Below are 57,671 nucleotides of genomic sequence, written 5' to 3'. Positions count from 1 at the left end.
TGATCTAATTCTTTCATTATTTTTGAATGAGCAGTAATCACTAAAGCATTTGTCTGATCATATGCCCTTATAGACACATTTCCAGCATTGCTTTTCCCAACCAATTTTTTAGTATTATCACTTTGAATTCCATTGCTGACACCATTTAATACATCCAATAACTTTGATGCCTGAGCATACTTCATATAAACAACTTTAGTAGTTCCATCGTTATCTTGTTGTTGGTCAAGCCTCTTTATCATTTTAATAGCTCTTTTTCTGGTATGGCTATCACCACTGATTAAGACTGAATTAGTTCTCTCATCTGCAATAACTTTCCCGGTATTGAATAAATCTTTTTTAGTTGTGCTTACTGGATTTATAACTTGATTGACTAATTTAATAATATCGGCAGCTAGGGCATGATTCAATTGATAGAGTTCAATCTCTGCATCCCCAGGTTGGTCTAATGTGCCGATAATACTATATAAACGATTGACTACCGCTGCACGCCCTGTAATAAGTATTACATTTGATGGATCATAATTAATAATGCTTCCTGACTCAGTATTATCATTTAACTGACGGAGTAATGGAGCCAAGTTCTTCGCTAAAATATATTTAAGTTTAAAAACCCGGTTAATAAGCTCATCACCTTGGGTTTCTTCTGCATTCTTTTGTAGAGGAACAACTGAGTTTTTTGCACGTTTTGCAGGTATGACCTTTAATATATCATTAGGCATTTCAACGACTGTGTACCCATAAACATCAAGTACGTTTAGAAAGAACTGATAATATTTATCTTTATCTAATTGTTCAAAACTACGGACGCTAACCACTCCTTGAACTTTGGGATCTATAATTATAGTTTTATTAATATTCTTACTCACCGTATTAATAAACTCTTTTATATCAGCATCTCTGAATGATGCTGAGAAACTGGAACCATAGACTACTATAGGTAAAGCAGAAGCTAAAATAATAAATTTCAATAACTTCATACAAAATAAATTTAATCTTAAAAAAACCTCAACTATATTAGCATAGGATAAAAATATTTTATTATTACAGTACATGAAAAGCCCCTTTATAAAAACATAAGGGTGATTGAATCATAATATTACAAGCGTGTAATACCCTCCATTTTCATTGACTATAATCCGGTCTTTTAATATCTTAATGATAGTAATAGCGTCTATTTTATCACCCTCTAAGTATAAATTTTGTTTCCTCTTAAACTCTAGAATAGCAATAGAGTTTGCCTTATCCGTATGCTCTAATACCCCCACTAACTTTAGAGTACCAGTATAAAGTGGTGAGTTTGAAATATTTTCAAACTCTATGATTATTTCTTTATCATCCTCTTTATATTTTCTTTTAAAAAAAATAGTATTCTTTATTTCTTCTACCATTTTAGTTTTATTTATCAAGTTAATATCTTCTCCGTTATCCCATTCACCTTCATATAATAATGGAACTGTTCTTTTACTCCCCCCCATCACCATATTAAAACCAACGCTAACTTGATAAAAAAAGCACAATATGATAATAATTTCCAGTATAATTTTTTTCCTATTAACTAATATTTTATAGGGTGTTATGACTATCAGATTAAAAAATGATAACACCCTGACCTCTCATGCGCGATTTAGTGAAATATAATATAAGAACAGAATACTATTATTAATATCCAACAAACCTATCTGTTGTCTTACTTGATACCATAGCACTCAAGATCCCTGAATCTAATCTAAGTCCGTATCTATTTATGGTTTTTACGATTCCATCAGGTATACCAGCATTTTTCAGATGTACTCTGAATTTATGTATCAATTGATGATAGTTATTATCTGAAATGCTCTTATGATTTTCATACCATACAACCTTAATAATATCTTGTTTTCTATTGACATCATTAAACAAGCACATTACCAATCTCTTTTGTTTTTCATTAATATCAATAGTTAATTTTTTAGAGTGGAAATGTATTTTATTCATACAGCAATCCAGTGATATCTCTTTTTCATAGTCAATCACCCCTTTACCATTAATATCAATAAACTTACTACCAGAAACAACAGAGACTGTATCAACGTACATATATAACCCCTACAAATATATTCACTCAGTTAATAACAATTAATCACACTACAGATGTGATAAGAGAACTAGTGATTAGTATCGTGCTTACTTAATGAATAAATCCAATTAAATTATATTTTTTAATTATATTTGATATTTTAAATGACTTTCCTATACAAAAAAACATCCCAATGATAGAAAAAAACGACCAGATTGTATAATGATACAATTAAACCATGCATTAACAATGATGATGAAATAACTCAGCCATATAAAGGAAATATTTCCATTTCAAATATCTATACATTACTTTATTCATTTAGAAAAATACACGCAACCACTGAGTTAACATACAATAATAATTAAAAAACTCAAGAAATAAATATTATTTAATAATGTCAAATCAAGTTGTTTACTATTGAAACATAATAATAACATTATATGTACTTTTTACTTGTCTCTGTAAGGTCTATTTATTGATTTATATAATTCATATAGCTTAAGGTTTAACTAAAATACTCTCATCACTATATATGTCTATTTTATCGTGCAACCCTTGCTTTAAACATATAACCACAAATTTTAATTACGACCAAGAGTGTTATGTCAATAAAAAAAATTACAGGATATATAAATTAATATTAAACTGAAAAAATTTGATATTCCCCTTGAGAGCGCCCAAGGGGAATTGAGAACCTCGAGTTATTACATGAAGAACTCGACTTCACCGCCATTTAGGTTATACATACTGCCTACAATCTTCACTTTCCCTTCTTTCTCTAATTTATTAATTATTTCACTATTTTTACGAATCTCATCAATAGTGTGCTTCACATTATTCTTCGCGACAGCATCTACATATTTTTCGTTTTTACTACTCTTCTCACCGTCAAATTGAGTCGTTTTAATCGCGGGCTTAATTTTATCGAGGAGACCAGTCAGGTTGCCAAGTTCTACGTTATCAATAGCGCCTTTGACAGCACCGCAAGCAGTATGCCCCATGACCAAAATAACTTTTGCCCCCGCGGCAGCACAAGCAAACTCCATGCTACCTAACAAATCATCATTAGAAATATTACCGGCAATCCTGGCATTGAATGTTTCACCAATTCCTGTATCCAGAACAATTTCAGCTGGCGCTCGGGAATCAATGCAGCTCAATATAACTGCCGCAGGGAATTGTCCTTCTGCACTGCTGCGTTTTTGTGCGAGATAATCGTGTTGTTGCATTTTCCCGGAAACAAATCTTTTATTACCTTGCTTCAATCCCTCTATTATCTGATCGGGTGTTAATTTATCCCGTTCTTCTCGTGTCAAAGAGGCTGCATATGATATCTGAGGTAGCCCTAGCCCAATCCCGCCAATAACACCCGCAGCGGTGATGCCCAAAGCAGCTTTTAGCACAGTCCTTCGGCTATTAGGATGGCTATCTTCTGAACAACAACCGGTTATCTTACTCATACTCTCTCCTTCAAATTATTGTTGTTATTTTCGATGCTGCGCAATTAATGAGCAGTCTATTAAATGTAGTACATCCAACTTGTTTTACGCGATAGATAATAGATAGATTACGAAAAAATAAGCCGATTCTTGATTTCTAACCACCCAAACTACATGTTGTTATTAAGTTCTCGATGGTTATCCCTCATCCATTGCGCCAGAGAGTCCAGTGTTGGCTTTAATGTTTTTCCTAAAGAGGTAATCTCATATTCAACACGTGGCGGCACTTCGGCATAGATTGTGCGATGAACCAACCCACGTTGCTCAAAAGCACGCAGTTGTCGGGTCAGCTCTTTTTGGGTAATAGGGGCAATCGCCCGCTGTAGCTCACCAAATCGAATCGGGCCAGCAGTCACTATCAAACGATAGAGAATAGGTATTGCCCATTTCCCGGCAATAAGCTCAACGAATTGCACCATTGGGCACTTTTCTTCTGCGATGACGCTAGCGGATAGCGATTTATTTTTAGGTGTGAGGGGCTGATAAGCTGTCATTACATTCCTGCTCCATCTTTAGTATCAAATTGGTACCTACTATACTTTAGATACTTTTATATTAAAAATAGTCCTCCATTGCTCTCAATAGGAAGGCTCATCATGAATCGTTTGAAAGATAAGTATGCATTGATTACCGGTGGTACTAGCGGTATCGGGTTGGAAACTGCGCGCCAGTTTCTGGCCGAAGGGGCAACTGTCGCGATTACCGGCCGAAATGAAGCCGCATTGCAAGCGGTACATGCCGAACTCGGAGAGCGTGTTTGGCTATTAAAAAGTGATGCCAGCAATATCGCCGACCAATCGCAACTGGCGGCTAAACTTGCTGAAAGCTGGCCACATCTGGATGTCGTTTATATCAATGCTGGTGATGTGACTCACAATCCAATAGAGGAGTGGGATGAAACTAGCTTTGAACGAGTCATCTCAACCAATCTAAAGGGCCCTTTTTTCCTGTTGCAATCATTGCTTCCACTGCTGGCTAACCCCGCGTCTGTCATTCTTTGCGGTTCGGCAAGTGTCCATATTGGTTTGCCCCAAAGCAGTGTTTATGCCGCCAGCAAGGCGGGGTTACTTTCTCTTGCGCGGACATTATCCGGCGAGTGGAGTGACAGAGGAATTCGGGTTAATGGGCTAAGCCCTGGGCCGACACAGACTCCTGCCCTGCAAAAACTGGGGTTATCCGGTAGTGAAGAAGAAAAACTGACAGAGCAAATTCGTCAGTTAGTGCCGATTAAAAGAATGGGAACACCGGCTGAAATTGCTCACGCAGCAGTATTTCTGGCTTCGGATGAATCCAGTTTCGTGGTCGGAACGGAGTTTCGGGTCGATGGCGGCGTCAGCAGTCTTTAGCTGGAAATTAGTCACTTACTGAACATATTGTCTTCAAAATAAATTAGGTGCAGATTGAAACATATTCTTGATGGCACACTAAAGTGAGGCGAAATGATGAAGGCCGCAATCGTTCAGACCTTGGGAAAGCCCCCTGTTTTGGGGCAATTTGCTGAACCCACCCCTATAGCGGGTGAAACAGTAGTGAATGTTATCGCCGCGGGTATTAAACAACTTGATCGCGCCATAGTGAGAGGAACACATTATTCAAGTCCGAAAATTCTCCCCATTGTGCCAGGCACCGATGGCATTGGGTCTCTATCGGATGGCTCACGAGTATATTTTGCTTCATTCCGCCCCCCTTTTGGCGCGATGGCAGAAAAAGCAGTCGCCTCTTGGTATGTCCCGGTACCGCCTGAGGTTAATGATGCCACTGCGGCAGCATTGATTAATCCGGGATTAGCCGCGTGGCTGCCCCTTGTCTGGCGGGCTAAAATCCAACCAGGTGAAACAGTGCTGATTATGGGTGCTACCGGCACTTCCGGCAAACTGGCTATCGCTGCCGCGCGTCATCTTGGTGCGGGTAGAATTATTGCGGCGGGCCGACGCCAGGAGGTTTTGGCAACACTGGGGGCCGATGCCACGGTGGATCTGACCTTACAAGGAGCGGAGCTGGCGGACGCATTTGTTCAAGCCGCAGGGCCGACGGGTTACCATGTGATTGTGGATTATATCTGGGGGCCAGCGACTGAGGCGCTTTTCGCCGCACTGACCCGCCATGATTTAACATCTCACGCCAATGATTCAGATCGTGGTATCCGCTTGGTTAATGTTGGATCCATGGCCTCTCCGACGCTACAGCTTCCTTCCGCCGTTTTACGCAGTGCCAATCTGCACCTACTGGGCAGTGGTACCGGTAATTTCCCGCCAATCCCTGAGTTGAAACAAATTGTGACGGATATCTTCAGCCTCGCGGCACAGCAAAAAATCAGCATTGACACCCAAGTTCATAAGCTGGAAGAGGTGGCGGATGTCTGGGATCTGAATAAAAACAGTGATATCCGCTCTGTTTTGTCCATCAAATAAAGTCAGCATCGGGTTGGGCTGTTATAAGCACCAACCCGTGTTAGTCTTATTAAGATGTTTGAACAAAACGGTCGAGCTGCCTGCGCAATTGGTCGTTTTCTTTCTTGAGCTGGTCAATTCTCTCCAGCAGAGTCAAGGTCATGGCGACGCCTGACCAGTCCAGATCTAACTCATTTTGCAAGCGCCGGGCGCGTTTCAGACAGCTCAATGCATCCGCATCAAAAACCCAAACCCTGGCCGTGGGCTCTAACGGCACAATCACTCCCAGCCCGACGACCTCGACCAATTCATCCTGCATTATCCCCGTTGACTGGCATAATTCAGTTACGGTGTAGGTAATTTCGATATCAGCCATACTCTGTTACTCCCATCCAGTCCGAGGATTAAATGCCGCCTGCTCTGACAGTTGTTGCCAAAGCGCCCGCGTTTTCTCATCTGGTTTCGGTGGCATGACCACTTTAAGGATTGCGTACAGATCGCCAGTGCCTTTTTTACTGACCAGACCTTTGCCTTTGATGCGTAACCGCTGACCACTTTGGCTACCCGCTGGAATGGTTAAGGCAATTTTTCCCGTCAGTGTTGGCACCTCAACACTGGCACCCAATGCCGCTTCCCATGGGGCTAGCGGTACGACTATTTGTAAATTCTGACCATCAATATCAAATAACGGATGTGGTGCAATACGAATAATCAGGAATAAATCACCATTGGCTCCGCCTGCAATACCCGGCGCCCCCTGCCCTTTAAGGCGAATGCGCTCACCATCACCCACACCGGCAGGAATTTTTACTTTCAATGTCTTCGAGGTTTCAGCACCCGGGAAGCCGGATTCATCAATGGTCGGTATTTTGTAAGAGATCGACCGAGTTTGTTCAGCTAACGTTTCTTCTAAAAAGAGGGGGAACTCCATCTCAAGATCCTGCCCGCGCACCCCATGAGATGCTCGGTGAGATGAGTGTTTAGCTGAAGAGGCACGGTGACCAAAGAAGGATTCGAAAAAGTCTGAGTAGTCGTGAGCGTCGCCACCGGCACGGCTGTGCCATTGTTGACCACCAGCAGCCTGTCGTTGACCAAACTGATGCTGGCCAAACCCTGGGTCATTACGGTGCAATCTTAACTCGTCATACTCAGCTCGCCGCTCGGTATCCTTTAATACTTCGTAAGCCTCGGCAACTTCTTTAAACTTACTCTCTGCATTAGCTTCAGAACTAACATCCGGGTGGTACTTACGTGCCAGCCGGCGATAGGCTGTTTTAATCTCTTTTAGGGAAGCTGTGGGCTCGACGCCCATAACTGCATAATAGTCTTTGAATTCCATGCGGTTATATCCTTACATTCAATGTTCAATTATACCCGCCATACTTCAAGCTACATGTGTGTTGGCTGCGCTCAATAACCCGAATCACTTACTTATGTAAGCTCATCGGGATTCTCTCACCTGCCGCCTTCCTGCAACTCGAATTATTTAGAGTATAGGTATATCCCCATCAGACTTAGATAAAACCTATTTATGTCTATTCCCGATTTTTTCAATCCCGTTAGCGGGTAACCTAACCATAAACTATAGCGCTAACTGCCTGATTGTGGGGAATCGCCCCTTATTGGCGTAAACTATTCTGGCATCACATGAGTATTACAAATCATATAACTGATCCGTCGTCTTATTGGCCGCAGGCAGGGTTCTTTTCTGATTAACCTGCTTCACCGATGAGCGAACAACCAATTTGCCTTGCAAAAGAGTATTGCTAAAAGGGGCATCGGGCCGCAATAAACGCCGTTGTAATAACTGGATAGCTTCCGCCCCCAATTCATCGCGCGGAACATGCACCGCCGTGAGCGGAACATCATGAATTTCTGCCAAATTAAAGCCATCCATGCTCATAACTGAAATACTCTCTGGCACATTTATATTCAATTTATTCAGTGCATTAACAGCGCCAACCGCCATATAATCGCCCCCCGCCAAGATAGCCGTGGGCAGTTGGCTCTTATCCTCACAGCCAGCCATAAAGGCAGTGATGGCCTGCTCAGCTTCTTCTGCACCAAAGCCGTGAGTGGTCACCAGATGTTGGTTATCATCAAAATGCATATTATTGCTGGCGAATGCCTCTTTAATTCCCACCAACCGCAATTCCATAGTATTACGCCGTAAACATTGCAAGGTTAAAATACGCCGATGCCCTTGTTGTATCAGATAGTTGGCAGAAAATTCACCGATCAATTGGTGATCAGGAGAAACACTGTCCAGTGACATTTCTTGGTCGCGACAATTTATTAATACCGAGGGTTTATGCACGCCAGCCGCTAAAGTATGAATACGCGGGTCATCGATGCCAATAATAATTGCCGCTTCCGTCTGAGGATGGGTCATTTTTTCCAGAAATAGAGCGATATCGCAGTGAGTTTCAGATAGCCCGCAATAGCGAATCATCACCTCATGTTGACTGACTGCTTGCGTTATTCCCTGAATGACTTTGTAGTAAAAGATATCAGTGCGCACATCAAAGGCCCGATGTGGTGCAAATACCATAATGTTATTGAGCATTAATCGCCCACTAGATAAATTCTGTAAAATCCCCTGTGACTGCGCATAGGCCATAACCCGCTGTTTTGCTTTCGCGCTGGTATTCGCTTTGCCGGCTAAAACTCTGGATACAGTGCTAATTGAAAGGCCAGTCTGATTAGCTATTTCTTGTATTTTTAGCTTTCCATTCATTTTGTGATCTCTCTCAAATTAGCAAATGAAAAAATTTTCATGCCCCATGAATCCCTTATTCAGGGCGCTATCCAATATAAATGCTGAAATATTACTCAGCTTATGAAAATTTTTTCAAAAAAACGCGTATTAAAGCCAATTTAAGCTAGTTACCTTGTTTTAACCAAAATAATCAAGTTTTGGTAAACCAATTTTAAAAACTTATCAGTCCGGTTATTTTTGATTAAATATAAAAATATCAACAATATCAATTTGTTATTGTTTATTGGCCTAATTTAGCGTGAGTTAAATCACATTAAAACTCAGCTTAATCTTAATAACCAAAAATGGATCTTACCAAAACAATAAGTTGGTCCGGTTAATTTGCTACCGACTAACACTAGGAGGCTGGGATGAGTGTTGAGGTTAATCAATCCGCAAAAGTGGTTGGGCGACGGAAAATAAAGTCATTACGCTGGTGGATGCTGGCGCTATTTTTACTTGGGGTTACTGTTAACTATATTACCCGTAACTCGCTGGGTATCCTCGCCCCTGAATTAAAAACCAGCCTGAATATGACCACTGAACAATATTCATGGATAGTGGCATCATTCCAGTTGGCTTACACCGTATTTCAGCCGCTCTGTGGCTGGTTAATCGATGTCATCGGTTTGAAGATGGGGTTCCTGATCTGCGCCAGCGTTTGGGCGGTGGTGTGTATGATGCACGCTGGGGCGGGCACCTGGTTCCAACTGGCCGTATTGCGCTTCTTTATGGGCAGTGCTGAAGCCGCCGCCACACCAGCAAACGCCAAAGCTATTTCGGACTGGTTCCCGAAAAAAGAGCGCCCTATTGCGGCGGGCTGGGCTGGCGTCGGCTTCTCTATCGGTGCGATGTTAGCACCACCGATTATCGTGCTGGCCCATGTTGCTCTCGGCTGGCAAGGCGCCTTTCTTTTCTCCGGTGCCTTAGCCATGGTGTGGGTGCTGTTATGGTGGCGTTTTTATCATTCACCAGATACCCACCCCAATCTGAGCAAAGAAGAATTTGAACTGATTCATCAGGATAATGAGCCTGTATTACCACGGCTGCCATTCCTAAAATCCTTAGCTATCCTCAGTAAAAACAAGAAATTCTACGGCATTGCTATCCCCGCATTCCTGGCGGAACCGGCCTGGGCCGTGTTTAGTTTCTGGGTTCCGCTGTATTTAGCGACCGAGCGCGGCATGGATTTGAAGCAAATCGCCATGTTCGCCTGGCTGCCCTTCCTCGCGGCAGATATCGGCAGTGTTGCCAGTGGCTACTTAACCAAACTTTATCAAAAATGGTTCGGTTGCAGCCGCATTAACTCGGTGGTGGCCAGTTCAGTCACCGGCGCCTTCATGATGGTCTCACTGGCCTTTGTTGCCATTACCCAAAGCCCCTATCTGGCGATTGCATTAATCTCGATTGGCGGCTTTGGTCATCAGGTTATCTCCTGCATGCTCAGCGCATTAGTAGTTGAATCTTTTGATAAAAATCAGGTTGCTACTGTCAACGGGCTACGGGGTTCTTCGGCCTGGATAGCCAGCTTCCTGTTTACTTTATTAATCGGCGCCGTGTCCGACACCATCGGCTTTAACCCACTATTTATCGCCATGGGCTTCTTCGATTTGATTGGTGCCGTGTTCCTGGTCTCCCTGTTTGCTGAGCGCCGTAATAAAAATCAACCGGCCGCCTGATGCGATACCTTTAAGAGATAAACTAAGATGAAAACATTAAAAAACTGGTCATTAATCAATGAATATCCTGATCACCTGGAACTACTGGTCGATGACCGTCATATATTTTGTCTATATGTATTAGAGCCAAACCTCTGCCGCGTGCTGATTAAACGCAATGGCGAGCTGGCACTGAACCGCACCTGGAGCATCGCGCCAGAAGGAGATGTTCCGTGGTCTGGGCGTGATCGCCTGAGTCTGGCGGGTTTCTCCGTGCCGGGTTATCAGTTGCAGCGCCATGAACAACAATTGATAGTGACCACCGACTGCTTGCGAGCCACTATTCATCAACCGCTGTATTTGGAGTGGGAATATAAAAATCAGCACGGCGAATGGCAGCCTCTAGCAGCAGATAGACCAACCAGCGCTTATTTACTCAGCCCACAAGGAGAAGCGATTGCTCACTATCAACGCCGCTATCCTAATGAGCAATATTATGGACTGGGTGAGAAAGCCGGTGACCTTAACCGTGCTGGTCGCCGTTTTGAAATGCGTAATTTAGATGCCATGGGGTACAACGCCGCCAGCACTGACCCACTTTACAAGCATATTCCGTTCACCATTACTCGCCGCGATGATGTGAGTTTCGGCCTGTTTTATGACAATTTAAGCAGTTGTTGGTTGGATTTAGGTAACGAGATTGATAATTATCATCTGGCTTATCGCCGTTATCAGGCCGAAGCGGGTGACCTTGATTACTATATGTTCCTCGGCCCGAAAGTGCTGGATGTCACTAAAGCCTTTGTTCGCCTGACCGGTAAAACCCAATTTGGCCCGAAATGGAGTCTCGGCTATAGCGGCTCCACCATGCACTATACCGATGCCCCCGATGCACAGGTGCAATTACAAAAGTTCATTACTTTGTGTCAACAGCATGATATTCCCTGTGACTCATTCCAGCTCTCGTCCGGCTATACCTCCATCAATAATAAGCGCTATGTTTTTAACTGGAATAACGACAAAGTGCCGCAGCCAAAAGTAATGAGCCAGGCGTTTTTGCAAGCCGGTATCAAATTGGCTGCCAATATCAAACCTTGCCTATTGCAGGATCATCCTAAATATCAGGAAGTTGCAGAGCGCGGCTTATTTATTTGTGATGGCGAAACCGGGCTGCCGGAGCGCTCCTCATTTTGGGACGACGAAGGTTCTCACCTTGATTTTACCAACCCAAAAACCGTGGATTGGTGGCAGGAAAACGTCACTAAGCAACTGTTAGAACTGGGTATTGGCTCAACCTGGAATGATAATAATGAATACGAAGTGTGGGATGGCGAAGCGCGATGCAATGGATTCGGTGAATCTATTGCCATCAAACACATCAGACCGGTAATGCCTTTGCTGATGATGCGGGCCTCAATGGAAGCTCAACAGGCATTTGCGCCAGATATGCGCCCATATTTAATATCACGCTCCGGCTGTGCCGGGATGCAGCGCTACGCCCAAACCTGGAGTGGTGATAACCGTACCAGTTGGCAAACGCTGCGCTATAACATCCGCATGGGGCTGGGCATGAGCCTGTCTGGGTTGTATAACCTCGGTCATGATGTCGGCGGTTTTTCGGGGGATAAACCGGAAGCTGAATTATTTATTCGCTGGGTACAAAACGGCGTGATGCATCCGCGATTTACCATTCACTCATGGAATGACGATAACACTGTCAATGAGCCGTGGATGTATCCCGCAGCCACGCCAATGATTCGCGATGCAATGGCATTACGCTATCGGCTATTACCTTACTTTTATACATTACAATGGCAAGCCACTCATGATGATGAGCCGATGTTGCGCCCAACTTTCCTCGATCATGAGCATGATAGCGGCACGTTTACGGAAAATGACGACTTTATGCTGGGCCGTGATTTACTGGTTGCCAGTGTAGTGGAGCCGGGGCAACGCCGGCGCGAGGTCTATCTGCCAGATAATCATGTCGGTTGGTATTGTTTCCATACCGGCCAATGGTATAGCGGCGGGCAAACCATTGTTTTAGATGCGCCACTGGAACGCCTGCCGCTGTTGGTACGGGCCGGGGCCGCACTACCACGGTCAGGACGTATTGCTTTTGTGAATGCTGCGCAAGATACCCAACGCGAGTTGGCGCTTTATCCGACCAAAGGGGGCGGTCAATCTAGTGGGATGCTGTTTGAAGATGATGGTGAAAGTCACCGCTGGCAGCAAGGTTATGCATTATGGCTGAGCTGGCAGGTGACAACCGATAATCACCGCATTGATATTACTTTCAGCCGCACGGGAAGTTATCAACCTGCCTGGCATGAATTGACGATTAATCTGCCGGAACACGAGCAGCGCAAGTTGTATATCAACGGGGTTGCCAGTCATCAATTACAGTTAAGTCAATTAGGGTAATCAGCGGATAAATATATAGCTGGCCATCATAAACGGGTTCGATGCTTGAACCCGCTTATTTTCACAGCAATAAACGGCTATTTAGCGCAACAGCTTTAATGCACCAGTCAATGAGCGCACCCACTTCTCCGGCCCCACCAATCCCAAACCATCCAACTGTTCATCAGCCAAAGAACGTAATGGAAACGCGGCTTCATAATCCTGGTAACTGTGCATCGAGCGCGCAAATGCAGGAAAAGGCACAATCGCCCGCTCATGAGTGGCCGCCAACGCTTTCAGCAACACCTCTCTCATCTGTACAGCATTTGCTTGCAAAATAGGTACCGGCAATTTTGAGCTAACATCAATTTCTTTCCCCTCTGAATCGGATAATACTGCTCCTGCCAATTGTGGAAATTTTGCCGCGAGACCAATTCCCACCGCACTGGTGGTATTGGCAACCAAGCCAACCGGAAGCTCAGGATTAACAATAATTGCGATCCGCATTTGTTCTGCCACAGCCATGCCCTTTTACTGATGATATGTACAAAGATCTTATCTCTCCGGCGTGGGTAAGTGCTTTCTTTTATTAGCCTTATTCCGCTAATATGGGTAAATCACACCCAAATAACACAATAATCAGGTAGAAAATGCCATCATCATTAATAACACCGGCAGATATAAAAATTTTAAAGCAATTACAGCACACGGGCCGGATGACTAACCAAGAGTTGGCCGACAAAGTGGGGATGGCGACCTCCCCGTGTTGGCGGCGGGTGAAACAACTTGAAGAGAGCGGCGTTATTACCGGTTATCAAGCCAATATTGATCGCCGGAAAATAGGTTTGGGGATTTTGGCCTTTATCCGGGTGAAAATTGACAGTCACAGTGAAGAAGAAGCGAAGTTGTTTGAGATGCAAGTGGGAGCGTTAAAACCAGTGATTGCTTGCTATGCCGTCGCGGGAGATGCGGACTTTCTACTGCAAGTGGTGGCTGAGGATCTCGACAGTTTTTCCACTTTCGCGATGTCGGTCATCCGTCGACTGTCAGGAATTAAAGAGATGCAAACAACTATTGTCCTACGCGAAGTCAAACCACTGGTAAGTTTGCCGCTAGAATAAGTCACATTGGAAGGCATCAATCGATGCCTGTTATCTACTTAATTTTTATTTATCTAGCTTATTTGGCGGTCTAACTCTCTATGCGGCCAACACTCTGTTGCGCCCCGATGCTTTGGCTCGATAGAGCGCTTCATCCATACGTTTAAACAAACTATCGGTGTCTTCCCCCACCTGATGTTGCGCGACGCCGATGCTGACCGTAAGTTGTGGTAGGTTAGGTTGGCAGATCATCTCAATAGTTTCTCTAATAGATTCAGCTAATTGCAATGCACCATCCAAATTGGTTGAGGGTAGGAGAATAGTAAATTCCTCACCTCCCCAGCGGAAAACAATATCGCACTCACGGATGATCGACTCCAACGTTCTGGCGAGGAAAATCAGCACCTCATCGCCCTTATGATGCCCCAGTTGATCATTAATACTTTTGAAATGGTCGACATCCAATAAAATTAAACTGAAATGTTGGCCGTAGCGCTGACTCTGGGCGTGTGCATGTTCAACTAAGGGAAAGAACTGACGCCGATTGCCCAAATCGGTCAGTGGATCTTTTAACGCGGCATATTCTAATGCCTGTTCCAGCCGCTTTTGTTCGGTAATGTCATGAATGATACACAGCATCAATCTTATGCCATCCAACTCAACTGGGCCGGCATAGGTTTGGACATGGCGAGTATTGCCATCGGCTAATTTATGGATAAAATTGAGTGGCTTATGCCCACCGGGTAATTTGGCGACCTCATTCATTACCGGTAATACATCCCTTCCCATACTATTGATTTCCCAGGTGTGCTTCCTGCACATTTCATCACGCGGATAACCATAGAAACGGGTTGCGGCCTGATTGGCATCAACAATCAGCCCCTCTTTCGAGGGATCAATAAGCAGCATTGGGGCAGTATTGGTACTGAAGAACTGCTCGTAAAAACTCTGCTCACCGCGAGAATAGCTTTTTGCTAATAGCCTCGGGCTGGTCGGTTGGGTGACGACACTTTCTGAAATATAAAGCCCTTCAAAAATAATCACCGCCCCATAAGGTTCTAGCTGAGTTAAAGAGAGCCGACAGCTCAGAGGAAAGATATTTTTTTCTACCTGAATAGTCCAGATTTCAACAATGTGGTCATCTACAGCCAGCGCGGGGAGATAAGCACTCAAATGCTGCTGCGCATGAGCTGAAAAACGTCCATAACGCACTAGCGGCAACTGGATGTTGTTACCGGCAATTTTTCGAGCTTCCTTGTTAGCAAAAAGTATTTCCTGATTTTTGGGTAATACCACCCAGATCGGGGTACTCAAGATATTTAATGTATCTAAGTCAGTCACTACCATAGGAATACCGAAAGATATTTGGCATCAGAACAGAATACAGCTAATTACCCCGGATTCACTATATTTCAATGAATGCGATTCCCCCTTATTTTTACTGTCGAGCGCTCAGACATAAGGCGTATCCGTCATTGCCGCTTTTAGACCGAGGGTTCCTCTATCAATCATCGCGAGAAAAACCGCTTGTGCTTTTTCACGGTCTTGTGTCAGCCGAAAAGTCTGGTGGGCCTGAAGAAGAGCGACACTCCACATCGCCAGGAGTAATCCAGCCGCTAAACAGGCTTCTGGTGAAGGGTCGCCAGGGTCTCGTCCGGCATATTCAGCTAACGCCATCGCGACAACCTGTGCCAATTCATCGCGTATCGCCCTCGCCCGCGCTTTTAGGGTTTCGCTTGCTTCGATTGTCGCGATAAAACCCTGACTAGCAACAGAAAATTCGACTAACGGGCTTTGTTCCACAATCAGCCGGTGGGCCAGTAGACGTAACGCCTCAATGGCGGAGACAGCAGGATCGCACTGCCGTATCGCTTGCCGCAGAATGTCTCGCACCTCTTCGTCGCGATCAAAAAACATGTCTTCCTTGCGGGGGAAGTGATTAAACACGGTCATGCGCCCAACATCGGCAGCTGCCGCAATCTCGTCTACCGTGACATGGTCAAAACCGCGCGCTAAAAAAAGGCGGGTTGCGGCAGTGGATATACTTTGTCGTGTTGCGAGGCGCTTGCGAGTTCGGCGATCTACTGGCATTGACATATTTCTCTTGATGGCTAATTATATACTGAGTATATATTAGTATTTAGTATACAAAAAGACAAATTGCTGTTTTGGTTGTTGGTGCGGGGAAAACTGCTGGCAGCCGACACTTTGCGTGATCTGCCGTCTCTCTTTGGAACGCTTTATGAATAAACCGTTAGTTATTATCTTCGCCACAATTTGCCTCGACGCCGTGGGTATAGGTCTCATTTTCCCTATTCTCCCGCGACTGCTGGCAGAGGTAACACATAGCCAGAATATCGCGCCCTATATAGGAATAATGACCGCACTTTACGCGCTAATACAGTTCATCTTCGCCCCAGTGCTCGGTGCATTGAGTGACAATCTCGGCCGACGCCCGGTGTTGCTGATTTCACTGGCAGGCGCAGCGATAAATTATGTCATTATGGCGTTTGCGCCCCAGCTTTGGATGCTGTTACTCGGCCGCGCTATTGCAGGCCTAACTAGCGCGAACATCTCAGTTGCGATGGCCTATATTACTGATATTTCACATGAAGATACGCGAGCGCGCCGCTTTGGCCTCTTTAATGCAATGTTTGGCATTGGATTTATCATCGGGCCAGTTCTTGGCGGCCTGCTCGGCGATTACTGGCTACGGCTTCCTTTCATTGCCGCTGCCGTGCTGAATGCCTGCAATCTGTTATTGGCATTATTTATCCTACCGGAATCTCACACACCGGCCCGCCAAAAAATCAATATCACGGCACTCAACCCACTCCGACCACTGCGCTGGGCCTTATCAATGAAAGGGCTTCTACCTATCACTCTGGTCTTCTTCATTTTAAGCGCCACCGGCGAGGTTTATGGCACCTGTTGGGCCTTATGGGGATTCGATACTTTTCAGTGGAATGGTCTGTGGATCGGGCTTTCACTCGGGGCATTCGGGCTCTGCCAAGCACTGACACAAGCATTATTACCCGGCCCGGCGACCAAACTGCTTGGCGAACGTGGGGCCGTTCTTTTCGGAATTGCCTGCGCGTGTATGGCACTTTTCATCCTGGCTTTCACGACCCAAAGCTGGATGGTGTTCGCCATCATGCCCTTATTTGCGCTAGGCGGCATTGGAACACCCGCGCTTCAAGCACTGGCGACTCGACAGGTTGATTCTGCTCACCAAGGCCAATTTCAGGGGGTGCTGGCATCGGCTGTTAGCTTGGCCACCATCATTGGGCCACTCACTTTTTCAACGATCTACTTTGTCGTTCAGAGTGAGTGGCCAGGTGCTATTTGGCTCTCAGTTATCATCCTGTATGCCATCGCCGTCCCTCTGGTGATTCTCGGTACCCGGACATCCCGCTCGCTGTAATCTTAAGTCAATACTGACTAATGGCACTCGTTATCTAAAAGCGCGGTGCCATAAGAGTTGTCAATGGTGCAAATCCAACTTCCATCGTCTTCACGCCGAAATACATAGGTCGCCCGTCGCGTTGTCGTGACAACCCCCCCTTGCCCATCAGGAAAATGCAACACTGTTTCCATAATAACCAGAGCGTCTCCAGCACCTTCAATGACTTGCATTTCGCCCTGCTCAACAACCAACTGATTTTTAAAATGATCAGAGATGGCGATAAATGCTTTTCGGATATTCTCTTTGCCTCTGGCAATCATCCCAGGTTTGATCACCAGCGCGGCATCCTCCGCATAATACTTCATCAACTCATCAAAATTACGCTCAGATATGGCTTTGTCACAGGCTTCGATAACTTGACGTATTGGATGTGAACTCATTGAAAATAGCTCCATAGATTAGGGGAATAGGTATAGCACGGAAATATTTCATCGACGGGTCTTTCCCCCATCATAAAGGATATGCAATAGAGGTAAAGCTGAAGTTACAGCACTATCGAGGAGGTCACTGACACTTGTTAATAACTAAAACTTAAAATAATGCACCTCAAGGAAATAACATTATTACAAATAACTCCAAATATAAAATAATAAGCTATCATGTGAATAAGCTGTTTCAAAAATTAACTATTTTCTATTAAATTTTATTAGCCTTGTTTTTATAAAATCAAAATAAAAATTCTATTTTTTAGGATATTTCTTGAGTTTAAAAGCGACAGTTAACTAACACAACTCACAATATAAGAAAGGGCTTAATTTACCCAAACCATATTGATAAGGTTATTTTTTAATGTACATTCGATATATATCACTATCTAAGTGATTAACACCAAAGTTATACACCAGGCTTTATTCCTATATATATTGATATTAATTTGTTAAGAATGCTAATAACCATTGTTATGGCATAACTAACTTTTACATCAATAAAAACAATTAAATATTATATCAAGGAAAGTACTAGTTATGCCATCCCGACACAACTCTATCAATAACTCTTTTTTACCGATGAGTAATCTAATCAGTGGAGTTAAACTCAGTAAAATTGCTATCGGCGTCATTATCGCTTGTAGTGGTGCACTGTACTTCGCCAACACTGCCGATGCATCCAGTTGTCAAACAACAGATGGGATGCAAGGTGGAATAGCGGTTACCCACAATGGTAGCTGTTCCATTACCAACAAATATGACCCCACGACAAATGACAATGAAGCAGGTGCAGTTTATGTCAATAATGGGGACAGAATCACACTGACAGGCGACGCATCTACCATTATTCAAGGTGAGTCTGGTTATACCGGTAAACTGCTGGGTGACCTTTATCCCGATGCGAATGGCCAAGAACATTTAATGTTGGGTGATAAAACCCATGGCGTGACGACATGGGATGAGATTACCGGCTCAAATATCGTGGTTGCGACCTATGATAGTAGTAAAATCACCACATCCGACTGGGGAGCATCTAATTATTGGTTTACCGCCATTCCCCATGATGTTAATGGACAACAATATATTAATACACGTTTCGGTACCGTCGAAAATGGTACTTTGGTCATTAATCTGGGTAATTCTACGTTGCCATCTACGGCGGCTGAAAACAAAATAAGAATTGCCGCTAAGCAAAGTTTTTTAACGGTAGCTAAAGGGAATAACAGCACCGTTGAATGGACATCAAAAAACATGGTGGTATTAGAAGCCTGGAGTCCAGAACAGGCTGGAGTGGGAACCACTAATTTCGAATACAGCACGCCAAACTATCAGGGCACTTTTATCGGCTTTGATAACAAGAGTTATACCGTCAATAATGACGCCGAGTTAAAAGCCTATAATGACGTTTTGATCCAGGCATTAAAACAGGGTCAGTTAAAATCTCAACAAGCCTATGATAATGCTTTAGCCCAAGGCGTAACTTTTACCAATAAAACAGGTACCTTCAACTATATAGTCACCCCTGGAGATGAAGTCACCATGTCTATTGGTGATAACGCGGTGATTGTTGCCGATGGACAGGGAGCCAAAGGCGTTATTAAAGATGGTGGACAGTTAGATGCCCGAATCAATAATTTAGGCGCTATGCTGGCTAAAAATGGTGCCCACATTGAAGTAGAGCATGGTGCTCAACTTTCCGGCCAATATTATTTGATGAGAATCATGGAAGATAGTACTGGAACCAATGACGGTATTATTTCGAGTGGCTACCTCGTGGGTGATAATTGGGATACCACATCACTAGACCCCTACCCTCAAGGTTTAGCTTATGTTCAGGGTTTCGCCGTCACCGCTGAAGGAGCAAATGCGAGCTTTATTAATAACGGAATTATGAATCTGGCCGGATGGAGCTATGTGGAAAATGCCAGCTCGCCCCTTGATACCAATTACCTCATTAAGACTGCCTCAGGTGCGACAGCAAGTAACCACGGAATAATGAATATTGGTGTTAACAATAATTTTCTCGATGCTGATCTTGCTGGGGCGATTGTTGATGGCACGGGCTCTTCGTTTACCAATGAATCTGGCGGTCATATCTATATTGGCCGAGCGGCGCAATATGATATTGATAACCCAGAAAATGTTAGTGATACAGCCAACAAACGTTTACAACAGGGTATCCGCCTAATTGAAGGGAATGCGACCAATAATGGTCGTATTACTATTGGTAGTAAAACCGAAAATGCTATTGGCATGATTGCCACCGGTGATAACGTCGGGACCTCGCTAACCAATAATGGTCAAATCATTATTAACGGCGATGCATCGGCTCACCCATTACAAAATGTCGCCATGTGGGCTGAAAATACCGGCAATACTGATATTCATCATAATGGTCTGATCGAACTCAACGGGGTTAATGCCGTTGCTTTAAAAGTGTTATCTACCCATAAAAATGCTTCGGCAACCACCAGCTCAAATAGCAGTATTGATATTGAAGGTGGTGCCAACATTTCTAATGGTACCCGAAACTTTGGTATATGGGTTGAAGGTAGTGATGCATCCGCAGAGATACAGGGACAAGTTAATCTGAAAGGTGAAGGTGCTATCGGTGTACATGCCCGTAATGGTGCCAAGATTGATGTCAAAGGCAACGCCCAAGTTAATTTCATTGATGGTGATAACCAGATTGGTTACTTCGTTCACGGTCTGGGATCCCAAATTCTCAATAGCACATCTCAGGCGCAAACATTAACCACCAAGGGTTCAACACTCTATCGCCTGGATGGCGGAGCCAGTTTTGTAGGCTCCGATTTCATTGATTTATCTTCACAACTCACTGCCCAATCAAAAGATACCACTCTATTTTTAGTGACAGGAATGGATAAAGATACCGGCACGGCCAGTAGCTTTACTTCGGGTAAACTAAAAATGGACGTTAACGGTGAAGGTTCTACCGGTATTCGCGTAGAAGGTGGAGCAAGTGGCACTATCACTGCAACAGCCGATATTATTCGGGTAGCAGGTAATGGTGCAACAGCTGGCGTTGTTGACGGTAAATATTATGGTATTGATGGTCAGGAAGTCCCAGAAAGTTTCAGCACTAACTCTATTTTAACCAGCTATGCCCAATTAGGTTCAGCACATTCTGTTGATGGTGCTTTTGGCTATATTGCCCGTAACAGCGGAACTCTGCTTCATAAAGGCAACCTTGATTTCTCAACCAGTGGAACAGGTAAAACTGGGGTGCTGGTTGATAATGGAATACTGGATAATCAGGGCGCTATAAAAGTTAAAGGCACTGCCGTTCATATTAAAGGTGAGAATGCCAGAGTAAATAACACCAGCACGATTGAAACGACGGATGAAACCGCAGCTTATTTAATCGATAACGGTGCTTCACTGACACTGGAGGGAACGGGCCAAACAAAAGCCGGTGGTACCGCTCATGGTGTGTTATTACAAGCTGGTGCGAAAGGTTTAACTATCGGTCGCGCAATTATTGACATGCTTGGAAGCGGTAATGGTATAGAAAATACGGCTGAAATTAGTAATATCAAATTGAGTGATGCAGTGATTAATGTCGGTTCTGGTGCGGGGATACGCACTGCAACAGCTCTGGCACAAACTGATAATGTGACTATCAATGTTGAAGGAACTAACGGCACTGGCTTCTTGTTTGAGAAAAATATAGCCGGAAATAAAATAACCGATGTTGAGCTTAACCTGGCGGGAACTGACGGCCTAACGATTAACGTTAATTCAGCCAGTGGACAAGGTTTGGTAACTCATTCGTCCGCCAATGTTACCAGCGGAGCAGATATTAATGTTAATCAGACCACTGGGGGCTCAGCCTTAGTCGTTGCTGGCACGAGTAATACGGTAAACCAATACGGGAAACTTCAATCGAATTCCACCGTGAGTGGTATTTCGGTGGTTGATATCAATAATGACCACGTCAGTACCTTTACTAATTACGGCCAAATTTTAGCAGCAAGCGCAACGCAATTCGCTCTACAAACACTCTCCGGCCCGGCAGTAATATTCACCAATGCGGCTAATGCCATTATCAACGGTGAAGTTAATCTCCTTAATAATCAAAATAATAGCATTACCCTGATCAGTGGCAGCAAAGGCACCGACTTTAAAACCAGTACAGGTGATGACCGCTTTTTCTTAAAAGATATTACTGCCAGCGAGCAAGGTACGTTATTCCATACACTGGACGGGGGTGCTGGCCACGATATATTGCAACTGGATAATTCTGTTTATCGTGTTCTGAATGAAAATACTATTTTGAACATGGATGAGATTGAGCTAAAAAATAACTCAACGCTGACATTAGACAATACCTTGCTAAAACTAGGTGATGCTAAAGATGATGCCGCTGATACCGGCTATAGCATAGATGCGACCAGTGAACTTGCCATTGTTAATAATAGTGCCGTGGCTTTTAACGGCCATTTATCGGGTAATGGATTACTGAGTATCAATACCTCCGGCCAGAGTTTTGATTTCACAGCGAATAACTATACCGACGGTTTTGCCGGTACAGTTGCATTGGGACACACGACTTTCCAATTGAAAGACGGTAATACGCAAGCGCTAACCCATGCCACATTGAAACTAGGCCAAAATAATGTGACTCATGTTGGTGATAGCCTACAGAATATCGGCGGGCTGACTTTTGACGGCGGCACAATTAACTTCAACACCGGAACACCGGGTCAGCCGGAAAAAAGTCAAATCCAGACCAGTAATATATTGGACTTGGCCGGCACCGGTAAAGTCGGTATTAATATTGAAAGTGTTCTAAACCATCAGCCACCCTCAACGCCATCTATCGATGTTACCCCTTTAATGGAACAAGATGATGGCAATCTATTACTCAAATTGGCGAACTCCCTTGGCGTTGTCACCGGAAGCGGCGGTGCATTACAGCTGATTGATAATCGGACTAATACAGTAATAACAGACACAACAAGGGCGGACATCGAGCAAAATGGTGTGCACGTTGCTAATGGGACTTACGATTATCGATTAACAACAGGTGCCAATAATGACGGCTTGTATGTGAACTATGCCTTAACGCAAGTGGAGTTGTTGAGCAATGGAGCCAATGCTTTAACACTGAATTCCGGTGGGAAAACAGGTGCAGCCGCCGACCTTAGTGCAAAAATAGTCGGTAGCGGAGATTTATCAATCGATACCGGTGCAGGAAAAACTGTTTCGCTATCAAATGCACTTAATAGCTATACCGGTATTACTGATATTCGTTCTGGCACCTTATTGATGGCAGCGAATAACGTGCTGGGTAATACCCAAAAATTGCAGCTAAGCAATCAAAGTCTGTTTGAAATGGCCTCTTTTAGTCAGGTGATTGGTAAGCTTGACAGCGCTTTAGGGACATGGGTTAACTTAAGTGGCGGACACCTGACTATCAATCAGGGCGGTGTTTCTGATGGTCATTTGACTGGGGCAGGAACCTTGACTGTTGCAGATAATACGCTAACGGTAAATGGGGCCAATGATCAACTCTCAGCTAAGACTGAGATTGCCAATACTGCTCAAGTTAGCCTGAACCATATCAGCGGATTAGGAATTGGTGATATTGATAATGCCGGTATACTTAATCTCACTGGCGCTACAGGTTACTTCGTTAATAATCTGAGTAACAGTGGTGATGTTAAGCTGAACAACAGCCAAGCGGTATTACAAGGAAATAATACATCCTTCTCTGGACGCTATCAGATTGATAATACATCTGTATTGACTGCATCTCAGGCCCAACATCTTGGCAGTGCTGATGTAGAAGATGACGGAGAGTTGGTATTGAATGCCAATTCTGACTGGACGCTGTTAAATAATGTCAGTGGTGTTGGTAACCTGACTAAATTAGGTCAGGCTGTGTTGACCTTAATGGGAAATGTCACTTACACCGGCCTGACCGATATTAATCAGGGTGGCGTTACCTTAGGCAACAGTAATACGCCTGTGACTTTAGCCAGCCAGCAAGTCAATATTGCTGATAATAGCTTTATGTCAGGCTATGGCGGCGTTGCCGGTAATATCAATAATCTGGGTTCGTTATATGTCGGTGATAGAGCGATTACCCGTTCATTATCGCCAGCCACGACCTTTAGAGTAGGTGGCGACCTCATTAACAGCGGTTCAACCTATATTGGATCAGCATCAACTTCCGTCGGTAATCAACTGCATATCAGTGGGGATTATCTGGGAAATAATGGCAATCTGTATCTTAATACTGTTCTGGGTGATGATAACTCACTAACAGATAAGCTTATTGTTGACGGTAGTACCCAAGGTAATACTTTAGTGACTGTTGCTAATGTCGGTGGTCAGGGTGCTCAAACGCTCAATGGTATTGAAGTGGTACATGTTGGAGGGGACTCTACCGGTACATTTAGCCAAAATGGCCGTATTGTTGCTGGGGCTTATGAATATAGTTTAGGTCGTGGAAATGGGGCAAATGCAAGCAACTGGTATTTAACCAGCCAACTAAACGACCTTCCATCTGAGTTAGTCGATCCAGCCGATCCTTCAAAACCGTCGGTTTTACGGCCTGAGATAAGCAGCTATGCGGCGAATATTGCAGGGGCCAATACTTTATTTATGACCCGACTGCATGACCGTTTAGGTGAAACTCAATATATCGATGCTTTAACCGGCGAAGAGAAAGTCACCAGTATGTGGATGCGCCAGGTCGGCGGGCATAACCGCTCCCGTGACACCTCTGGGCAATTGAAAACCCAGAGTAATCGTTACGTGTTGCAGTTAGGCGGTGATATTGCGCAATGGAGTGATGATAATCTCAATCGCTGGCATTTAGGCGTGATGGCCGGTTATGCCAATCAGCAAAGTAATACAAATTCACAGGTTACAGGCATTGGATCCAAAGGTAAGGTTGACGGCTATAGCGCCGGCTTATATGGCACTTGGTATGATAATGATGCTGATAAAAACGGCACTTATGTTGATACCTGGGTTCTGTATAACTGGTTTAACAACACTGTCAGCGGTGAAAACCTTGCCAGTGAAAGCTATAAGTCCAACGGTTTTACGGCATCTGCGGAGGTAGGATATACCTTCAAAATGAGCGAATCACCGGAAGATAACAGAATATTTTATCTGCAGCCGAAAGCTCAGATTGTCTGGATGGGCGTCAAAGCTGATAGTTTCAGCGATGCACGTAACACTCAGGTCAGTAGTGAAGGTGATGGTAATATTCTGACCCGCTTAGGCCTCCGTTCTTATATCAATGGGTATAGTGATATTGATAAAAGTAAACAGCGCGTATTTGAACCTTTCGTTGAAGCCAACTGGATCCATAACAGTAAGAGCTTTGGCGGCAACATGGGTGGCAAGCTGGTTGAGCAAGATGGCACCAGAAATATCGGCGAGCTGAAAGTCGGTGTTGAGGCCCAGTGGGATCCTAAGTTAAATCTCTGGATGAACGTTGGTCAGCAGGTGGGAGGTAAAGGCTACAGTGATACCTCTGCCGTATTAGGCGTTAAATATAACTTCTAATGTCATCATTATTTACGGGCCACCATAAGAGTGGCCCGTTTTTCAAACTCACCATAAATCAGATTTCACCGCTATTCATCCCGCCAGCGGCACGATGCTCTGATAATTAGCTCACCATTTATCTGTAAATGACGCCCTGCGCTATCGGGGTACTGCAACCTATCCAGCATAGTGAAAACTGCATGTCGTGCAATGTCATTGAAAGGTTGTTTATAGGTGGTTAATGGAATGCCCAGCAGCGCGGAATATTCGTTGTCATCAAACCCAACCACATTGATTTTCCTGCCATTTTGTCCGCAAGCCGACAACAGTTTCATGGCGGTGAAATCATTGGCACAGACAATATCCTGTGCTCCGCTCTCAAGAAGTTGTTCAATAAAGTCACTATCGCCCACATTCCCTTCATGCTCCCAACTGACCTGCGGCACCATCCCCGCCTCCAACAGCGCCAGCCGGTAACCCATTTTGCGCATGTTGACGGTATTCGCAGAAAAGCGTTCACAGAGAAAATCGATGCGCCGCGGCTGCTTATTCAGAAGATAGGTGGTGACCTCCTGCCCCGCCGCAACGTTATCAATGCCAATAAGATCCCAGCGGCTGCGCTCCGGCCAGGATACGACGTCACTATCCAGAAGCACTACACCCAGACCGTCTCGGTCTAGCTTATTTAAAATCAGCTGATTAATCTCGGTGGCATAAGGGTGGAACTCTATTGGGATAAAAAATACGCCCTTAACGTTGCTCCGCAGGTAGCGCTCAATAACATGATCAATTTTGTTCAAAACCGCCTGACGGGTAGCACCTGCGCCCAGCGTCATCACGCCATTCCAGATCAAATCGAAATTAAACTGCTGCGACAGTGAGGCAATGGATTTGAAGATTTGCTCGAACAGGAAGCCGCTTTCGTTCTCTTCCATCCGGGGCGAAAGAATGCCAAATGTCTGCACCTCATGCTGGAGCGAAGCCCGCGCCGGTTCATTCTCCTGCGCCATCAAATAATGCCCAGACCCCTGAGTGCTGCTGATTATCCCCTCTGAGCGCAGTTTTGCCAGTGCCCGCGAAATGGTTGGGCGCGAAGCAGAAAATTCACTGCACAAGCTATTTTCCGTGGGCAACCGTTGCCCCTGCACATAAAAGCCGCTGCGGATACGCTGCGCCAATTCCTGATAGATCGTGTCCAGCTTGCCTGATTTCGTCATGTTTTCTGTTCGCATATTCCCAGTTTTTTTTGCCCGTTATGCCATTCAACGGTACCGGCAGATAACCAGTATAAAACAGCCATCACCGAAAGGGTGATAATAAGTAAAGTTGTACAGTGATTTACATAACAAATTTGGAAACAAATAAACTCACTAATTTATAGCACTTTACTGGTCACTTTTTCTTCAAAAATAAATCAACAAGCTAAAATCGTGATAAAGGTCACTTATTGGGCAAAAAATGACTAAAAAAAACTCTCAAATACGTGAAATGTGATCAAAACCAAAAGAAATTGTAAAATAACAGATAGGATATTTAACAGCCAGCACAGAAACAATTTACATATTTGTAAACTAAAGCAGGCAACAGATAGCTTTCTTACCTTCTCTCTTTGCGCCAACCCGAGGAAATAGAAATGTCTCAATATCACGATCTAGTCGAAAAGGTCATTGAAGAAAACCGGACTACTTTGCTGAAAGTAGATGAACAGCAAATTGAACAGCTAATTAAAGAGATTCGTCAAGCCAAAACCATACAGCTCTATGCCATGGGGAGGATGCAATTATCAGTCCGTGGCTTTGCTATGCGACTGAAACATATGGGATTTGATAGCTATGTAGTGTACGACACCACCACGCCTTATCTCGGTAAAGGTGATCTGTTGATCGTGCATTGCGCGGTCACCAACGTCGAACTGAACATCATTAAGCTGGCTAAAGAAGCCGGTGCCCGCATCGTATTACTCACCGCGCATCCGGAAAATGAACATGGGCAATATGCCGACTTAGCTGTACGTGTACCCGGGCAAATCTTTGGCGGTGAAGAGGAAGTGTCTTCCATTCAGCCGATGTCCACCCTGCTGGAACAATCACTATTTTTATTCACCGACATCGTCACCATGATGCTGATTGAACGCTGCAATATCTCTATGGCGGAGATGAAAGCCAGCCATACAAACCTTGAAGGTTTACCCCATAAATTTGCCTGAGGGCCTGGTCATGAAAGACGGCGATATCATCCAAATTGCCCATCTGGTCGAAGACTTAGATGCCGCAATGAAACACTACACAGAAGTATTCGATATCGGCCCGTGGGATGTTTATACCTACGGCCCACATAACGTTAAGAACTCACTGTATCGCGGTAAACCGGCCGAACACATTTATCAAATTGCCGTTTGCTGGATCAACGGCGTGCAGATGGAGTTAATGCAACCGGTCTCCGGCTACAGCATTTATGACGAATACATCGAGAAGCACGGCTACGGTTTACACCATATGAAACTCTATTTCGCCGACTGTGAAACAGCGCTAGCGCGCTATAAAGCTCGCGGCTACGACGTGGTACAGAGCGGTAATATCGGCGACGATGTTTTCTACTACCTCGATACCGAAGAACAATTCCAGGGTGCAGTTATTGAGATCGGCAATGCCGGTGCAATTCCCGAACCTGAGCGGCGCTATCCTGCCTGAATAGATACTTTTTGAGGACAACACCATGAAAATACATAATAAACTGACCCTCGCTGTGCTCTTGAGTTTTTCAGCGCTTTGCACCACGGTGCCTGCGTACGCCGCCGACGAAACCTATTCGATGGTTGGTATCCCTAAACTGCGCTCCGCCTGGTTTAATGATTATGAAACCGGCCTGAAAAAAGCGGAAAAAGATTTTGGCATCAAGACCTACTTTCAAGCTCCCGCCTCTGCGGATGAGCAGCAGCAGGTGAGCGTGATACGCGATAGCATCTCGCAGGGCAATAATGCGCTGCTGGTAGTGCCGAATAACGCCAGCTCTGTCGAACCGGTATTTAAACAAGCCCGCGCGCAAAATATCGTGGTCATCACCCATGAGTCGGTCAATCAAAAAGAGGCCGATTATGATGTCGAAATGATCGAAAACCAAAAGTTTGGCAGCTATATGATGGATCAGTTTGCTAAACATGCGGGTGAGAAAGGCGAATTCGCCATTTACGTCGGCTCGTTGACAGTACCCGCACATAACATTTGGGCTGATGCCGCCATCAAGCGGATGAAAGAAAAATATCCACAGATGAAACTGGTGGCTGAGCGCTTCCCGGTCAGCGAAGATCGTAATGCTTCACGCCAAAAAACACTCGAATTGATTTCCACTTATCCTGATCTGAAAGGCGTATTGTCCTTCGGTAGCCAAGGCGCACCCGGCGCAGGGCAAGCACTACGTGAAAAAGGTCTGGTCGGTAAACTGACTGTCATTGGTACCACCTCACCGAAAGAGAGCGCCCGCTTCCTCGAGGACGGTGCTATCACAGAGTCGATTCTGTGGAGCCCAGGTGAAGCCTCCTATGCCATGGCCTACATCGCCAAAATGGTGCTGGATGGCAAGCGTGACCAGATCAAACAAGGGCTAGAAGTTCCCGGACTGGGCAAACCTGAAATCAACGGTATGAATATCATTTTTGATAAACCGCTGACCGTCACCAAAGAAAACTACAAAAAATACGACTTCTAGACCCTAAATAATTAGCCCCCGCCAGCCGGGGGCTATCCGCCCACACCAGGGGGAATTATGCAATTTTTATCCATTGAACACGTCACAAAAACCTTTGATGGTGTGATTGCGTTAAATGATGTCAGCTTTGATATCAACCAGGGGGAAGTTCATGGGCTGGTTGGTGAAAACGGCTGTGGTAAATCGACGTTGATGAAAATTATTGCCGGGGTGCTGGAGTATGACTCCGGCATTCTGACCATCAACGGTAAGCAGATTGAAAAATACAACGCCATTGCTGCCGCGCAACAGGGTATCGGTATCATTTATCAGGATTTGTCACTGTTTCCTAACCTGACGGTGCTGGAAAATATTTATATCAGCCAGATGCTGAACGATAAAAAATCCTTTGTGTTCTCCGGTCGGTTTAAAAATAAAGCCCAGCAAATCGTCCAACAACTAGGTATTACCCTTGATTTAGAGGCCACGGTAGAGGAACTCCCCATTGCTAAACAGCAGTTGGTGGCCATTGCCCGTGCACTGATTAACGACTCTAAATTGATCATCCTTGATGAACCCACTACAGCGCTGACCCGTACCGAAATAAACAATCTGTTTGCTATTCTGTACCGCTTACGCGAGCAAGGCATCTCATTCATTTTCATCAGTCATAAGCTCAATGAACTGCTGGAGATTTGCGATCGTATTACAGTGATGCGTGACGGCAAACTTATCGATACCGTTCCGGTCAGCAACCTGACCAGCGGCCAGATTGAGAACATGATGCTGGGTTATGAATTGGCGTTCACCACGCACCAGTCACACGCCAGTGATACCGTCCTGCTGAGTGTACGCAACCTCGCTAAACACAACAGTTTCCAGGATATCAGCTTCGATCTGCATCAGGGCGAAGTGCTGGGTATTGCCGGATTACTCGGTGCCGGACGTACCGAATTGGCGATGGCATTATTTGGTGTTGAACCGGCTCAGTCCGGCGATATTCATCTGAACGGCCAGCCTATCACTATCAAAAGCATTCAGGATGCGGTTAAAAACGGCATCGCCTATGTTCCCGAAGATCGCCTGTTACAAGGGCTGGTAATGGACCAAAGTATTGCCGCCAACGCCGCTATTTGTACGTTGGATCATTATCTCAATCCAATAAAACTACTGGACAGCGGCAAGCTGCGCGATGCGGTGGCGGGCTATCTGACAGGGATGCAGGTGAAATTTGATAACCAGTCCAAACCTATTCGTATGCTCTCTGGCGGCAACCAGCAAAAAGTCGTGTTGGCAAAATGGCTGGCAATGAAACCCAAAGTATTCATCCTCGACAGCCCAACGGTCGGTATCGATGTAGGCGCAAAAAGCTACATCTATCAGACCGTTAGAGCTAAAGCTAGCGAAGGGATGGGCATCATTTTTATCTCTGACGAACTGCCCGAGCTACTGGCGAACTGTGACCGTATCATCATGATGCGCCGTGGTCGATTCGGTAAAAGTTGGCTTACTGACGAGGTAGATAACGATGCACTACTGCGTGAAATGGAAAGCCATTAATACTGGCATCAGACCGAGGTAACTTTGATGGGCGTATTAAATCTCTTCAAAAAACGGGAAACGCTGCTGCTGGTATTGATCGTGATCTTGTCGATCGTGATTACCAGCATCAATCCCTCATTTATGACTTTCGATAATATTACCGGCCTACTGAAAACCTGGACGGTATTGGGTATCTTCGCACTCGGCGTGATGCTGGTGCTGCTCTCTGGTGGTTTTGATGTCTCCTTCACCGCCATCGCTCAGGTGGTGCAATACGTTGTTGTATTCTGGTTCATACAGGCTGGGCTGGACAATATCTGGCTAGCGATCGCCTGTAGTTTGATCCTCGGAGCCTTGATGGGGCTGCTGAACGGCGTGCTCATCTATTACTTCAAGATAACTGCAATCATTGTCACTATTGCCACCAACAGTCTGTTCTATGGCACCTTATATGTGGTGACGCAGGGCAATTTAATCTACGACATTCCTCCCTCTCTGCTGCAACTGGCGGAAATTAAAATCTTCCCGATGCAGGCCACGAATGGGGCTTGGTATGGGCTCAGTCTGGTGACCTGCCTGTGGTTCATGCTGGCGATTTTCCTGCACTTTTTCCTCAAAAACACCGTGCTGGGGCGCAGTATCTTCGCAGTGGGTGGCAATGCGCTATCAGCCGAGCGCGTTGGCTTTAACCTGCGTCGTACCACGCTATTTATCTATACCTTCGTCGGTGCGGTATCCGGCTTCGCCAGTCTGATTCAGGTATCCATCGTACAGACGGTTATCCCTAACTCGATCGTCGGCTCCGAGCTACAAGTGATTGCCGCCGTGGTACTGGGAGGAGCCTCCGTCACCGGTGGGCGCGGCAGCGTACTGGGCACATTACTGGGCGTGCTGCTATTCGCTATCCTAAGTAACAGCCTGACGCTACTGAAAGTCTCACCGTATTACTACAACATGTTCACCGGCCTGGTGATTCTGGTCAGTATCACACTGAATGCCCTGCAAATACGCCGGCAAAAGCGGGCCCAGGTCAGAGTGGTAGTGGAATAATGAGGAACGGAACCATGAAAACCCATACACCAGCAAGATTGCGTCTTTCTGCGATCTTTTCGGAAAACCTGTCGCTCTATCTGGTTCTTATCGGGGCGTTCTTACTGATGTTCGCGCTCAATGGCGAACGTTTTATCCGCCCGCAAAATCTGCTATCGATGGCCTATCAGCTACCGATTATTGGCCTTTTAGCCATCGGGATGATGATTTCAATGCTTTCCGGCGGGATTAATTTATCTATTATCGCCACCGCCAACCTAAACGGCATTGTGATTGCACTGTGCTTGCAGCATTTTGCCAACGGTCAGATGAGCACTGCCAGCAATGAAATTATTCTGCTGGCTATTGCGCTGGGGCTGCTGAGCTGCTTGCTGGTGGGGGTGATCAATGGGTTGCTGATTTCACTCCTCAAGATCCCGGATATTCTGGTGACTCTGGGCACGATGACCTTGATCTCCGGTATTAACGTGGTGCTGACCAAGGGCTACACCCTATCCGGCTTCCCCGACATCCTGCTCAATATTGGGAATGGCGATAGCTTCGGCCTGCCTAATGCGCTGATTCTATTTCTACTGGCTAGTGTGGCGGCGGCCATCATTCTGAACAAAACGCGTTTTGGTTTTAGTTTGTACATGATGGGGTCAAATCCCACGGCAACCCAGTATTCTGGCATCAGTCTGGTGAAAACCAGCGTGATGCAATATGCCTTCTCATCCTGTTTTGCCGCACTGACATCACTGGTAATGATAGGCCAGCTCAACTCGGTGAAAGCCAGCTATGCCGACTCTTATTTGTTGGTGGCGGTGCTGGCGGCATTTCTGGGGAAAGTCAGCCCATTTGGTGGATTTGGCCGTATCTCCGGCGTAGTACTGGCGGTGATCATTTTACAAATCATCTCCAGCGGGCTCAACCTGATGCGCCTTGATCCCTTTATGATAACCGCTACTTGGGGCGCGCTTATTATCTTTATCGTGGTATTCCGTAGCCTGTTTTCGCAGTTAAAACAGCGAATGAAAAACAAGGAAAAAGCATCATGATGATTGGCATCGATCTGGGTGGCACCAAAACCGAGGTTATTGCACTGGATGACCAGGGTGTAGAACATTTCCGTCATCGGGTACCCACCCCGAAAAACGATTACATCGCCACCATACAAACTATCGCTGAACTGGTGCTGCTGGCAGAAAACAGTGTGGGCAGGCAAGGAACAGTGGGCGTGGGTATTCCGGGTACCATTTCCCGCCATACCGGCAAGGTGAAAAATGCCAATTCGGTGTGGTTGAATGGCCAGCCATTACACAGTGATCTTTCCGCGCGACTAAAACGGCAAGTGATCGTCGCCAACGATGCTAACTGCCTTGCTATATCCGAAGCCGCTGACGGTGCGGGCGCCGGGTATAAGGTGGTATTTGCCGTCATTATCGGCACTGGCTGTGGCGGCGGCGTGGCGGTAAAACAGGGTATTTATGTGGGCGATAATGGCGTGGCGGGCGAATGGGGCCATAATCCCCTGCCCTGGCCCGATGAAGAAGAACAGCATTATCTACGTGAGGTTCCCTGTTATTGTGGCAAAGCAGGCTGTAATGAAACCTTTATTTCCGGCACCGGTTTTGAGAGAACTTATCAACGACTCAGCGGCAACCATCTGAAAGGAAACGAGATTATTGCACGGCTGGCACAGGGTGAAACATACGCGGAGCAGGCGATACAGTATTACGAGCGGCGGCTAGCAAAAGCATTGGCCGCACTGGTAAATATCCTCGATCCCGGTGTGATTGTTCTGGGCGGCGGCATGAGCAATGTCGATCGCCTGTATACCACCTTGCCACAGCTACTACCGCAATATGTGTTTGGTGGCGAGTGCGATACCCCTATTCGCAAAGCGGTTCATGGCGACTCCAGCGGCGTGCGCGGCGCGGCTTGGCTACCACGGCTGTCACTGTAAGAGGGCTAAACATCCGGCGTGCATATGGCACATTCAGGTTCGTGACTGCCGCCGGAAATAGCAGAATGTGGACTCTGAAAAATATGTCCGTGTGAGCATAAGTGCAGATTTACTGGGTTTGATGGACTTCGGGAGATACTGCGAGACGTTAGATTGGAGCGGGTGAAGGGAATCGAACCCTCGTATAGAGCTTGGGAAGCTCTCGTTCTACCATTGAACTACACCCGCTTCGGTGTGCGGTTTGCATTATAACCGGTTCTTTGGCATGGGCAAGTGAAGATATAGTCTAAGCGCCGGTATTTTAAGCAATTAGATTAAACAAAGTATAACTACCGCTATTTTTGCTTAGTAAAAAGGGCACCGTAGCGCCCTAATCAGATTTACTGTTAACCGAAGCAACTTATTTTATCGGACGCATCGCCGGGAACAAAATGACATCGCGGATAGTATGGCTGTTGGTAAACAGCATTACCATACGGTCAATACCAATGCCCAGCCCCGCGGTCGGCGGCAAGCCATGTTCCAGTGCAGTAACATAGTCTTCGTCGTAGAACATCGCTTCATCATCACCAGCTTCTTTGGCGCTAACCTGATCAGCAAAGCGCTGTGCCTGATCTTCAGCATCATTCAGCTCGGAGAAACCGTTACCAATCTCACGACCACCAATAAAGAATTCAAAACGGTCAGTGATTTCTGGATTATCATCATTACGACGTGCCAACGGTGAAACTTCTGCTGGATATTCAGTGATGAAAGTTGGCTGAATCAGATGGCTCTCGGCAGTCTCTTCGAAAATTTCACATTGAACACGGCCCAAGCCCCAGCTTTTCTCAACTTTAATACCCAATGACTCGGCAATTGCCACAGCTTTGTCCATATCGTCCAAATCTGCCACATTGGTTTCTGGACGGTATTTGCAGATAGCTTCTTTCATGGTCAATTTAGCGAAAGGCTTACCAAAATCGAAGGTCTGGTCGCCATACTGCACCACACTGCTGCCCAATACTTTTTCCGTCAAAGTACGGAATAACTCTTCGGTCAACACAATCAGATCTTTGTAATCCGCATAAGCCATATAGAGTTCCATCATGGTGAACTCTGGGTTATGACGCGGCGAAACGCCTTCATTACGGAAGTTACGGTTGATTTCGAACACTCGTTCAAATCCACCGACAACCAGGCGCTTCAGATACAACTCTGGCGCGATGCGTAAGTACATATCGATATCCAGCGCATTGTGATGAGTCACAAACGGACGTGCTGAAGCACCGCCGGGGATCACTTGCATCATAGGCGTTTCGACTTCCATGAAGCCTTTTTCCACCATAAAGCTGCGAATACCAGCCATAACTTGCGAACGAACTTTGAATGTATTCCGAGATTCGTCGTTAGCAATAAGATCTAAATAACGCTGGCGGTAGCGAGTTTCTTGATCAGCCAGACCGTGGAATTTATCCGGCAACGGGCGCAGTGCTTTGGTCAGCAAACGCAGTTCGCTACAATGGATAGACAGCTCACCGGTTTTAGTTTTGAATAACTTACCGCGCGCACCCAGGATATCCCCCAGATCCCACTTTTTAAATTCTTCGTTATACACGCCTTCCGGCAGGTCATCACGGGAAACGTACAGTTGAATACGGCCACCGACATCTTGCAGCGTTACAAATGATGCTTTCCCCATAATACGGCGAGTCATCATACGGCCAGCAACAGTAACTTCTATATTCAGCGCTTCTAATTCTTCATTCTCTTTGCTGCCGTACTCAGCATGTAGCTGGTCAGAGAGATGCTCACGGCGGAAATCATTAGGGAAAGCGATCCCCTTATCCCGCAGTGCAGCTAGTTTTTCCCGACGAGCTTGTAACTCACTATTAAGTTCTTGCGCTTGCTCAGCGACTTGTGGTTTTTGCTCTGACATCTCAGTTCCTTATAGCCCAGCTTTATAGCCCAGCTTTTAAACTTGCTTCAATGAATTTGTCCAAATCGCCATCTAGTACCGCTTGCGTGTTGCGTGTTTCCACACCAGTACGCAAATCTTTGATTCGGGAGTCATCCAGTACATAAGAACGGATCTGACTACCCCAACCAATATCGGACTTATTATCTTCCAGCATCTGTTTATCAGCATTTTTCTTTTGCATCTCAAACTCATACAGCTTCGCTTTCAGCTGTTTCATGGCTTGATCTTTGTTCTTATGCTGAGAACGGTCATTCTGGCACTGAGTCACAATATTGGTCGGAATATGGGTAATACGCACCGCAGATTCCGTTTTGTTGACGTGCTGACCACCCGCACCAGATGCGCGGTAAACGTCAATACGCAAATCCGCCGGGTTGATTTCGATATCAATATCGTCATCAACTTCTGGATAGACAAAAGCAGAACTGAAAGAAGTATGACGACGGCCGCCGGAGTCAAATGGGCTTTTACGAACCAGGCGATGTACGCCAGTTTCAGTGCGTAACCAACCAAACGCATATTCACCAATTATCTTAATAGTGGCAGACTTCAGGCCCGCAACATCACCATCAGATTCTTCAATAATTTCGGTTTTGAAACCTTTAGCTTCTGCCCAACGTAAGTACATGCGCAACAACATGCTGGCCCAATCTTGAGCTTCTGTACCACCGGAGCCAGCTTGCAGATCCAGATAACAGTTGGCGCTATCATATTCACCGGAGAACATGCGGCGGAATTCAAGTTGGCCTAGCTTGCCATCAAGGATATCTAACTCAGCAACTGCTTCATTAAATGTCTCTTCATCGTCAGCTTCGATAGCCAACTCCAGCAAGCCAGTCACGTCCTCCATCCCCTGATCCAGTTGATCAATGGTGGTGACAATCTCTTCTAGCGCTGAACGCTCTTTACCCAGCGCTTGGGCGCGCTCAGGTTCATTCCAGACGTCGGGCTGTTCCAGCTCCGCGTTTACTTCTTCCAGCCGCTCTTTCTTGGCATCATAGTCAAAGATACCCCCTAAGAACGGCAGTCCGATCAGACAAGTCCTGAATTCGGTTTTTTACCGGGTTTATTTCAAACATAATTTAAAGTCTTACGTTAAGTCGTAGATGACGGAATGTCATTAGAACCCGTAATTCTAACGGATCTGTACGGCGGTTTATAGCAAGTTGACTGTATTTATAGCTATCCCCTTTCTATTTGCTGCTGCGGCTGTGTTAGCGGCTCTCTCTCACCCGAATCACTGACTAATGTCAGCTCATCCTTGAGGCTCACCCAGCGGGCTAGCATAAATGCTGTTCAAATGGGTTCCCGACCAATTGGTCATTGGTCGGCCGCCTTGCTGCAACACCAACTAATTTGGGTATAGAACAATATTGTAGCTAACTAATAAGGCCATAAGTGCTGAACCAGCAATTGCACACTGCGATTGCCGCGATATTCATTAATATCGAGTTTATAAGCTAGCTTAACTTCACGCACGCTACTGTCAGGCCATAAAGTGGTATCAATATTAAAGGCGATAGCATCCAGCAGAGGCCCGCCATTCAAGGGTTCAATCATCAGCTTCAGGTGACGCTCGCCCACCAGCCGTTGTTGCAAAATGCGAAATTTCCCGTCAAATGTGGGTTCCGGGAAAGATTGCCCCCATGGGCCACCATCACGCAGTAACTCTGCGGTTTCCAGCGATAATTCGTTGCCTTTCAGTTCGCCGTCTGACCAGATAACGCCCTCTAACTGTGAGGCATCCATCCATTCACCGACTAAATCTGCAAAGCGCTGACGGAATTCATCGAACTTATCCTGCTCCAACGATAGTCCCGCCGCCATGGCATGGCCGCCAAACTTTAGCATCAGCCCTGGGTTCAAGGTATCCAAGCGCTCCAGAGCATCGCGCATATGCAAACCAGCTACACTGCGCCCCGAACCTTTCAATAACCCGTCACCGGCTGGGGCAAAGGCAATCACTGGCCGGTGAAAACGCTCTTTAATGCGTGAAGCTAGAATCCCGACTACCCCTTGATGCCACTCTGGATGGTACATCGCGATACCGTAAGGTAATTCTGTGCTGGTTCGCTCTAATTGGTCACACAGTTGCAAAGCTTCAACTTGCATACCTTGTTCTATCTCGCGGCGCGTTTGATTTAGCGCATCAAGGTCGATTGCCAGTGCTCTGGCCTGAGCAATATCATCGCTAAGTAACAATGCTACCCCGATGGACATATCATCCAGACGCCCGGCAGCATTGAGCCGTGGGCCAAGGGAGAAACCCAGATCGTTTGCCGCCAACTGGCGAGCATCCCGGTTGGCAACTTCCAATAATGCGCGAATCCCCGGGCGACATTTTCCTGCACGAATACGGCTTAGCCCTTGATGCACCAAAATCCGGTTATTGGCATCCAATGGCACCACATCAGCTACCGTACCCAATGCCACCAAATCCAGCAATTCAGCTAAATTAGGTACCGCTAAAGCGCGTTGCTCAAACCAACCGCTGTCTCTGAGACGAGCACGTAACGCCAGCATCAGATAAAACGTAACACCCACTCCGGCCAGTGATTTGGAGAGAAAATCACATCCGGTCAAATTCGGGTTAATGATAGCTTCGGCTGCTGGTAAGGTTTCACCCGGTAGATGGTGGTCGGTCACCAACACTTGGATACCCATGGCATGAGCCAACTCCACTCCTGCATGGGAAGAAATACCGTTATCAACAGTGACAATCAATTCTGCCCCGCGGGCGGCAACTTGCTCGACGACTTCGGGGCTAAGCCCGTAGCCATCGTCAAAACGGTTGGGCACCAGATAATCAACATTGTTGCCGCCCATGCTGCGCAACGCCAGTACTGCCAGCGCCGTGCTAGTCGCGCCATCGGCATCAAAATCACCGACAATCACGATACGCCGTCGATCCGCCAATGCTTGCTGCAACAGAGTAACACCGGCATCAATCCCGTCGAGTTGCTGCCATGCAAGTAAGCCTTTTACACCACGTTCAAGTTCCTCGGCACTTTTTACCCCACGGCTGGCATAGAGACGGCGCAACAGCGGGTGTAACTGCACAGGCAAGTGGCTATCATCAGCCGCCTCACGACGGCGAAGCTGAGTTTTCAATGTCACGGGTGATTAACCCGCCACTTTTGAGGAAGCCTGATGCTTATTCAGCATCTGTAGCATTTCTTTCGGCTCCAGATATCCCGGAACGATAGTGCCATTTTGCAGCACAATAGCCGGTGTACCCTGAATACCAAACTGAACACCGAGTTTATAGTGTTCAGAAATATCAGTTTTACAGGTAGCCGGTGATATCGCGCTACCTTTCATTGCATCATCAAAAGCTTTATTGCGATCAGCCATACACCAGATAGAACGCATGTCTTTTTCTGCCTGAGAGCTCAACCCCTGACGCGGGAAGGCTAAATACCGCACGGTAATCCCCAGCGCATTATAGTCGCTCATCTGTTCGTGTAACTTATGGCAATAGCCGCAGGTGATATCGGTAAACACCGTGACAACGTGTTTCTCCTGTGGCGCTTTATACACAATCATTTCGCCGCTCAATGCTTCCAACTTTTTCAGCAGCGCCTGATTAGTTACATTCACCGGTTGATTACCACTCACGTCATACAGTGGCCCTTGCAACAGATGTTTGCCGTCGGCGGCAATATAAAGCGCACCGCTATCAGTCATCACTGTACTTAATCCAGGGATAGGTGAAGGTTGAATGTCGGCGTTTTGGATATCCAATTTTTTCAGTGTTTGTTGGATAGCGGCATCATCCGCATGAGCCAGACCAGTGAGGGCAGCGATAATAATCGGCAGCAGCAATAAACTTTTTTTCATTTATAAATCCTATCTTTATTCCACACGTTGTGGTTTTCATAAAAAACAACTATGCGCGCGGATGATGCTGTTGATGTAGCAACTTCAAACGCTCAGTCGCTACATGGGTATAAATCTGGGTCGTCGACAGATCACTATGGCCCAGTAACATTTGTACCACACGTAGATCCGCACCGTGATTCAACAGGTGCGTGGCAAAAGCATGCCGTAGTACATGGGGCGAAAGCCGTTCACTATCAATACCGGCAAGGATCGCATAGTGTTTGATTCGATGCCAGAAAGTCTGCCTCGTCATTTGCTGGCTGCGATTACTGGGAAATAGCACATCCAGTGATTGACCATTGATCAGCCACGGACGACCATGCTCCATGTAATTTTCAATCCAGTACACGGCTTCTTCGCCCAAAGGCACCAGCCGCTCTTTATTCCCTTTCCCGATAACGCGCACCACTCCTTGGCGCAAACTAACATCGCTGATGGTCAGCCCAACGAGCTCCGACACCCGCAAGCCGGTGGCATAGAGCACTTCCAGCATGGCCTTATCCCGCAATTCTAGCGGGATATCAACATTGGGAGAGTTGAGTAACGCGTCAACCTGCGCCTCGCTCAAATCTTTAGGTAAGCGCTGCGGTAATTTGGGCGATGAAAGCAGTGCCGTAGGGTCATCTTCGCGCAATTTTTCGCGGTATAAATATTGGAATAGCCGGCGCATTGCACTGAGTAAGCGAGCTGAGCTGGTGGCTTTATAACCGCCCTCAATACGCTCGGCAAGGAATGACTGTAAGTCCTGCGAACCGGCGCGCAATAAATCACTGTCGTGATGCTCTAACCATCCACTCAGTGCATGTAAATCCAAACGGTATGAGGCCAGTGTATTCTCCGCCAAATTCCGCTCCAGCCACAGGGCATCAAGAAACTGTTCAATCAGCGGGTTATTTTGCTGTTGCATGACTGTTTATCTCTTTGATGGGATGGGGCCGCCATTATGCCTGATGACGGGACAAATCTGATACACTCGATGCTATTCCTTATTAGTAATGCTATGGCTATACATCATGAAGATTGGTCTCTTTTACGGCTCCAGCACCTGCTATACCGAAATGGTGGCAGAAAAAATCCGCGATATCCTCGGCGAAGATCTGGTTGATTTACATAACTTAAAAGATGTCAGCCCCCGCCTGATGGAAGAATATTCCATTCTCATTCTGGGTATTCCTACCTGGGATTTCGGCGAATTACAGGAAGATTGGGAAGCCATTTGGCCACAATTAACCCAACTAAACCTCCAAGGAAAGATTGTCGCCATGTATGGCATGGGCGATCAATTCGGTTATAGCGAATGGTTCCTTGATGCTCTTGGGATGCTGCATGACCATATTGCCCCGCTGGGGGTGAAATTTATTGGTTTTTGGCCGACAGAGGGCTTTGAGTTTACCAGCCCGAAACCGCTCAGCGCTGACGGTAAACACTTCGTGGGCTTGGCGTTAGATGAGGTCAATCAATACGATTTGAGTGAAGAGCGCATCGAACAGTGGTGTGAGCAAATTCTGCTCGAAATGGATACATTGCTTTAATGTGACAGACCAGAATGTGACAAACGGGCACCGGTTGTGCCCGCTTTCTATAGCCGTTTTGACTTCTGCTATATTATTTCCATAATCGGAAGGAATCTTGAGAGCCGCCTCCAGTCTTGGCGATGCAACTCGATGCCTCTTCGACTTTCTCTTGGTGGCGCGTTGGTTCAGAATCTTTCTGCCCGGCAAAACGTGGTGGAGAAGCCACCTGATACCAATCCAGCCGCCGTGTCAGCAACATCACTGCTGCCAGAATAATAAACAGTAAACCCGCGCCTAATAACAGGGCATTGTCTTCTGATTGCAGCAGACCAAACAATACGCCGTACAGCAATAATAGCCCTCCGGCAAATAATCCGCCGCGTAACCAACCGCCTAATACAGCACTTAAATAGATAGCAATCAATGAGCTACAACTCAGACTGGCGATAATATAAGCCCAAGTGAAACCAAGGTGCTCAGAGAACGCCAGCAACATTAAATAGAACAAGACCAATGCCGCGCCCACCAACAGATATTGGATCGGGTGGACACGCAGTGACGTCAGGCTCTCGAATAAGAAGAAGCTAAAAAATGTTAAGCCAATAAACAGAATGGCATATTTAATCGCCCGCTCAGTGAGTTGATAGTGGTCAACCGGCTCAATCAAACTGGTGGTAAAAGCGGGTAATTCGTCAAAATCAAAGCGCACATTGTCACCGGCAAAATTGATATTCATGTTGTTCGCCAGCCAATTACTGCTCCAATGGGCGCGAAAGCCTTTTTCATCCACTTTGCGCTGCAAGGGCAAAAACTCACCGACAAAATTAGGATGCGGCCAATTGCTCTGTAAAGTCAGCTCGCTGCTGCGCCCAACAGGCACGACCGCCAGACTATTGGTACCCGCAAGAGTGAGGGTAAAATTAACATCAAATTTGCTCTGGCGAACCTGTTCGATAGTCAGCGGCGCATGCACCCCCTGCGCCTTGCGCCCCAGAAAAGCCCCTGGTTCGAAATTAATTTTTGTACTGCCCAGACTTAACGGCGAAATCTGCTGGATGCCACGCGAATCGCTCAGTGCCAACACCAGTGACGGCGTGCCGATGGTGATGCCGTCGCGGTCTAAATCATCCAACGAGGAGGGCTCAAATTGCCCGTGGAAATTGAGCTCCCCCTGATAAACCTGGGCTTGGTAAATACCCAATTGGCGAACTTCTACATCCGGTGTCCCCGTGACGGTCATGACCTCCGGCAGTAAATAGCGATGGCGGCTTACCCACTGCCCTTGCTTCTTGCCGTCAACTTCAGTTTCAATCCATTCGCTGTAGGGCACCACAATCATTGGGCCAAGGATCTTTTGTGCGCGACTGGTGCTATCACTGACTTTGCCGACCACACTTTGGCGATAACCACTGCGTTCATTGATAACATTCAACAACATTTCTTTCGGGATCATCATCAAAAGAATGAGGCCCAACAACGCGGCTATTTTCCAAAACAAAACAGATTTGAACATGATTTGCGCTCCTTTTAAGGTCAGGAGAGCAGCTTAAGTGAGTGAAGTGAAAGGAAAATGAGGCTATGTGAAGTGACAGTGAAGTCAGCGACTTAACTGATATCTAGCGGCAGAGTCAGAAGAGCACAAACCCCTTGCGGCTGGCGGTTCTCAAGGGAAATATTGCCCTGATGAATAGCCGCAACCTCGCGCACAAAATTTAGCCCCAGCCCAGTACTTTTTGGGCTATTGGCTCGCGGCAGCGAATAAAAACGGTCAAAAATCTTCTCTTGCGCATAATCCGGAATACCGCTGCCAGTGTCTTCAATTGTTATCAGATATTGATCATTTTGCCGTGCGCCGCTTAATGTCACCTCGCCACCAATCGGAGTGAAATCTAGTGCATTATCAATCAGATTGGTCAACGCCTGACTGAGTAACAAGCTATCGCCGGTTAACATTGCACTATCAGCACGAATGAGCCGCAAGGCAATTCCTCTGCTGGCAGCCTGAGCTTCTTTGGCGCTAATGGCTTGTTTGATAATATGGCTTATTTCTACTGGAGTGGGCTGCAAATCAACCCGGCTTTCCAGCCGTGCCTGTATCAGCATTTTGTCTACTAATTGCTGGATACGCGCACTTTGTTGTTCAATATTGAGCAAAAAACGCTGAGCCGTGGCTGGTGGTGGGGATTCCCGTAATAATTCAGCCGCGCCAGTAATCGCCGCCAGCGGGCTTTTCAACTCATGAGTCAGCGTATGGACATATTGCTCAATATAGGCTTTGCCATCCAATTTGAGCCGCATGCTTTCCAAGGCTCGCGCCAAATCATTCAGTTCGCTACTGCCCATCGCGGGTAGTGCAACACGCTGCCCCTCAGAAACCCGTTCGGCATAATCCACCAACTTGCCAATCGCCCGGTTAATCCACCAGACAAATCCCAAACCAATCAGCAGTGCAATCCCCAGTAACACCCCGCCCGCCAGCAAGATTTTGCGCTCACTGCGCTTGATAACCGGGGCCATAGAGATATTGGGTTTGCCCACACTGAGTACGCCAATAATTTGATTATCAACGATAACCGGTGCTGCCACATACATCACCGAACTTTGTTCGTCTGTGGGGTCGCTGCGGGTGCTGCGTGCGCCATAGTCACCCCGCAGGGTCAGCCAAACATCATTCCAGCGTGAATAGTCTTGCCCAATGGCTTTGCCGGATGAATCAAAAATCACCCGCCCCTTGGCATCGGTCAGATAAACCCGGTATTCATTACGATCCTTGCGGATCCCTTCAATATTCGCGCCGATTGGCCGCAGATTTAATGAAGCAAAAGCTTGCGCCAGCTGACCTCCAGCGACTTTATCTTGCAACATGTCCTGGCGGGCGAATTGTGCCAGCAAAGTGGCAGTATCAACCAATGTCCCTTCGGTGGCGCGCCGCACGCCCGGCTTCACTTCCTGCACGAAAATACGAATAACAAAGTAACCGGCGATGGCGACTATCAGAAAATAGCCCAATAGCAAACGCACCCCTATTTTCATCGGTGATGGCTCATGTTCGATACATCAGGCTGTAACCCAGCCCACGGTGGGTGCGGATCGGCGATTCTTCATCGCGGATCATGCGCAGCTTTGAACGCAGGGTTTTAATGTGAGTATCAACGGTACGGTCCTGGCTCTCTTCCGCCTGCGCCCAAACAATATCCATCAATTGCTGGCGTGAAAATACGCGTTCAGGGGCCAGTAATAACGTCTTCAGCAACAGATATTCATAACGGGTGAGCCATAAAACCTGCTGATGATAAGTAACTCGAGCTCCTGCTTCGTCCAGTGTGAAAGGGCCGAATTGATGCAGTGTGGCAGAGACAGCCCGTGTTTGTGACTTTTGTAGCCGCCGTAACACGGTGCGAACTCTGGCGCTCACCTCACGCGGTGAAAAAGGTTTGGCAATATAGTCATCAGCACCAATTTCCAGACCGACAATCCGGTCCAGTTCTTCGCTACGAGCGGTTAAAAACACCACTGGTAGCTCCGGCACCAGGGCCAATATGCGGCGGCACAGATCAAAACCATTGATATCAGGTAAGCCCACGTCAACTATCGCCAGCGCCGGCGGGCCATCAGCAAGCGCGGCAAGCGCAGGTTGCCCCCGGTCAAACCACCGGAGGGTAAAACCTTCGCTTTCCAAGGTATAAATTAAGGTGTCGGCGATACTCGGTTCGTCTTCCACCAGCCAGATCAAGGGCTTCATTAATGGATACCTTCATCAGAGCCAAACGAATGACGCAATAACAGACATAATTGCCGCCATTCCTCTTCAGGCATACTGTCAGCAGCTAACCATAAGCGCTTACGAGTTGAGCGGTTACCTGTCTGTTGTAAACTCAATAACACGCCATGGCGAGTGATCCAAGGCTGTTTAACGACAATCCATTCATGCCTTTTCCATAGCACTACATTACCGGGTTTTAGCCTAATCTCGCCCTGACAAGACTTAATGTTTTTCTGGCTGCGGATACACTCAAACACCACCAACGTCAGTAATACCAACCACAGTGCGGTATAGCCCTGAGGCCAAGGCGCAACCAGTGTGAGTATCACCAAGACGCCATGCGCTAATAAAGAGAAGAGTTGAGTGTGCCAGGATACCCGCAGGTCACATCGCCACTGGGCCACGGGCTTTATTTCGTGTTTGAATCAGTTTGACCATTTGGCGCAGCTCGCTATCCTGCGGTTCCCCGTGATTCATCAACCAGTTAAATAAGTCCGGATCATCACATTCAAGTAAGCGAATAAAAACCTGTTTCTCATTATCACTCAAGCCATCATATTCATGTTCAAAAAATGGCATGATAGAAATATCCAGTTCACGCATACCCCGACGGCATGCCCAGTGAATGCGGGCTTTATTATCGATTTCCATGTCCTGATTGACTCCTCAATGAAGGATGCTGATAGGCAAAAGGCGGGGCTCTGCTGTTTTTTTAATCATATTCAGCACTCCGCCATAGAATCTGTGGTTATTGTACCTCAGATATCGTCGAATTTAGATATTGAATAATAATCCTCAATCCGTGGAATTACTGCTTGCAAAGCTACCCGGCTATTTTACCATTGGGGTATCGGTTCACTGTATCTTGCGGGCAGCGGCGACTGTTTCGCAGGTACTCTTTATTTGCAGGTAAACCATGGCTTATAACACTCCATTTGCTGCACAACCACCGGTCGCCTCTTCCGAGCTGCCATTAACATTGATTTCACTTGATGACTGGGCGCTGGTGACATTAACTGGCGCGGATCGCGTAAAATATCTGCAAGGGCAAGTCACGGCAGATATTGATGCCTTACCCGCTGACCAGCATGTGCTGTGCGCCCATTGTGATGCTAAAGGCAAGATGTGGAGCAACTTGCGGTTATTTTATCGTGGTGAAGGGCTGGCCTTTATCGAACGCCGTAATGTGCTGGATAACCAACTAAGAGAACTGAAGAAATATGCCGTGTTCTCCAAAGTGGTGATTGCCGCGCAACCTGATGCCGCTTTATTAGGAGTGGCGGGCGCACAGGCAAAAACGGCGCTGGCGGGGATTTTCGCCGAATTGCCTGATGCAGAACACCCAGTGGTACAGCAAGGTAATAGCACGCTGTTGCATTTTTCACTGCCCGCCGAGCGCTTCTTGCTGGTGACTGATGCCGAGCAAGCGCAACAGTTAGTAGAAAAGCTGTCTGACCAAGCACAGCTTAATGACAGTAAACAATGGCTGGCATTGGATATCGAAGCGGGCTTTCCTATCATTGATACCGATAACAGTGCGCAATTTATTCCGCAAGCAACAAACATTCAGGCGTTGAATGGCATCAGCTTCAGTAAAGGCTGTTATACCGGGCAGGAAATGGTCGCCAGAGCAAAATACCGTGGTGCCAACAAACGAGCACTGTATTGGTTAGCGGGCAGTGCCAGCCGCGTACCAACAGCTGGCGAAGATTTAGAATGGCAATTAGGTGACAACTGGCGGCGTACCGGTAGCGTATTGGCCGCCATAGCGCTCAGTGATGGCACCCTGTGGGTTCAAGCAGTGCTGAATAATGATTTGGCCGCCGACAGTGTGCTGCGCGTACGCGATGATGCAGAAAGCGTGCTCACTATTCAGCCGTTACCCTATTCACTGACTGAAGATAAATAACATTCATCGGGCATACAGTGAGGCCGGTTTTCCGGCCTTATTAAAACCAACGATTAGACGTACAGATAAATTGCCATAAAGTGGCAAACACTGCCACCCAGCACAAAACCATGCCAAATAGCATGGCCGAAGCGAATGCGCTTAGAGGCGTAGAAAATCACCCCCAATGTGTATAACAATCCGCCAATTGCCAATAACGCTAACCCACCAATCTCAAGTTTTACCGCCAACTGATAAATCACAATCAATGATAACCAGCCCATCGTCAGGTAGGTCACCAATGACAGCACTTCAAACCGATGCGCAAAAGCCAATTTGAAAATGACACCTACCAGTGCCAACCCCCATATCACGGTCATCAAACCGCGGGCTAGAGGAGAATCCAGCCCCACCAATAGAAATGGTGTATATGTCCCAGCGATTAATATGTAAATAGCACAATGGTCAAATTTTTGTAGCCAAAGCTTCGCCCTGCGATGTGGAATGGCGTGATACAAGGTCGAGGCCAAAAACAGCAAAATAATACTGCCGCCATACAGGCTATAGCTGGTCAGCGCCTTGGTATCGGCCCCATTATCTAATGCCTGCACCAATAGCAAAACCAAACCGATAATCCCAAATACCACGCCAATACCATGACTGATGCTATTGGCTATTTCTTCCGCCCATGGATAAGACGGCGTGGTTGCGGGTGTGACCGAAGCCGTGGGTATAGCTGATTTATTCTTCAATACTGATTATCCTGAAAATGAATCGTTATCTCATCCGTTGAGCGCAATGGCTGTACGAAATCCATACGAAAGCGGTACGGAAAAACTGCACACAGATTAACTGAGAATAATTCCAGTGTACACGTGTACGCTTAAATATTCTGTCAATACATGTAACCCGCTATGTCTGTGGTTCAAAGTATTCAGGTGACAAATCTACTGGGAACAGCAATTATTAATCACCGCCAAAAACAAAGGGTTTACCCAAAGTCATTGGCATTGCAGGTAGGCAGCAAACGAATAAGTCCCGATGAGCTGACACAAGTCAGTGATTCGGGTGCGTGAGAGCAGCAACACCGCTGCAGGGCCAAAAACAAAGGGTAATTTATGTCATTAGCAACACTGGATTTCGGCCCACTAACAGAAACCATTCAGTTTCTAATGGAAATCGATAAGCTAAAAGATATCCAGCGCCGGACCAAAGTGATTGCCAGTTTGCGTCAGGAAAACTCAGCCGAGCACAGTTGGCATTTCGCGGTGGCGGCCATGAGCCTGGCACCCTATGCGGGATCGGATGTTGATATTAATCGCGTGATTAAAATGGCGCTGCTGCACGATATTGTCGAAATCGATGCTGGTGATATCATCGTTTATGATCTGGTGGCCAGAGCGGCTATTCATGAGCAAGAAGTGGCTGCCGCCAAGCGCTTATTTGGCATGCTCCCCCCCGCATTAGGCACACAATTTATCGCGCTGTGGGATGAGTATGAAGCAGAAGAAACTGCCGAGGCGCGCTTTGCGACTGTGCTGGACCGCATTCTGCCTATGCTGATTAACCTGCATACCGAAGGCCAAAGTTGGATAGAAAATGGCATTCGATTGCAGCAAGTGCTGGAGCGCAACCAATTGGTGGCCGAATACTATCCTGAAATTTGGCAGCATCTGCTGCCACAGTTGCAGGTAGCACAGCAAAAGGGTTGGCTGAAGTAACTGAATACTCGCTTATTTCCCACCGGCTAAATCCAATACACTGCCAGTGACATAAGAGGCATGGTCTGACAGCAACCAGACAATGGCCTCGGCCACTTCTTGTGGATGCCCGCCGCGTTTCATTGGCAGTGAGTTTTTTACCCGGTCAACTCGGCCCGGTTCACCGCCGCTAGCATGTATATCGGTATAGATTAAACCCGGTCGAACACCATTCACTCGGATGCCCTCAGCAGCCACTTCTAATGATAAACCGACAGTCAGCGTATCAATGGCCCCTTTGGAGGCAGCATAATCCAGATATTCACCGGGTGCACCTAAACGGGATGCGGCAGAAGAAACATTAACAATCGCGCCGCCATTGCCACCATGACGCAATGCCATGCGCTTGACGGCTTCGCGGCTACATAAAAAATACCCCGTCACATTGGTGCTCAACACTCGATTAATACGCTCAGCAGTTAACCCTTCGATGGTGGTTTGCGGGAATAAAATACCGGCATTATTGACCAACGCGGTGATTGGCCCTAGCTGTGCTTCAAGCTTTTCGAATAGCGCAATAACTTGATATTCATCGGCAATATCTGCCTGTATTGCCACCGCCAGCCCACCCGCGGCGGCAATTTCAGCGACCACCTGCCGAGCGGCTTGTTCATCATTGATATAATTTACTGCGACCCGATAACCGTATTTTGCCAGCAACAATGCCGTAGCTCGGCCAATCCCCCGGCTGCCTCCTGTCACTAACGCGACTTTTTTATGCATATCCCTTTTCCTTATTCAGCCGTAAATATTTCTCTTAATTTGCAGAGTAAGCGTAGCCATTAGCCAGGTAAATACCAATAAAAACAAAAGGGCCGCTTACGCGACCCAAAAACTGCTGACAAAATCAAATGAAGGAGAATCGTGCCGTTGAGGCCGTAGTGGCGTAAGCCACCGGAGTGCCCATGGGTACGGTAAATCCTGCTATCACAGGGCTATAGTCATCAACCTCCTTACCTGACCCTCTTCATTTACTGCCAGTATTACTCGTAGTCAGAAATCGGCACACATGAACAGAACAAATTACGGTCGCCATACACATCATCCAGACGTTTCACAGTCGGCCAGTATTTATTCTCCATCACACCCGCGACTGGGAATACCGCCAACTCTCGGCTGTAAGGATGCTGCCAGTCACCTACCAGTTCGCCCTGAGTATGCGGCGCATTCACCAGCGGGTTATCCTCCAGTGGCCATTCACCGCGGGCAACTTTCTCGATTTCCGCACGGATAGCCAGCATGGCATCGATAAAGCGGTCTAACTCAACTTTACTTTCAGATTCAGTCGGCTCCACCATCAGTGTGCCCGCCACCGGGAAGGACATGGTGGGCGCATGGAAACCGAAGTCAATCAAGCGCTTGGCGATATCCATCTCGCTTATTCCCGTTGCTTCTTTCAGTGGGCGAATATCCAGAATACATTCATGCGCCACCCGGCCATCGTGGCCGGTATACAACACTGGATAGGCTTCTTTCAGCCGAGTTGCAATGTAGTTGGCATTCAGAATCGCCACCTGACTGGCTTGCTTCAACCCATCGGCCCCCATCATGCGGATGTACATCCAGCTGATAGGCAAAATTGATGCACTACCAAAAGGTGCTGCCGAAACCGCGCCTTGTTGGGTGGTCATGCCGTCAATTTGCACCACACTGTGGCCGGGAACAAATGGCGCTAAATGTGCTTTAACCCCAATTGGCCCCATACCTGGGCCGCCACCGCCGTGTGGAATACAGAAAGTTTTATGCAAGTTTAAGTGGGATACATCCGCGCCAATATAGCCCGGTGTGGTGATCCCCACCTGCGCATTCATATTTGCGCCATCGAGATAAACTTGGCCCCCAAACTGATGCACAATTTGGCAAACTTCGCGGATGGTTTCTTCATACACGCCGTGAGTCGACGGGTAAGTCACCATAATACAAGAGAGTTCATCGCCCGCTTCGCCCGCCTTTTGGCGCAAATCGTGCAAATCGATATTACCTTGCTTATCACAGGCCACCACCACCACCGACATCCCGGCCATTTGTGCCGATGCTGGGTTCGTACCGTGGGCAGAGCTTGGGATTAAACAGATATGGCGGCTCGCCTGATTGCGGCTTTCGTGGTAGCGGCGAATGGCCAGCAGCCCCGCATATTCACCTTGCGCACCCGAGTTTGGCTGCATACAAACAGCATCATAACCAGTCAGTTGCACCAGCCATTGTGACAGCTGGCCAATCATTTGCTGATAACCTGCAGCTTGTTCCGGCGGACAGAATGGGTGCAATTCAGCAAACTCCGGCCAAGTGATCGGGATCATCTCCGCAGCGGCATTGAGCTTCATAGTGCAAGAACCCAGCGGGATCATCGCCTGATTCAGCGCCAAATCTTTGCGCTCTAAACGATGCATATAACGCATCATTTCAGTTTCGCTATGGTAGCGGTTAAACACCGGATGCGTCAGAATCGGGTCTTGGCGCAACATAGTCGATTGAATTGACTGGCTATTATGACTGACTTGGGCATCAAGTTGATCAATATCCAAACCATGATTATCACCGACTAACAGAGTGAACAAGGTTTGAAGATCTTCGCGAGAGGTGGTTTCATCCAACGTGATACCCACAGCACCATGAATATCAGTGCGCAGATTAATACCGAAGCTCAATGCACGGGCCAATATCGCGGCTTTGTCTTTCACTTCGACCGTTAATGTATCAAACCAATGCTGGAAACGCAGGGTCAGACCCGCTTGTTGCAAGCCCGCGGCCAGAATATCGGTCATACGGTGAATACGGCCAGCGATGCGCTGCAAGCCCTGTGGACCATGATAAACCGCATACAAACTGGCGATATTGGCCAGTAAAACCTGAGAAGTACAGATATTGGAATTGGCTTTCTCGCGGCGGATATGTTGCTCGCGAGTTTGCATCGCCATACGCAGCGCGGTATTACCGGCAGCATCACGCGATACCCCAATAATCCGGCCCGGCATTGAGCGTTTAAATTCATCGCGACAAGCAAAGAAAGCAGCATGTGGGCCACCGTAACCCATCGGCACCCCAAAACGCTGAGCAGAGCCAAATACCACGTCAGCGCCCTGTTTACCCGGTGCTGTCAGCAGCACTAACGCCATAATATCAGCGGCCACACTGGTAATGATTTTGCGTTTTTTCAGCTCAGATAGCAGTGCTGAGTAGTCATGCAGCTCGCCAGTGGTACCGACTTGTTGCAGCAGCACCCCGAATACTCCCTCTAGCTCCAGCACTTTTTCTGCGCGATCAACAATCACTTCGAAACCAAAGGTTTCAGCACGAGTTCGCACTACATCGAGGGTTTGTGGATGGACATCATCGGCGACGAAGAAACGATTGGCGTCTTTGAGCTTACTGGCACGTTTAGCCAACGCCATGGATTCTGCGGCTGCAGTGGCTTCATCCAGCAAAGAAGCGGAAGCCAGATCCAGGCCGGTCAAGTCTTGGGTCAATTGCTGGAAATTGAGCAATGCTTCAAGGCGGCCCTGTGAAACTTCTGGCTGATAAGGAGTATAGGCGGTGTACCAACCGGGGTTTTCCAGCATATTACGCAGGATAACCGGCGGGGTCAGAACCGGGCTGTAGCCCATGCCAATATAGGATTTATAGCGCTGATTCTGGCTGGCAATCCCTTTAAGTTCCGCCAGCGCCTGATGTTCCGTGGCGGCATCCCCCACAGGTGGTGGGCTTGGCAATTGGATATCTGCCGGAACAATCTGCTGGATCAAACTACTTAACGAGCTGGCGCCAACGGCGGCCAACATCTGTTGCTGTTGCTCAGCTGAGGAGCCGATATGGCGCTGAATAAAAGCATCGTTATGTTCAAGCTGGCTGAGATTTTGAGTCATTTGCTACACATTCCTGAATAGGGCATGGGACGGGAGATATTTGAGATTAACCGCGCCTTGGAGGGGCTTTAGAAATACTCACAAAGCCGAACTAAGGGTAAACACGCCGTTCGGGTTGTAGTGGCGTAAGCCACCGGAGCACCCTTAGATGTGGTCAACCCTTGGCTCATTGCACTTCACTCACCTCAGGCTTTTTTCATTTATTCTTCAATGGTCGCCAGATAAGCCTCGGCATCTAACAAACTGTCTAGCTCACTTTCATCAGAAGCTTTGATGCTAAACAGCCAGCCATCAGTATAAGGCGCGCTATTCACCAGCTCAGGGGAGCTTTCCAGCTCGGTATTCACGGCAATAATTTCACCACTGATTGGCGCATAAATATCGGAAGCGGCTTTAACTGACTCAGCAACAGCGCAATCGCTGCCAGCGGAAACCTCACTGCCCACTTCTGGCAAATCAACAAACACCATGTCACCCAATAGCTCTTGCGCATGTTCAGTGATCCCGACGCTATACACGCCATCACCATCGGCACGAACCCACTCATGAGATGACGCATACTTTAAATCTGCTGGTACATTGCTCATTGCTACTCCTTAAAAAGAGATAGAGCCGAAAAGTTTTGGCTCGTGAAATTCGAAATAATTACAGCGCGACCGGCTTACCCGCCCGCACAAAACCCGGTTTAGTCACCCGTACCGGCATTTCACGGTTACGGATTTGCACCACAGCATTTTCACCTATCCCCGCAGGGACACGAGCCAGCGCAATACTGAAGCCCAGTGTCGGCGAGAATGAACCGCTGGTTATCACACCAACATGCTGGTTACCTGAAGCATCAGAAAAATGCACCGGCAACTCATTACGCAATACGCCTTTCTCAGTCATGATCAAGCCGACCAGTTGCTCTGTGCCGTCCGCACGCTGTTTTTCCAGTGCTTCACGGCCAATAAACTGACGATCTTCTGGCAACCAAGCCACGGTCCAACCCATATTAGCGGCAAGGGGCGAAACGCCTTCGTCCATTTCCTGACCATAGAGATTCATACCCGCTTCCAGGCGCAAAGTGTCACGCGCACCAAGACCTGCGGGCTTCACACCGGCGGCGAGCAATTGTTGCCAGAATTCAACCACACGTTCTTTCGGTAGCGCGATTTCGTAACCCGCTTCCCCGGTATAGCCCGTGGTGGCGATAAACAAATCACCAGCCTGAATACCAAAGAATGGTTTCATTCCTGTAATCGCTTGTTGCTGCTCTGGAGTCAGTAAGGTCGCCACTTTCTGTTGCGCTGTCGGGCCTTGCACCGCCACCAGTGCTAAATCGTCCCGTACTGTCACTCCCACCTGGTACGGCTCAGCATGCTGAGTTATCCACTCCAGATCTTTCTCTCGGGTGGCGGAGTTCACGACTAAACGGAAATAGTCTTCGCGCAGGAAGTAGACGATCAAATCATCGATAACACCGCCGGAAGCATTCAGCATCGCAGTGTAAAGGGCTTTGCCCGGTAGGGTTAGTTTGGCAACATCATTGGCTAACAGGTAACGTAAGAATTCACGGGTACGAGCGCCGTGTAAATCGACAATCGTCATGTGCGAGACATCAAACATACCGGCATCTTGGCGCACGTTATGGTGCTCGTCGATTTGGGAACCATAATGCAATGGCATCATCCAGCCATGAAAATCTACCATGCGCGCACCGCACGCCACGTGTTGGTCATACAGCGGGGTCTGCTTAGACATCTATTCTCCCTCAAACAGTTTTATGCAATGAGTGTTAGGGACTCTAACTCACCATAAACAGGCCTATACCCTAGATAGTTCGGGTTGCAGGAAGGCGGCAATTAAGCGAATCCCCAGGAGCTTACTCAAGTAAGTGACTGGGGTGAACGAAAGCAGCCAACACACCTGCAACGTGAAGTATGACGGGTCTACGCAAACGATACCTTTTGCCCAACGTTATCACCGAATCCATCAGGTAACCATAAGGTAAAATAGGCAATAGCACACATTAAAACGACAAAAGGCAGGGGTATTGTGCAGAGTTTTCCACTGCAAAACTGCGCACGGAGGCACATAATTAACAATTAAAGCGTAAAAGTTGCGATGTTATATAACGAAACAACCAAAACCCTGTCAGAATCAACTTATCAGGTTTTGGTTGTGCGTGAGAAAAACTAATGCGAAAAGCAGGTTGAAATTAGATTTTTTCAACTGAGGCAGGTTTAGTCGGTCACGAGATTATTCATCCAGCCAATCGGGCAAATCATTTAACCCCATCGCCTGGCGCACTAGCTGCGGTTTTACCCCCGGCAAATTATCCGCCAAGGTCAGACCAATATCACGTAACAGTTTTTTAGCCGGGTTATCACCCGCAAACAGTGAGCGGAAACCCTGCATACTAGCAAGCATCACTGCGGCGCTGTGCTTACGGCGGCGTTCATAGCGGCGCAGATAAAGATGCTGGCCGATATCTTTACCCTGACGCTGCAAGCGCCGAAGTTCAGACACCAGCTCGGCGGCATCCATAAAGCCCAGATTCACACCCTGCCCGGCCAACGGATGCACAGTATGAGCGGCGTCACCGACCAGAGCCAACCGGTGTGCCGCGAAACTGCGAGCATAACGCCCCGTTAGCGGGAAGGTCTGACGCTCACTTTCAAGCTGGCATGGCCCCAGCCGCATATCAAATGCCATTCCCAGCTCGCGGTTAAACTGCTCCGCGGGCAGTGTGGCTAACTCGGCGGCGCGTTCAGGGGGTAATGACCAAACAATCGAGCTAAGATGCGGGTCACTAAATGGCAGGAATGCCAGAATACCGTCACCATGAAACACCTGACGTGCCGTGGCCTGATGAGATTCTTCAGTGCGGATAGTAGCCACCAGCGCGTGGTGGGCATAATCCCAAAATGTCAGTGGAATATCAGCATGTTGGCGTAACCAAGAGTTCGCGCCATCCGCCCCAATCACCAACCGGGCGCTGAGCATCCGGTCATCCGTCAGCGTGATAAATGCTTCACTTTCGCCCCAAGCGACCTGTTTGATACTGGCGGGCGCCAGCAAAGTCACATCAGCCAATTGGCTGGCTCGCTGCCATAGCGCCTGCTGAATCACTTGGTTTTCAATGATATGTCCGAGATGGCTAAAACCATACTCATCGGCATGGAAAGCAATTTTCCCAAAGCTGTCCTGGTCCCACACTTCCATGCCGCGATAAGGGCTGGCACGCAGCGCTAAGATGTTTTCCCACACCCCCATCTTTTGCAGTAAGCGCTCACTGGCCGCATTGATCGCCGAAACCCGAAGCGCTAACTCACCGGTCACCGGCGCAGGTAGCGGCTCGGGTACTGGCTGGTGTTCCAGAATAGCAATGCGCAGGCCACTGCCTTGTAAACCGCAGGCCAGTGCTAAGCCGACCATTCCACCACCGGCGATTACCACGTCATATGATTGCATGCCAATATATTCCCATATTAAATACTAACGCTTAACCCATCCCAATGTCCGCCGCGCGAAAGTATCACGTATGGTGGGCAGATGCTCCATCGACATCAAAGCAAGATTACGCCCCACCACCAACGGCCCATAGCGGTTGGCAAACAGGCGGATTAATCCATCTGTGATGCCAATGGTCGCCTGTTGATCTTGTTGTCGCCGCTGTTGGTATTGGCTGAGTACCGCATAATCACCGGGGTCTGTTCCTGCAAGGGCGGCTTGGGCAATGGTTTCGGCCAATGACATCACATCGCGCAGCCCTAAATTAAAGCCCTGACCAGCAATCGGGTGCAAGGTTTGAGCTGCATTGCCGACTAATGCCAGCCGATGACTGACATGGCGCGAGGCAGTTAGCAATTGCAGTGGGTAACTGTGGCGCTTGCCAGCATGCAGCATTTTCCCGAGCCGCCAGCCGAAAGCCTGCTGTAGCTCTGCCAGAAAACGGGCATCATCCCAGCTATCAATTTGCTGTCTATCTTCTTTGGCATGACACCAAACTAGTGAGCTGCGCCCTTGCGACATTGGCAGTAGCGCCAATGGCCCATTGCGGGTAAAGCGCTCAAAAGCACGCCCATTGGGCCGCTCGGAGGTCGTGACATTGGCGATCACCGCAATTTGTTGGTAATCCTGCTGTTGCCACTGCATATTACAAGCTTGGGCCAATGAGGAATGAGAGCCATCCGCCGCCACCAATAACTGGGCACTGAGCTGTTGACCATTATCCAATGTCACCGTGGCAGATTCAGCCGTGCGCGCCACATCAACTACGTTTGCCGGGCAATGTAAGGTCACACCCGGTGCTTTCTGTAGCAAAGTGAATAGCCGATTACCCGCATCAAACAGCTCAATGACCTGACCCAGTGCTGGAACGTGATAATCTTGCGCCCGCAGATTCACAAAGCCGGAATGGCCGCTATCGCTGACGTGAACATGCTCAATGGCGGTGGCACAGTCGGCCAGTGCTGACCAGAGACCAAGGCTATCGAGTTGCCGACAAGTCCCCTGCGCCAATGCAATGGCTCTGGCATCAAAACCTGGATGTTGGCGGCTGTCAGGAAGATGCGCTTCAATCAGCGTTACCGGTACCGCCCCTTTAGTGAGAGATGAAATAGCCAGCGCCAGTGTTGCACCAGCCATACCGCCACCCACAATTATCACGCTCATTAGTTATCTCGCCGCCGCCATCAGGGCTTCAATGTCATCGGGATCTTTTACCACACTGGCAGTCAGATTTTCGTTACCTACCGCAGTAATCACGATGTCATCTTCAATCCGAATACCAATACCGCGATATTGCGGCGGAACATCGGCATCTGGCGCAATATACAAGCCCGGTTCGATAGTCAGCACCATACCAGGCTCAAGAGGGCGCTCACGGTCACTGTTGCTGTAATCGCCGACATCATGCACGTCCATCCCCAACCAGTGGCTCAGGCCGTGCATAAAGAATGGACGGTGCGCTTGTTCAATGATTAGTTGCTCGACATCCCCTTTGAGGATGCCTAAATTCACCAAGCCGGTAATCATAATCCGCACCACCTGCCCCGTGACTTCGCGGATGCTAGTCCCTGGCCGGTACAATTCCAGTGCTTTGTTGATGGAGGCCAGCACGATGTCATAAATCTCCCGTTGTGCGGGGGTAAATTTACCGTTTACCGGGAAAGTGCGGGTGATATCACCGGCATAGCCCTGATATTCACAACCGGCGTCAATCAGCACTAAATCGCCATCTCGCAGTTCGCACTCATTTTCGGTGTAATGCAAAATGCAGCCATTTTCACCGCCACCAACAATTGTGTTATACGCCGGATAACGCGCACCATGGCGAGTAAATTCATGCAGAATCTCCCCTTCCAATTGGTACTCAAACATCCCCGGGCGGCATCTTTCCATCGCGCGGGTATGGGCCAATGCGCTAATTTCACCGGCGCGGCGCATCACAGCAAGTTCTTCTTCTGACTTAAACAGGCGCATTTCATGCAACCATGGCCGCCAGTCAGTTAAGGTCGCGGGTGCACGCAAGTTTTTACG

The 57,671-nt window shown here is 47.4% G+C and carries 48 protein-coding genes and 1 tRNA gene (2 of these 49 only partly in view); 17 read left to right on the top strand and 32 right to left on the bottom strand.

Annotated features, from left to right (window positions below):
• The 5 genes from gspD to DX162_RS10250 all read right to left on the bottom strand — a co-directional run.
• Positions 1 to 980 carry the 5' portion of a type II secretion system secretin GspD gene (gspD, locus tag DX162_RS10270; protein WP_004392588.1) on the bottom strand. Its footprint begins 928 nt before the window's first position, so only the first 980 of its 1,908 coding nucleotides appear in the window; its start codon is at positions 978 to 980; its stop codon lies off the left edge, out of view.
• Positions 981 to 1,091: 111 nt separating this feature from the next.
• Positions 1,092 to 1,484 carry a type II secretion system protein N gene (locus DX162_RS10265; RefSeq protein ID WP_004392589.1) on the bottom strand — a complete coding sequence of 131 codons (393 nt, stop codon included), beginning with the start codon at positions 1,482 to 1,484 and terminating at the stop codon, positions 1,092 to 1,094.
• 178 nt (positions 1,485 to 1,662) lie between these two features.
• Complete coding sequence (locus DX162_RS10260; RefSeq protein WP_032820876.1) at positions 1,663 to 2,079, bottom strand: winged helix-turn-helix domain-containing protein; 417 nt, start codon at positions 2,077 to 2,079, stop codon at positions 1,663 to 1,665.
• 687 nt (positions 2,080 to 2,766) lie between these two features.
• Positions 2,767 to 3,522 carry a carbonic anhydrase gene (locus tag DX162_RS10255; RefSeq protein ID WP_032820877.1) on the bottom strand — a complete coding sequence of 252 codons (756 nt, stop codon included), beginning with the start codon at positions 3,520 to 3,522 and terminating at the stop codon, positions 2,767 to 2,769.
• 149 nt (positions 3,523 to 3,671) lie between these two features.
• On the bottom strand, positions 3,672 to 4,055 hold the full coding sequence (locus DX162_RS10250; protein ID WP_004392591.1) for a winged helix-turn-helix transcriptional regulator: 384 nt from the start codon (positions 4,053 to 4,055) through the stop codon (positions 3,672 to 3,674).
• A 102-nt stretch (positions 4,056 to 4,157) separates the two neighbouring features.
• Between DX162_RS10250 and DX162_RS10245 the strand changes: the two genes are divergently transcribed.
• Positions 4,158 to 4,907, top strand: a complete 750-nt coding sequence (locus tag DX162_RS10245) for an SDR family oxidoreductase (protein WP_004392593.1) — start codon at positions 4,158 to 4,160, stop codon at positions 4,905 to 4,907.
• Positions 4,908 to 5,003: 96 nt separating this feature from the next.
• Positions 5,004 to 5,972, top strand: coding sequence for a quinone oxidoreductase family protein (locus tag DX162_RS10240; protein ID WP_032820879.1), 969 nt, complete (start codon positions 5,004 to 5,006; stop codon positions 5,970 to 5,972).
• A 49-nt stretch (positions 5,973 to 6,021) separates the two neighbouring features.
• Here the strand turns inward: DX162_RS10240 and cbpM are convergent, their stop codons facing one another.
• From cbpM to DX162_RS10225, 3 genes are all read right to left on the bottom strand, one after another.
• Positions 6,022 to 6,327, bottom strand: coding sequence for a chaperone modulator CbpM (gene cbpM / locus DX162_RS10235; RefSeq protein WP_004392595.1), 306 nt, complete (start codon positions 6,325 to 6,327; stop codon positions 6,022 to 6,024).
• A gap of 6 nt (positions 6,328 to 6,333) precedes the next feature.
• On the bottom strand, positions 6,334 to 7,290 hold the full coding sequence (gene cbpA, locus DX162_RS10230) for a curved DNA-binding protein (protein ID WP_004392596.1): 957 nt from the start codon (positions 7,288 to 7,290) through the stop codon (positions 6,334 to 6,336).
• 315 nt (positions 7,291 to 7,605) lie between these two features.
• On the bottom strand, positions 7,606 to 8,688 hold the full coding sequence (locus tag DX162_RS10225) for a LacI family DNA-binding transcriptional regulator (protein ID WP_004392597.1): 1,083 nt from the start codon (positions 8,686 to 8,688) through the stop codon (positions 7,606 to 7,608).
• Positions 8,689 to 9,080: 392 nt separating this feature from the next.
• Between DX162_RS10225 and DX162_RS10220 the strand changes: the two genes are divergently transcribed.
• The gene (locus tag DX162_RS10220) at positions 9,081 to 10,388 is read left to right on the top strand and encodes an MFS transporter (protein ID WP_004392606.1); all 1,308 of its coding nucleotides are present in this window, start codon (positions 9,081 to 9,083) and stop codon (positions 10,386 to 10,388) included.
• Positions 10,389 to 10,415: 27 nt separating this feature from the next.
• Entirely contained in the window at positions 10,416 to 12,791 is a 2,376-nt protein-coding gene (locus DX162_RS10215) for a glycoside hydrolase family 31 protein (RefSeq protein ID WP_004392607.1), read from the top strand.
• Positions 12,792 to 12,872: 81 nt separating this feature from the next.
• Here the strand turns inward: DX162_RS10215 and DX162_RS10210 are convergent, their stop codons facing one another.
• Positions 12,873 to 13,295 (bottom strand): DUF2000 domain-containing protein, encoded by a 423-nt coding sequence (locus DX162_RS10210; RefSeq protein WP_004392608.1) that lies wholly within the window; start codon positions 13,293 to 13,295, stop codon positions 12,873 to 12,875.
• 125 nt (positions 13,296 to 13,420) lie between these two features.
• Between DX162_RS10210 and DX162_RS10205 the strand changes: the two genes are divergently transcribed.
• Positions 13,421 to 13,891 carry an Lrp/AsnC family transcriptional regulator gene (locus tag DX162_RS10205; protein ID WP_004392609.1) on the top strand — a complete coding sequence of 157 codons (471 nt, stop codon included), beginning with the start codon at positions 13,421 to 13,423 and terminating at the stop codon, positions 13,889 to 13,891.
• Between the two features lie 78 nt (positions 13,892 to 13,969).
• Here DX162_RS10205 and DX162_RS10200 read toward each other — a convergent pair whose 3' ends face one another.
• Both DX162_RS10200 and DX162_RS10195 read right to left on the bottom strand, forming a co-directional pair.
• On the bottom strand, positions 13,970 to 15,217 hold the full coding sequence (locus tag DX162_RS10200; protein WP_004392610.1) for a sensor domain-containing diguanylate cyclase: 1,248 nt from the start codon (positions 15,215 to 15,217) through the stop codon (positions 13,970 to 13,972).
• A 105-nt stretch (positions 15,218 to 15,322) separates the two neighbouring features.
• Positions 15,323 to 15,967, bottom strand: a complete 645-nt coding sequence (locus tag DX162_RS10195; protein WP_004392611.1) for a TetR/AcrR family transcriptional regulator — start codon at positions 15,965 to 15,967, stop codon at positions 15,323 to 15,325.
• Between the two features lie 145 nt (positions 15,968 to 16,112).
• On the opposite strand from DX162_RS10195, the gene DX162_RS10190 reads away from it, so the two are divergent.
• Complete coding sequence (locus DX162_RS10190) at positions 16,113 to 17,294, top strand: TCR/Tet family MFS transporter (RefSeq protein ID WP_032820880.1); 1,182 nt, start codon at positions 16,113 to 16,115, stop codon at positions 17,292 to 17,294.
• A gap of 17 nt (positions 17,295 to 17,311) precedes the next feature.
• Here DX162_RS10190 and DX162_RS10185 read toward each other — a convergent pair whose 3' ends face one another.
• A complete protein-coding gene (locus DX162_RS10185) occupies positions 17,312 to 17,716 on the bottom strand; it encodes a YybH family protein (RefSeq protein ID WP_032820881.1) in 405 nt (134 codons plus the stop codon).
• A 585-nt stretch (positions 17,717 to 18,301) separates the two neighbouring features.
• Here DX162_RS10185 and DX162_RS10180 point away from each other — a divergent pair.
• A complete protein-coding gene (locus DX162_RS10180; RefSeq protein ID WP_050413834.1) occupies positions 18,302 to 25,312 on the top strand; it encodes an autotransporter outer membrane beta-barrel domain-containing protein in 7,011 nt (2,336 codons plus the stop codon).
• A 71-nt stretch (positions 25,313 to 25,383) separates the two neighbouring features.
• On the opposite strand, the gene DX162_RS10175 is transcribed toward DX162_RS10180, so the two are convergent.
• Positions 25,384 to 26,511 carry a GntR family transcriptional regulator gene (locus tag DX162_RS10175; protein ID WP_172460431.1) on the bottom strand — a complete coding sequence of 376 codons (1,128 nt, stop codon included), beginning with the start codon at positions 26,509 to 26,511 and terminating at the stop codon, positions 25,384 to 25,386.
• 416 nt (positions 26,512 to 26,927) lie between these two features.
• Here DX162_RS10175 and DX162_RS10170 point away from each other — a divergent pair, with 416 nt between their 5' ends.
• The 7 genes from DX162_RS10170 to mak are packed head-to-tail and all read left to right on the top strand — an operon-like array spanning position 26,928 to position 33,515.
• Complete coding sequence (locus tag DX162_RS10170) at positions 26,928 to 27,500, top strand: SIS domain-containing protein (protein ID WP_032819975.1); 573 nt, start codon at positions 26,928 to 26,930, stop codon at positions 27,498 to 27,500.
• 10 nt (positions 27,501 to 27,510) lie between these two features.
• Complete coding sequence (locus DX162_RS10165) at positions 27,511 to 27,984, top strand: VOC family protein (protein ID WP_004390950.1); 474 nt, start codon at positions 27,511 to 27,513, stop codon at positions 27,982 to 27,984.
• A gap of 25 nt (positions 27,985 to 28,009) precedes the next feature.
• Positions 28,010 to 28,999: an autoinducer 2 ABC transporter substrate-binding protein gene (locus DX162_RS10160; RefSeq protein ID WP_004390952.1), complete on the top strand. Its 990-nt coding sequence runs from the start codon at positions 28,010 to 28,012 to the stop codon at positions 28,997 to 28,999.
• 57 nt (positions 29,000 to 29,056) lie between these two features.
• The gene (locus tag DX162_RS10155) at positions 29,057 to 30,538 is read left to right on the top strand and encodes a sugar ABC transporter ATP-binding protein (protein ID WP_004390953.1); all 1,482 of its coding nucleotides are present in this window, start codon (positions 29,057 to 29,059) and stop codon (positions 30,536 to 30,538) included.
• Between the two features lie 27 nt (positions 30,539 to 30,565).
• Entirely contained in the window at positions 30,566 to 31,570 is a 1,005-nt protein-coding gene (locus DX162_RS10150) for an ABC transporter permease (protein ID WP_004390954.1), read from the top strand.
• Positions 31,571 to 31,584: 14 nt separating this feature from the next.
• Positions 31,585 to 32,607, top strand: coding sequence for an ABC transporter permease (locus DX162_RS10145; RefSeq protein WP_004390955.1), 1,023 nt, complete (start codon positions 31,585 to 31,587; stop codon positions 32,605 to 32,607).
• On the top strand, positions 32,604 to 33,515 hold the full coding sequence (gene mak / locus DX162_RS10140) for a fructokinase (protein WP_032819976.1): 912 nt from the start codon (positions 32,604 to 32,606) through the stop codon (positions 33,513 to 33,515). Before DX162_RS10145 ends, mak begins: the two co-directional genes overlap by 4 nt.
• 154 nt (positions 33,516 to 33,669) lie before the next feature.
• On the opposite strand, the gene DX162_RS10135 is transcribed toward mak, so the two are convergent.
• From DX162_RS10135 to xerD, 6 genes are all read right to left on the bottom strand, one after another.
• Positions 33,670 to 33,743: transfer RNA gene (locus DX162_RS10135), tRNA-Gly, on the bottom strand.
• A 172-nt stretch (positions 33,744 to 33,915) separates the two neighbouring features.
• Entirely contained in the window at positions 33,916 to 35,433 is a 1,518-nt protein-coding gene (gene lysS, locus DX162_RS10130) for a lysine--tRNA ligase (protein ID WP_004390956.1), read from the bottom strand.
• A gap of 22 nt (positions 35,434 to 35,455) precedes the next feature.
• Positions 35,456 to 36,554, bottom strand: a protein-coding gene (gene prfB / locus DX162_RS10125) for a peptide chain release factor 2 (protein WP_098081108.1) whose coding sequence is annotated in 2 segments (ribosomal slippage) — positions 35,456 to 36,478 and positions 36,480 to 36,554 — 1,098 coding nt in all. Because the reading frame shifts where the segments join, the coding sequence is not laid out codon by codon here.
• Between the two features lie 304 nt (positions 36,555 to 36,858).
• The gene (recJ, locus tag DX162_RS10120; RefSeq protein ID WP_004390958.1) at positions 36,859 to 38,592 is read right to left on the bottom strand and encodes a single-stranded-DNA-specific exonuclease RecJ; all 1,734 of its coding nucleotides are present in this window, start codon (positions 38,590 to 38,592) and stop codon (positions 36,859 to 36,861) included.
• Between the two features lie 6 nt (positions 38,593 to 38,598).
• Complete coding sequence (gene dsbC, locus DX162_RS10115; RefSeq protein WP_004390959.1) at positions 38,599 to 39,315, bottom strand: bifunctional protein-disulfide isomerase/oxidoreductase DsbC; 717 nt, start codon at positions 39,313 to 39,315, stop codon at positions 38,599 to 38,601.
• A 49-nt stretch (positions 39,316 to 39,364) separates the two neighbouring features.
• Positions 39,365 to 40,264 (bottom strand): site-specific tyrosine recombinase XerD, encoded by a 900-nt coding sequence (gene xerD, locus DX162_RS10110; protein ID WP_004390960.1) that lies wholly within the window; start codon positions 40,262 to 40,264, stop codon positions 39,365 to 39,367.
• Positions 40,265 to 40,370: 106 nt separating this feature from the next.
• Between xerD and fldB the strand changes: the two genes are divergently transcribed.
• The gene (gene fldB / locus DX162_RS10105; protein WP_004390961.1) at positions 40,371 to 40,889 is read left to right on the top strand and encodes a flavodoxin FldB; all 519 of its coding nucleotides are present in this window, start codon (positions 40,371 to 40,373) and stop codon (positions 40,887 to 40,889) included.
• A 73-nt stretch (positions 40,890 to 40,962) separates the two neighbouring features.
• Here the strand turns inward: fldB and creD are convergent, their stop codons facing one another.
• The 5 genes from creD to sdhE form a co-directional block, all read right to left on the bottom strand.
• Complete coding sequence (gene creD, locus DX162_RS10100; RefSeq protein WP_004390962.1) at positions 40,963 to 42,384, bottom strand: cell envelope integrity protein CreD; 1,422 nt, start codon at positions 42,382 to 42,384, stop codon at positions 40,963 to 40,965.
• Positions 42,385 to 42,476: 92 nt separating this feature from the next.
• Positions 42,477 to 43,904: a two-component system sensor histidine kinase CreC gene (gene creC, locus DX162_RS10095; protein ID WP_004390963.1), complete on the bottom strand. Its 1,428-nt coding sequence runs from the start codon at positions 43,902 to 43,904 to the stop codon at positions 42,477 to 42,479.
• A gap of 10 nt (positions 43,905 to 43,914) precedes the next feature.
• Positions 43,915 to 44,613: a two-component system response regulator CreB gene (gene creB / locus DX162_RS10090; protein WP_004390964.1), complete on the bottom strand. Its 699-nt coding sequence runs from the start codon at positions 44,611 to 44,613 to the stop codon at positions 43,915 to 43,917.
• Positions 44,613 to 45,038: a protein YgfX gene (locus DX162_RS10085; RefSeq protein WP_032819978.1), complete on the bottom strand. Its 426-nt coding sequence runs from the start codon at positions 45,036 to 45,038 to the stop codon at positions 44,613 to 44,615. The genes creB and DX162_RS10085 overlap by 1 nt, the downstream gene beginning before the upstream one ends.
• On the bottom strand, positions 45,019 to 45,285 hold the full coding sequence (sdhE, locus tag DX162_RS10080; protein ID WP_004390965.1) for an FAD assembly factor SdhE: 267 nt from the start codon (positions 45,283 to 45,285) through the stop codon (positions 45,019 to 45,021). Before sdhE ends, DX162_RS10085 begins: the two co-directional genes overlap by 20 nt.
• Positions 45,286 to 45,550: 265 nt before the next feature.
• On the opposite strand from sdhE, the gene ygfZ reads away from it, so the two are divergent.
• Entirely contained in the window at positions 45,551 to 46,543 is a 993-nt protein-coding gene (gene ygfZ / locus DX162_RS10075) for a tRNA-modifying protein YgfZ (RefSeq protein ID WP_004390968.1), read from the top strand.
• Positions 46,544 to 46,596: 53 nt separating this feature from the next.
• On the opposite strand, the gene trhA is transcribed toward ygfZ, so the two are convergent.
• On the bottom strand, positions 46,597 to 47,274 hold the full coding sequence (gene trhA, locus DX162_RS10070) for a PAQR family membrane homeostasis protein TrhA (protein WP_004390969.1): 678 nt from the start codon (positions 47,272 to 47,274) through the stop codon (positions 46,597 to 46,599).
• Between the two features lie 366 nt (positions 47,275 to 47,640).
• Between trhA and DX162_RS10065 the strand changes: the two genes are divergently transcribed.
• A complete protein-coding gene (locus DX162_RS10065; protein WP_004390971.1) occupies positions 47,641 to 48,243 on the top strand; it encodes an HD domain-containing protein in 603 nt (200 codons plus the stop codon).
• A gap of 12 nt (positions 48,244 to 48,255) precedes the next feature.
• Here DX162_RS10065 and DX162_RS10060 read toward each other — a convergent pair whose 3' ends face one another.
• The 7 genes from DX162_RS10060 to pepP all read right to left on the bottom strand — a co-directional run.
• Positions 48,256 to 49,005 carry an SDR family oxidoreductase gene (locus DX162_RS10060; protein ID WP_004390972.1) on the bottom strand — a complete coding sequence of 250 codons (750 nt, stop codon included), beginning with the start codon at positions 49,003 to 49,005 and terminating at the stop codon, positions 48,256 to 48,258.
• A 260-nt stretch (positions 49,006 to 49,265) separates the two neighbouring features.
• Complete coding sequence (gcvP, locus tag DX162_RS10055; RefSeq protein ID WP_004390973.1) at positions 49,266 to 52,145, bottom strand: aminomethyl-transferring glycine dehydrogenase; 2,880 nt, start codon at positions 52,143 to 52,145, stop codon at positions 49,266 to 49,268.
• Positions 52,146 to 52,345: 200 nt separating this feature from the next.
• Positions 52,346 to 52,732, bottom strand: coding sequence for a glycine cleavage system protein GcvH (gene gcvH, locus DX162_RS10050; RefSeq protein ID WP_004390974.1), 387 nt, complete (start codon positions 52,730 to 52,732; stop codon positions 52,346 to 52,348).
• 58 nt (positions 52,733 to 52,790) lie between these two features.
• Complete coding sequence (gene gcvT / locus DX162_RS10045; protein WP_004390975.1) at positions 52,791 to 53,888, bottom strand: glycine cleavage system aminomethyltransferase GcvT; 1,098 nt, start codon at positions 53,886 to 53,888, stop codon at positions 52,791 to 52,793.
• A gap of 498 nt (positions 53,889 to 54,386) precedes the next feature.
• Positions 54,387 to 55,601 carry an FAD-dependent 2-octaprenylphenol hydroxylase gene (ubiI, locus tag DX162_RS10040; protein WP_004390976.1) on the bottom strand — a complete coding sequence of 405 codons (1,215 nt, stop codon included), beginning with the start codon at positions 55,599 to 55,601 and terminating at the stop codon, positions 54,387 to 54,389.
• Positions 55,602 to 55,625: 24 nt separating this feature from the next.
• A complete protein-coding gene (gene ubiH, locus DX162_RS10035) occupies positions 55,626 to 56,804 on the bottom strand; it encodes a 2-octaprenyl-6-methoxyphenyl hydroxylase (protein WP_032819979.1) in 1,179 nt (392 codons plus the stop codon).
• A gap of 3 nt (positions 56,805 to 56,807) precedes the next feature.
• Positions 56,808 to 57,671 carry the 3' portion of a Xaa-Pro aminopeptidase gene (gene pepP / locus DX162_RS10030; RefSeq protein ID WP_004390981.1) on the bottom strand. Its footprint extends 450 nt past the window's final position, so the window shows 864 of its 1,314 coding nt (coding positions 451-1,314); the start codon falls outside the window, past its right edge; it ends in the stop codon at positions 56,808 to 56,810.

This window comes from Yersinia kristensenii (assembly GCF_900460525.1).
Taxonomy (GTDB): Bacteria; Pseudomonadota; Gammaproteobacteria; order Enterobacterales; family Enterobacteriaceae; genus Yersinia; species Yersinia kristensenii.
The sequence above is the reverse complement of the archived record's forward strand: the minus strand, read 5'-3'. Positions and strand labels throughout refer to the sequence as shown.

Coding starts and splice junctions, on each gene's coding strand:
- DX162_RS10265 (WP_004392589.1), bottom strand. CDS start 1,484: ATGGTGATGGGGGGGAGTAAAAGAACAGTTCCATTATTATATGAAGGT.
- DX162_RS10260 (WP_032820876.1), bottom strand. CDS start 2,079: ATGTACGTTGATACAGTCTCTGTTGTTTCTGGTAGTAAGTTTATTGAT.
- DX162_RS10255 (WP_032820877.1), bottom strand. CDS start 3,522: ATGAGTAAGATAACCGGTTGTTGTTCAGAAGATAGCCATCCTAATAGC.
- DX162_RS10250 (WP_004392591.1), bottom strand. CDS start 4,055: ATGACAGCTTATCAGCCCCTCACACCTAAAAATAAATCGCTATCCGCT.
- DX162_RS10245 (WP_004392593.1), top strand. CDS start 4,158: ATGAATCGTTTGAAAGATAAGTATGCATTGATTACCGGTGGTACTAGC.
- DX162_RS10240 (WP_032820879.1), top strand. CDS start 5,004: ATGAAGGCCGCAATCGTTCAGACCTTGGGAAAGCCCCCTGTTTTGGGG.
- cbpM (WP_004392595.1), bottom strand. CDS start 6,327: ATGGCTGATATCGAAATTACCTACACCGTAACTGAATTATGCCAGTCA.
- cbpA (WP_004392596.1), bottom strand. CDS start 7,290: ATGGAATTCAAAGACTATTATGCAGTTATGGGCGTCGAGCCCACAGCT.
- DX162_RS10225 (WP_004392597.1), bottom strand. CDS start 8,688: ATGAATGGAAAGCTAAAAATACAAGAAATAGCTAATCAGACTGGCCTT.
- DX162_RS10220 (WP_004392606.1), top strand. CDS start 9,081: ATGAGTGTTGAGGTTAATCAATCCGCAAAAGTGGTTGGGCGACGGAAA.
- DX162_RS10215 (WP_004392607.1), top strand. CDS start 10,416: ATGAAAACATTAAAAAACTGGTCATTAATCAATGAATATCCTGATCAC.
- DX162_RS10210 (WP_004392608.1), bottom strand. CDS start 13,295: ATGGCTGTGGCAGAACAAATGCGGATCGCAATTATTGTTAATCCTGAG.
- DX162_RS10205 (WP_004392609.1), top strand. CDS start 13,421: ATGCCATCATCATTAATAACACCGGCAGATATAAAAATTTTAAAGCAA.
- DX162_RS10200 (WP_004392610.1), bottom strand. CDS start 15,217: ATGGTAGTGACTGACTTAGATACATTAAATATCTTGAGTACCCCGATC.
- DX162_RS10195 (WP_004392611.1), bottom strand. CDS start 15,967: ATGTCAATGCCAGTAGATCGCCGAACTCGCAAGCGCCTCGCAACACGA.
- DX162_RS10190 (WP_032820880.1), top strand. CDS start 16,113: ATGAATAAACCGTTAGTTATTATCTTCGCCACAATTTGCCTCGACGCC.
- DX162_RS10185 (WP_032820881.1), bottom strand. CDS start 17,716: ATGAGTTCACATCCAATACGTCAAGTTATCGAAGCCTGTGACAAAGCC.
- DX162_RS10180 (WP_050413834.1), top strand. CDS start 18,302: ATGCCATCCCGACACAACTCTATCAATAACTCTTTTTTACCGATGAGT.
- DX162_RS10175 (WP_172460431.1), bottom strand. CDS start 26,511: ATGACGAAATCAGGCAAGCTGGACACGATCTATCAGGAATTGGCGCAG.
- DX162_RS10170 (WP_032819975.1), top strand. CDS start 26,928: ATGTCTCAATATCACGATCTAGTCGAAAAGGTCATTGAAGAAAACCGG.
- DX162_RS10165 (WP_004390950.1), top strand. CDS start 27,511: ATGAAAGACGGCGATATCATCCAAATTGCCCATCTGGTCGAAGACTTA.
- DX162_RS10160 (WP_004390952.1), top strand. CDS start 28,010: ATGAAAATACATAATAAACTGACCCTCGCTGTGCTCTTGAGTTTTTCA.
- DX162_RS10155 (WP_004390953.1), top strand. CDS start 29,057: ATGCAATTTTTATCCATTGAACACGTCACAAAAACCTTTGATGGTGTG.
- DX162_RS10150 (WP_004390954.1), top strand. CDS start 30,566: ATGGGCGTATTAAATCTCTTCAAAAAACGGGAAACGCTGCTGCTGGTA.
- DX162_RS10145 (WP_004390955.1), top strand. CDS start 31,585: ATGAAAACCCATACACCAGCAAGATTGCGTCTTTCTGCGATCTTTTCG.
- mak (WP_032819976.1), top strand. CDS start 32,604: ATGATGATTGGCATCGATCTGGGTGGCACCAAAACCGAGGTTATTGCA.
- lysS (WP_004390956.1), bottom strand. CDS start 35,433: ATGTCAGAGCAAAAACCACAAGTCGCTGAGCAAGCGCAAGAACTTAAT.
- dsbC (WP_004390959.1), bottom strand. CDS start 39,315: ATGAAAAAAAGTTTATTGCTGCTGCCGATTATTATCGCTGCCCTCACT.
- xerD (WP_004390960.1), bottom strand. CDS start 40,264: ATGCAACAGCAAAATAACCCGCTGATTGAACAGTTTCTTGATGCCCTG.
- fldB (WP_004390961.1), top strand. CDS start 40,371: ATGAAGATTGGTCTCTTTTACGGCTCCAGCACCTGCTATACCGAAATG.
- creD (WP_004390962.1), bottom strand. CDS start 42,384: ATGTTCAAATCTGTTTTGTTTTGGAAAATAGCCGCGTTGTTGGGCCTC.
- creC (WP_004390963.1), bottom strand. CDS start 43,904: ATGAAAATAGGGGTGCGTTTGCTATTGGGCTATTTTCTGATAGTCGCC.
- creB (WP_004390964.1), bottom strand. CDS start 44,613: ATGAAGCCCTTGATCTGGCTGGTGGAAGACGAACCGAGTATCGCCGAC.
- sdhE (WP_004390965.1), bottom strand. CDS start 45,285: ATGGAAATCGATAATAAAGCCCGCATTCACTGGGCATGCCGTCGGGGT.
- ygfZ (WP_004390968.1), top strand. CDS start 45,551: ATGGCTTATAACACTCCATTTGCTGCACAACCACCGGTCGCCTCTTCC.
- DX162_RS10065 (WP_004390971.1), top strand. CDS start 47,641: ATGTCATTAGCAACACTGGATTTCGGCCCACTAACAGAAACCATTCAG.
- DX162_RS10060 (WP_004390972.1), bottom strand. CDS start 49,005: ATGCATAAAAAAGTCGCGTTAGTGACAGGAGGCAGCCGGGGGATTGGC.
- gcvP (WP_004390973.1), bottom strand. CDS start 52,145: ATGACTCAAAATCTCAGCCAGCTTGAACATAACGATGCTTTTATTCAG.
- gcvH (WP_004390974.1), bottom strand. CDS start 52,732: ATGAGCAATGTACCAGCAGATTTAAAGTATGCGTCATCTCATGAGTGG.
- gcvT (WP_004390975.1), bottom strand. CDS start 53,888: ATGTCTAAGCAGACCCCGCTGTATGACCAACACGTGGCGTGCGGTGCG.
- ubiI (WP_004390976.1), bottom strand. CDS start 55,601: ATGCAATCATATGACGTGGTAATCGCCGGTGGTGGAATGGTCGGCTTA.
- ubiH (WP_032819979.1), bottom strand. CDS start 56,804: ATGAGCGTGATAATTGTGGGTGGCGGTATGGCTGGTGCAACACTGGCG.